This window comes from Hydrogenophaga pseudoflava (assembly GCF_004353865.1).
Lineage (GTDB): Bacteria > Pseudomonadota > Gammaproteobacteria > Burkholderiales > Burkholderiaceae_C > Hydrogenophaga > Hydrogenophaga pseudoflava.
In genome coordinates, this window is record NZ_CP037867.1 from 551747 (window position 1) to 605007 (window position 53261).

Consider the following 53261-nt stretch of genomic DNA (forward strand, 5'->3'; position numbering starts at 1 on the left):
GCTGGAACTCGACGGCGAACCCGCGCTGGACGTGCTGCTGCGCGAGCTGGGAGTGTCGCTGGCGCAGCCGCAGCAGGCGATGGAGCGGCTGCGCCGCACCCTGGTCGGTCTCACGCTGCCGCAGCACCTGCTGGCCGATGCGCCCGCGCAGCGCCATGCGCGCGGCCAGTTCGGCCCGGAGGTCATGGTGCGCCACATCATCGGGCTGGACCCGGCCCGCCACGGCGTGGCGGTGGCCGAGCACCCGCCGCTGGGCGCGCGGCTGGCCTTCTGTGAGCGCCACATGCAGGCAGCGCGCGCCGACCTGATCCGCGTCTGCAGCGAGATCCGCGAAGAACTGGAGCCCGAGACCCTGGGCATGGGCTCCAGCATGGTGGCGGCCGACCCCGAACCGGTGGCGGCGCGCCACATCGTCGGCGCCCTCTACGTCAGCTGCTCGGGCCGTGGGGGGCTGCACTTCGGGGCGCCCAGCGCCGAGCTGCAGATCGTGCGCCGCGCGCTGGGCGACGTGCCGCTGGTGGGCTTCTTCGCCGGCGGCGAGATCGCACACCAGCAGCTCTACGGTTACACCGGTGTGCTGACGGTGTTCACGGCGCCGGCGGTTTAGCGGCTGCCTGACGCGCCCGCGCGCGTTCGAGCGAGCGGTTGGCATCCAGCACGTGCAGGCCGTACATGTCGGCAAACTCGTTGATGCCCTTGCCACTGGCCTCGAAGGCGCGCAGCAGGGCGTCTTCGCGGGCAGCGCGGGCGCTGACCTCGGCCAGCGCGTCGCGGCTGATCTGGTTCACCTCTTCGTCGCGGCCATGCACGCGCTGCAGGTACTCGTCGGGTGAGAGGCCCGAGGCCTCGTAGGCCTTGAGGATGCGCTGGCGCAGCTTGGGGCGCAGGTCCTCGCGACTGCGCGCGCCGCGGCGGCGGAACACCTCGATCAGCGCGTGGTGCACCTGCTCGGGCGTCAGCGCCTCCACCGGCTGGCCGCTGAGATCGTGGCGCTGCTGGCCCGAGGCGATCACCGTGAGGTAGCGGGTGGAGCGCGCGTGCAGCGCCAGCGCGGCCTTCAGGCTGTCCTTCTCCAGCACCCCGGGGTGAGCGGCCAGCAGGTCTTCAAAGATGCCGCGCTTGAGGGGCAGCGGTGTCTCGCCGAACAGCACCGGGCAGAGCGAGGCCAGCTGGTCCAGCACGGGGTGCTGGCGCGCAGGTGCCGCCTGGGCGGGACGCTCGGCACTGGCCGCTCCTGGGGCCTGCGGGCGCCGGCCACCGCCGTTGCGGCCGCCTTGATTGCCACCATTGCGGCCGCCGCGTGGCCGATCGTTGCGGCGCGGCGGGCGGGCGTCACTGGGGGGCTGGGTGGCAGGGCTTTCTGCGGGCGCCGCAGCGGCGTTGTCGGGCGTGTCGTGGTCGGCGGAAGCGGTCATGTCGAAGCAGAAATGAAACAGCCCGGGTTCCGGGCAAGCCCGACATCATGCCAGCACGGGCAAAGACAGCCTTCACCGTCGCAGCCGACTGAAGGCCTCGAACTCCCAGCTGCGCATCGCCAGCACCAGCGTGTAGCCCTCGCGGTCCTTCTGCGCCAGCTTCTGGTCGGTCTGGTGCTGCTGCGCGAAGTCCTGCGCCACCTTCTGCAGTCTTTCAAGGAACACCGGCGCCAGTGCGCGGCTGACCGAGCCGTGCACCAGCATCACGCCCTCGCCCGCGCCGTCGAAGCCGCCTGCGAAATAGTCCAGCAGGGCATGCTCGCGGAAGTAGTTCATCACCGGGCCGTGCGGGCGCCAGCGGAAGGTCTTGGCCAGCTTGAGGCGGTAGCGGTTGAGCGGGCGCAGCTCGATGATGCCGATGCGGTCCAGCTGCGCGAGGTACTTCACGCACTCGGCCTCGGTGAGCCGGTAGGCCGCGGTGATCTGCTCCAGCGTCCACTGGCTGAGCACGCAGATCGCCACCAGCAGCAGCTTCTTGTCGGCCACCACGGCGCGCTCCTGCTCGGCCGTCATCTCCTTGAGCAGCGGCTGCGCATCGGCCACGCGGCGCGCCAGTTCGGCGAAGTCGATCTTGAGCGCGCGGCAGATCTCGTCCACCCGCGAGAGCGACATGTCGCCCTTGGCCAGCATGCGCTTGACGCTCGACTCGGCCATGCCGAGGGCCTGGGCCAGGTCGGCGTAGGTCATCTGCGCAGCCTTGAGTTCCTTCTTGATGGTGCCGACGAGGTCGAGGGTGGTACTCATGCGGTGCGGGTACCGCATGGCGATACCGGTGGTGAAGAGGAAGGCCACTGTATCGCACGGTGCGCCCCGATCCGCGGGGTCGGCCGGGACACTGCGCCCGCCGTTCCACCGACCCAGGAGTGTCCTTCCATGCGCCTTCCCGCCGTTGCTCCCTCTCCCGCCTTCGGGCGCTGGGCCGTCGCCCTGCTGCTGCTCTGGTTGCTCGCGCTGACCGCCGGCCCTGCGCTGGCGGAGGCCCTGGGCCTTGCGCTCAACGCCCACGGCCATGCGCAGCTGCACGCACACGGCCACCCTTTTGTCGATGCGCGCACCCTGCTGGGCATCCCGAATGCCATGGACGTGTTGACCAACGCCCCGCTGGCGCTGGCGGGCCTCTGGGGCCTGCTGGTCATGCGGCGCCGCGCGCGGCCCGCCGCGACGCGGCAGGCCGCTCGGGTGTTCTTCGTGGGTCTGCTGGTCACCGGCCTTGGCTCGGCTTGGTACCACTGGGCGCCCGACCCCGCTGGCCTGGTCTGGGACCGCCTCGGCATGGCGGTGACCTTTTCAGGCGCGCTCGCGCTGGCGGTGGTCGAGCGCGTGGGCCAGGCTCCGGCCCGGCAGGCGCTGCGGGTGCTGCTGCCGGTGGCGCTGCTTTCGGCCATGCTCCCGGCGTCCAACGGCAACGTCCTGCCCTGGGCCGTGCTGCAGTTCGGCGGCATGGCGCTCATCGTCCGGCTGGCGCTGCTCAAACTGGTCGCGGGCGCCATCGGCATCCGCCTGGGCGCCCTGATCGGCCTGTACGCGCTGGCCAAGCTGCTGGAGCTGGGCGACGAAGCCGTGTTCCGCGCGACCGCCGGCGCGGTTTCTGGTCACAGCCTCAAGCACCTGGTCGCGGCCCTGGCGGCCTGGCCCGTCATCGCCGCGCTGGTGCCTGGACGCGAGGGCGGATCTCCGGACGGCCTGCGGCAGAATGCAGCGGGCCGCGCCGCGTGAACCCCACCCGCAGGACCCCACAGGAGGAGACCCGAATGTCCACCCCGCAAGCGGCGATGAGCGCCGACACCGGCGCACACGCCACGCACAGCAACCAGTTCGCCCTGCTCACGCAACGCCGATTCGGCCCCTTCTTCTGGGTGCAGTTCCTGGGCGCGGGCAACGACAACGTCTTCAAGTTCGCCTTCACCGTGCTGGTGACCTACCAGCTGCAGGTGCAGTGGCTGCCGGCCTCGATGGCCGGCCTGGTCATCGGCGCACTCTTCATCCTGCCCTTCCTGCTGTTCTCCGCCACCAGCGGCCAGCTGGCGGACAAGTACCCCAAGGAGGTGCTGATCCGCTTCGTGAAGAACCTGGAGATCGCCATCATGCTGCTGGCCGGCTGGGGCTTCATGCAGCAGAACGTGCCGGTGCTGCTGGGCTGCGTCTTCCTCATGGGCCTGCACTCCACGCTGTTCGGTCCGGTCAAGTTCGCCTACCTGCCGCAACACCTGAACGAGCGCGAACTCACGGGCGGCAACGGCATGGTCGAGATGGGCACCTTCGTCGCCATCCTGCTGGGCAACGTCGCGGGTGGCCTGCTGATCGCGCTGCCCCTGGTCGGCCCGAGCTATGTGGCCGCGGCCTGCCTGCTGCTGGCCCTGCTGGGGCGTGTGCTGGCGCAGGCCGTGCCGGTCTCGCCCGCCACCGACCCGGCGCTGCGGATCAACTGGAACCCGTTCACCGAAACCTGGCGCAACCTCAAGCTCGCGCACGGCAACGTGGTCGTGTTCCGTTCGCTGCTGGGCATCAGCTGGATGTGGTTCTTTGGCGCGGTGTTCCTGGCCAACTTCCCGGCCTTCGCGCGCGACACGCTGCACGGCAACGAACAGGTCGCCTCGCTGCTGCTGGTGGTGTTCTCGGTGGGCATCGGCGTGGGCGCACTGCTGTGCGAGATCCTCAGCCGCCGCCATGTGGAGATCGGCCTGGTGCCGATGGGCGCGATCGGCATGACCGTGTTCTCGGTCGACCTCTACTTCGCCTCGCGCGGCCTGCCACCGCACACCGTGTCGCTCACGCTCGGCCAGTTCCTGGGCGAAGCGGCGCACTGGCGCGTGCTGGCCGACCTGGCGCTGCTCTCGCTGTTCGCGGGCATCTACAGCGTGCCGATGTACGCGCTGATCCAGATGCGCAGCCAGCCCACGCACCGCGCCCGCATCATCGCGGCCAACAACATCCTCAACGCGCTGTTCATGATCGCCAGCTCGCTGCTGGCCGGCGCGCTGCTGAGCGCGGGCTTTTCCATCAGCGAGCTGTTCCTCATCATCGGCCTGGCCAACGCGGTGGTGGCGTTCTACATCTTCATGCTGGTGCCCGAGTACCTGCTGCGCTTCGTGGCCTGGATCGCCTCGCGCTTCGTCTACCGCTTCAAGGTCACCGGCGACCTGAACATCCCGACCGAAGGCGCTGCGGTGCTGGTGTGCAACCACGTCAGCTTCGTCGACGCCGTGCTGCTCATGGCCGCCAGCCCGCGCCCGATCCGCTTCGTGATGGACCACCGCATCTTCAAGGTGCCGGTGCTGGGCTGGCTGTTCAAGCTGGCCAAGGCCATCCCCGTCGCGCCGCAGAAGGAGGACCCGGCTGCCTACGAAGCCGCGTTCCGAGAGTCGGCCCAGGTGCTGCGCGAAGGCGACCTGCTGGGCATCTTCCCCGAAGGCGCGATCACCAAAGACGGCACGCTGCAACCCTTCAAGGGCGGGATCATGAAGATCCTCGAAACGGCGCAGGCGGATGGCGTGCAGGACGTGAAGGTGATCCCCATGGCGCTCACCAACCTATGGGGCTCCTACTTCAGCCGCATCGAACTCAGCGGCGGCCAGCCGACCGCGATGGTCAAACCGTTCCGGCGCGGGCTGTTCAACCGGGTGGGACTGAACGTGGGGGATGCGGTGCCGGCCGAGCGGGTGACGCCGGAGGGCTTGCGGGAGCGGGTGGCGGGGTTGATGGGTTGAGCGGGCCCATGATGGAGTGTCCACAAATGCACTGCAATTGCCGTCTAACTGCCTTGTGAAACCGTACCCCTTCCCCCTTGCGCATGTCGCCCGGCTTCCGCGAGGAGCTGGCAGGTGTTCTGGAGGAGGGCGACATCATGTCCCGGTTTGTCGAGAATGCAGTGCGCAGCGTGGTGGACAGACGAAAGCGGTAGAACAAGTGTGTGCGCCGCAGCACCAGCGCGAGGATGACCACCACTGAGCCGAGTCAGCGGCTTCTTCAGTAACTACACTGTTGTCGAAGGAGGACAGAGATGTTCTTGAAGACTGCACTTGCATTTCTCCTGGCTTGCACATGCATGGCATCGGGCGCACAGGTTTATCGATGCACTGACCCCGCCACAAAGAGGACCACTTACAGTGATGCACCTTGCGCTGACGGTACACAAATTGTTAGGCAACGATCTTCAGAGGAACTGCAGCTCGATGAGGATAGGGCTGCTGCTTCGAGGAGGCGCTTCTATGACGATCAAGCTACGGAACGATCAGCCAGACTGAACGACGGCCAAGAGTTGCAGGCAGGTCCAAGTCTGTCAAAGGCGGACTCGCATGAATGCAAGCGGGCAAAGCATGAGCTTTCGATTGCATCAAACATCCGTACTCTCTCAGACAGAGACAAAACGACGAGAGTCAACGCAGCGATCGCCGCAGTCAATGCATCCTGTGGAACAAACACCGAGCTGATGCAAAAGAGCAAGCGGGGGGCGCGTGTTTCCCCTCTGCATGATGCTCCGAAACCGACGGTTATCACCAATTGCACCGACGGGTTTTGTTACGACAACACCGGGGGCGTGTATCACCGAAGCGGCTCGGACTTCATGACTGGGCCGAATGGTCGAACCTGCCACCGTGCGGGCAGCATCTGGAACTGCAACTGAGAAGCTGCTTGGACCCGGTGGATCAATTGCGGCTCACGGTTGTGAGACTCGGTTCGTCCCTGTTTGCCGCATCAATGGCAATGGACGGTATTGGAATACGATGCCGAAGGCCTGACGACGCGCCTCTTGTGAGCAAGTGAGGCTTCCGCTGGGTGGTTGCCCCACACCATCCGCCCCATGTTCAACAACCCACCGAGGTTTCACATGGTCAGCGGTTCCCGTTCTCCCCTCATCGTGATGCGCGACACCCGCGCCTGGCAGCTCCAGGTCTGGGTTTCGTTCGGGCTCGCGGTTTTTCTCTGCGCCACCGGCCTGGCCTACCTGCCAGGTCAGGCGTTGGACCGGGCGTTCATGGTGATGGGTTATGTGTTCTGTCTGTCGACGGTGTTTGTGCTGGCCAAGGCGGTGCGGGACCAGCAGAAGGCGCAGCGGACCGGTGAGGCCGAGACGCCGATGTGGCGCTTCGTGGTCTGGGGCGGTTTTGCCGTGGCGATGGGCCTGACGCTCTGGGGCCTGCTGCGCATGCAGATCGACGAGACCTACAAGGCCTACCTGGGCGTGAGCTGGCTCTACCTGGTGACCTCGGCGTTCACGCTGGCCAAGACGCTGCGCGACCGCCACGAGGCCGACCTGATCGAAACCCGCCGTGTCACGGCCGCTGCCGAGGAGCAATGAGATGAGCCGCGTTTTCTTCAAACAGTTGCTGCTGGCCGCCAGCCTGAGCGCGGCCCTGGTGAGCGCCCCGGCGCGGGCGCAGAGCGAGGCCTCGCTGGTGCTGTCGGCCCTGCCGGTGGCGTCGGTGGTGGGTGCCGGGGCGGCGGTCGCGGGCAGTGCGGTGGCCGGTGCGGCGGCGGTGAGTGCCGTGCCGGCGGCGCTGGCCGTCAGTGGCGCGGTGCTGGCGGTGAAGGCGGTCGAGGTGTCGGCGCGCGGTACGGTGATCGTGCTGGAGCGGGCGTCCGACGGTGCGCGGGTCAGTCTGGAGCTGAGCGGGCGAGCGGCCTCGGGTGTGGTGGCTGGTGTGGGCGCGGCGGTGGCCGTGAGCGTGATCGGCGCGGGCGTGGTGCTGTCGGCAGCGGGTGAGGTGCTGTGCTTCATCCCGAACGAGCTGGGCCGCGCGTTGTTGCACAACGAACGGCTGACTTACTGAGGCCCGACCATGAAGAAGACACTGAATGTGGCTCCCCATGCGCTGGTCATCGCCGTGCTGTTGATCGGCGCCACCGTCGCCCACGCCGGCCGCTCCTGCGAGCAGCGCCCGCTGACGCCGCAGACGCTGACCCAGGGTCTGGAGCTGGCCCAGCGCACGGCGCAGGCGCTGGACGCAGAGTTCGCGCGCAGTGGCGCGCGGGTCGTGGTGCTGGGCCGCGCGGGGCAGGACCTCTCCAAGTACCAGCTGCGCTACTCGCACCTGGGCTGGGCCTACAAGACACCGGAGGGGCCGTGGCGGGTGCTGCACAAGCTCAACCAGTGCGGCACGGCCACCGGCTCGATCTACCGCCAGGGCCTGGGCGAGTTCTTCCTGGACGACCTCTGGCGCCACGAGGCGGTGTGGTCGGTGCCGGCGCCCCAGCTGCAGGCGCCGCTGTACGCGCTGCTGAACGACCGAGGCCGCAGCCTGCGCCTGCACGAGCGCGACTACAACATGGTGGCCTACGCCTGGGGCACGCGCTACCAGCAGTCCAACCAGTGGGCGATTGAAACCATGGCCATGGCCGCCGAGCCGGGTGTCACCACCCGTGCGCAGGCGCAGGCCTGGCTGGGCTTCAAGGGCTACCAGCCGAGCACGCTGCGCCTGGGGCCGCTGAAGCGGCTGGGCGCGAGCGCCGGTTCGGCCCACATCCGCTTCGACGACCACCCGAACGAGAAGCGCTTTTCTGACCGCATCGAGACCGTGACCGTCGACTCGGTGCTTGACTGGCTGGCGCGCAGCGGCCTGGGCTCGGCGCCGCAGCGGCTCGCGCTGTGAGCGGGTCCACAATCACCATCAACACAAAACCATCGAGGGAAACACCATGAGCAAATCCTTGCGCCTGTCCGAGAAATGGTTCCGCCGCGGCCTCTGGCTGGTGGCCTTCCTGTTCGCCTGGTTCCTCACCGGCCTGGGCAGCACCATCGTCGGCGATCTGCCGCAGGTGGAGCAGACGCGCTCGCTGGAAGACTTCATGGACCCGCAGCGCACGCCTGTGCTCAAGGAGTCCATCAAGACCGCCGAGAAGGCCTCCGAAGAGGCGCAGGCCGCGCTGGAGCAGGCGCAGCTGAAGCTGCAGACCGCGCGCGCCGACAACCGCGCCGCGCGCGAGACCTTCGACAACTGGCTGGCCACGCGCAGCGTGACGCAGCGCGCCGAACAGGACGAGGAGGTGCTGCAGCGCACGCGCGAGCTCGATGGCCTGCGCAAGATCGAACGCGACGCGCTGGCGGCGGTGGAGAAACAGCAGCAGGTGGCGCTGGACACGCGCCAGGCGCAGCAGCGCGCGCAGGCGGAGCTGAGCAGCTTGGAAGATGCGGCGCGGGACACCTACATGGAGGAACAGCGCGCGCAGGAGCTGCGCGTGTTCGGCTACCGGCTGGCGCTCACGCTGCCGCTGCTGGCGGTGGCCGGCTGGCTGTTCAAGAAGCACCGCAAGGGATCGTCCTGGCCGTTTGTCTGGGGCTTCATCTTCTTCGCGCTGTTCGCGTTCTTTGTCGAGCTGGTGCCCTACCTGCCGAGCTACGGCGGCTATGTGCGCTACATCGTGGGCATCGTGCTCACGGTGATCGGCGGGCGCTACGCCATCGCTGCGCTGCAGCGCTACCTGGAGCGGCAGAAGGCGGTGGAGGCGCTGCCGGACACGCAGCGCCGCAAGGAGATGGACTACGACCTGGCACAGGCGCGGCTGGCCAAGAACGTCTGCCCCGGCTGCGAGCGCGCGGTCGACCTCAAGGACGGCAAGACCGACTTCTGCCCGCACTGCGGCCTGTGCCTGTTCGACCGCTGCGGCCACTGCAGCACGCGCAAGAGCGCCTTCGCGCGCTACTGCTTTGCCTGCGGCACCGAGGCCCGCCGGGGCGACGCGCCGGATGCCGGTCTCACGCCCGCTCCCGCAGCAGCGGCCGCAGCGCCCACAGACCCAGCGCCGGACCCAGCGCCAGCCCTGTCAGCAGCCAGCCCAGCGGCACCGTCCGCGTGAGTTCGACGAACAGCAGGATGCTGGCGATGCTGATGGCAAAACCGATGCTGTTGGTCAGCGTCAGCACGCTGCCCACCGCCTGCGGCGGCGCGTTGCGCGCGGTCAGTGTGGAGAACTGCGGCGAGTCGCCCGAGACGGTGATGCCCCAGACCAGCAGCCAGCCGTAGAACAGCGCATTGGGTGCGCCCATCAGCCACGGCGCCAGCACACAGCACAGGCCGCTGATGGCCAGTTGCACGCCTGCCACGCGGGCGCTGCCGAAGCGCGGCGCCAGCCAGCCACCACCCACGCAGCCCAGCACGCCGGCGCCCAGCATGGCGAAGGCGGTCCACGACAGCGTGGTGCCTTGCAGCCGCGTCGCGAGGATCAACGGCATCAGCACCCACAGCGTGTACAGCTCCCACATGTGGCCGAAATAGCCGAGCACCGAACTGCGCACCCGCGCGTCGGTGACGATGGTGGCGAGCGCGCGCCACTGCAGCGTGGTCACACGCGCCACCGCGCCGGGCGGGTCGGGCAGCAGCGCATGGAGAGAGACCCCGCCCGCGGCCGCCAGCGCCGCCACGCCCAGCATCAGCGTGGGCCAGGGCAGCGTGTCGCCGAGCGCGCGCAGCGCGTGGGCGCTGGCCGAGCCGAGCACCAGCGCGCCGATCAGCAGGCCCAGCGCCGGGCCAAGGCCGCGCGTGTACCACTGCGCGGCGATCTTCATGCCCACCGGGTAGATGCCCGCGAGGAAGAAGCCGGTGGCAAAACGCCAGGCCAGCAGCGCGCCGAAGTCCGACACCATGGCCCAGGCACCGACGGTGCAGCCCGCGCCGGCCAGCGCGCAGACCAGGAACACGCGGCGCGGCGCAAAGCGGTCGGCGATGGCCAGCAGCGCGAACACCAGGGTGCCGGCGATGAAGCCGGCCTGCAGCGCCGAGGTCAGCGTGCCGACGGCGGTGGCGGGCCAGCCGAATTCGCGCTGCAGGTCGGGCATGACCGCGTTGACCGCGAACCAGAGCGAGGTGCCGGCGAACTGCGCCAGCACCAGCACGGGCAGGACGTGGCGGGGAACGGAGGACTGGGTATTCATGGGTGATGCCGTCGGTGTCGGTTCACGCTTCTTCACCGGAAGACAGCGGTTTCTTGACAGTCGCCGCGCAGGATCGCCGCACAAGCATGTGCTTGGGCCTCAAGGATCCTCATGGATATCTCCTCTGTTGTTCGTTCGTTGCGCCGCCCCGCCGGTTGGCTCGGCGCGGTTGCCGCCGTGTCCACCCTGGCCGCCTGCTACGTGGTGCCCATCGATCCGCGCACCGGGCAGGCGGTGCCGCCACCCCACGCGGCCGTTGCGGCAGCACCCGCGCTACCCCTGAGCTTCCAGGCCCGACTCTATCCGGCCAACGAACCGGCCAGCGGCCACGGGGTCATCAGCGCGACGGTGACGAACGACCTGCAGGGCCGCGGCACCTTCTCCACCGTCATCGGCGGGGAGTCGTTTTCGGGCGAGGCGACCCGCAAGGCCGGCTCCAGCCGCGAAGGGCTGGCCAACGGCGCCGGCAACCGCGGCGGCTACATCACCTGCGCCTACACCATGAACTCGGCCACGCTGGGCTCAGGCACCTGCCGCCTGTCCAGCGGCGCGCTGTTCAGCATGCATATCGGCCATTAATCCGCCATGCCGACGGCCATCTCATCGGACGGCATGGGCGCTGCCTTGAGGTGGCCGACGTATTGCAGCGTCTGTTCCGTGCGGACCGAGGGCACGTCGCCCTCGCGCATGTGCAGCAGGTCGGCCGGGCTGATCAGGCGCGGGTCGGCGGTGGTCAGCGGCAGCCTGGCGTGGCGGTAGGCTTCGAGCACGAACTGCGAGCAGAAGAAGCGGTCGTTCTTGATGGCGCCGAGCTGGATGGCGGCCAGGCCGCGGATGCAGTAGTCGCGCACCAGGCCGGGGATCAGCGGCAGCTCGCAGTACTGCCGCCCGATGCTGAAGGGCGCCTGCAGCACGATGCCGGCGGTGTTGTACTTCTTGCCGGCGTGCTGCCGGGCGAACGCGTTGAGCGCAGCAATGTGCTCGTCACCGACGCCAGGATGGCGGAAGGCGACGATGGTCGACTCGCCGTCCATGTACTCCTGGGTGCTGCGCAGGCGCACGCCCGCGCCGACCGCTTCGACGAACTGGCCGTCGCCCAGGTAGAGCGCGGCATGGCTGACCGGCGCCACGGTGATCAGGCGCACGCCCATCGAGACGATGCTGTGGGTCGAGCTGAGCACGATGTCGCCCGCGCGCAGGTCGTCGGGTGTGATCTGCAGGCCGCCGTTGCTGGGTGTGAGGGCCAGCCGCTGCTGCACGCGCAGGGCGGGCTGGCCTTCGTCGGGCGCCAGGTCGACGTGGGTGGCGCAGCCGGCCAGGACCAGGGCCAGCGCAGTGGAGAGGACCCGAAGCAGACGGTGCGTCATGGATGGCGACGGGTCAGACGCCGCGCGCGCGGTCGGACTTGAACTGCTGGCGGAAGGCCTCGAAGCGGCCGGCGTCCAGCGAGGCGCGCACCTCCTGCATCAGGTTCAGGTAGTAGTGCAGGTTGTGGATGGTGCTCAGCATCGGGCCCAGCATCTCGCCGCAACGGTCCAGGTGGTGCAGGTAGGCGCGGCTGAAGCCGTCACGCCCGCCGTCGGCCCAGCTCACGCCGCTTTTGCCAGCGCAGGCGTAGCAGGTGCAGGTCGCGTCCAGCGGCTGGTGGTCGGCCTTGTGGCGCGCGTTGCGGATCTTCAGGTCGCCATACCGCGTGAACAGCGTGCCGTTGCGCGCGTTGCGCGTGGGCATGACGCAGTCGAACATGTCGACGCCGCAGGCCACGCCTTCGACCAGGTCCTCCGGCGTGCCCACGCCCATCAGGTAGCGCGGCTTGTTGGCCGGCAGGCGGTGCGGCGTGTGCGCCATGATCTGCAGCATCTGCTCCTTGGGCTCGCCCACGCTCACGCCACCGATGGCGTAGCCGGGGAAGTCCATCTCCACCAGCGCCTCCAGCGACTCCTGGCGCAGGTGCTCGAACATGCCGCCCTGCACGATGCCGAACAGCGCGTTGGGGTTCTCCAGCCGCGCGAATTCGTCTTTGGAGCGCACGGCCCAGCGGCGGCTCATCTCCATGCTCTTGCGGGCTTCGGCCTCGGTGGTCAGGTGGCCGTTGGTCTCGTAGGGCGTGCATTCGTCCAGCTGCATGACGATGTCGCTGTTGAGCCCGGTCTGGATCTGCATGCTGACCTCGGGCGACATGAACAGCTTGTCGCCGTTCACGGGCGAGGCGAAGTGCACGCCTTCTTCGGTGATCTTGCGCATGGCGCCCAGCGACCAGACCTGGAAGCCGCCCGAGTCGGTGAGGATGGGCTTGTGCCACTTCTCGAAGGCGTGCAGGCCGCCGAAGCTTTTCATCACCTCCTGGCCGGGGCGCATCCAGAGGTGGAAGGTGTTGCCCAGGATGATCTGGGCGCCCATGCCCTCCAGGCTCGCGGGCGTGACACCCTTGACGGTGCCATAGGTGCCCACGGGCATGAAGATGGGGGTCTCGACCACGCCGTGGTTGAGGGTGAGACGGCCACGGCGCGCGTGGCCTTCGGTCTTGAGAACGTCGAACTGGAGCATGGCGGCGATTGTCGCCGAGTGCTCCGGAAACTCACTTGGCCGGTTCGAGCGCCAGGATCCAGGACACCAGCTTGGCCGCGTCGGCTTCGGCAATCGCGACCTTGTTGGGCGGCATCGCCAGGCCAGACACCTTGTCCTTCCAGTGGCTCTCGTAGGGGCTGGAGCCGGCGAGCACGGTGGCGGTCAGCTGCTGCTGGGCGCCTTTGATGCTCTTGTACTTGGCGGCGACATCGCGCCAGGCCGGGCCGATGGGCGCCATGCCGTTCGGGCCCTTGGCTCCGGGCTCGATGTTGTGGCAGGTCATGCAGCCGGCGCCGGTGGCGAGCTTGAGGGCGGCCTGGTCTTCGGCCGGGCCGGCCCAGGCGGTGGCGGCCAGCAGGGTGGCCGAGAGGGCGATCAGGGTGCGTTTCATGGGAGGACTCCGTGGGTTTCTGGGGGGACGTCCTCAGGCTATCAGTGCGCCAGGACCCCGAATTGATCCTTGTCAAGGCGCCGGGGCTCCGTCTCAGGATGAGACGGGCGGTGGCTGCGGCGCCACAGGTGTTGCTGTCTCAGGAACCGCCGCTGCTTCGCGTCTCGGGCGCCACCACCAGCACGGTGCGGTTGCGGTCCTCGACGATCCACAGCCAGCCCCGGTGATCGACCGTGGCACCGGCCGGGTTGCCCTGCGGGCGGATGCCGGGCATGACCCGCCAGCCGGAGACGATGTTCTCGCGCGCGCCGGTCGGGCGGCCGTCGGGGCCAATGCGCCAGGCCACGATGCGGTGGCCCTGGGCGCGGTAGCCGTGCCAGACCGCCAGCAGGCGGCCGCTCCACGGACTGGCGGCCTGCCCGGCAGGGGCCGGCGGCATGGCCAGCAGCTGCAGCGGCGCCACATGGGCCGGCCAGGCCTGGAACGGTGGGCGGTGGGCCTGTCGGCGGGCGCACTGCGCGCGCTTGTCGTAGCCGCGCGCCACGACGCTGCGGCCCTGCGCATCGCTGACGCAGTAGGGCCAGCCGTAGTGCGCGCCGCGTTCGAGTTCGTTGAGTTCCTCGGCCGGGGCGTTGGCGTCGCTGTAGTCGACCGAGTTCTCTGCCTGCCAGATGCGTTCGGTCCTGCCCGCCGCGTCCTGGGTGAGCGCCAGGCCCAGCGAGTTGCGCAGGCCGGTGGCAAAGGGCTTCGGTGTCTGCGGTTTCAGGTCCGGGCCGACCAGGGTGGTTTCGTACACCGCGGCCCGGGGAAGGGGTCCCGCGGTTTCCGGGCAGGGCAGGGGCTGCTGCTGGTGCTCGTCCCGGCAGGCGTCGCTGGCCGACCCCATATTGATATAGAGGCGCCCCTTGCGGCCGAAGGCCAGCTCCTTGAGCGGGTGCGCGCCGTCGGCGGGCAGGTCCTTGAGCAGGTCTTCGCGGGCGAACACGGCGGTGGGCGTGCGCCAGACCGTGCCGGCCTCGCCCACATAGACCTTGCCATCGGGGCCGCGCGCGAGCCCGTGCGGGCGGTCCAGCCCTCGGGCCAGCACCGTCACCCGGTCCGCGTCGCCCGGCTGTCCGTCCACCCGCAGCTCCAGCAGGCGCCCGCGGCGGGGCTCCCAGTTGCCCATGTCGGTGATCCAGAAGCGGCCGGGGGACACCTCGACCAGGCGGCGCGGCATCTGCAGGCCGTCGCGCGCGTCGGCCACCAGGCCCACGCACCAGCCCTTGGGTGCGGTCAGTGCAATGCGGGGATAGCCGGCGCAGCGGCCCTGGGTGGCGTAGCGGGAGGCCTCGGGCTCCGCCCGTCCCGCGACGGGCAGGGCGATGAGGCCAGCCAGCGCCAGCGGGAGGCAGCGACGTCGTGTCATCGGGCCATTGTGAACCGCGTGGCGGCTCGCCCAGCCCACGCCCAGGTCAGTGAGCCGGTATGGAGGATTCGGCCGAGGGCTCGACTGTGACCGCCGCCGACTCGGTGCGTTCGTCCGAACTGGACCAGCCCCAGGCCAGCAGCAGGGCCAGGCTCACGGACAGCAGCAGGGCGATACCCAGGCGGAACAGCATTTCGATCACGGACAGACTTTCGGCGGCGGGAAGGTGGGCGGTATTGTGCCCGTGCGACCGGGTCCTGCAGTCGGGCGTGTTCACGGCTGCTGCACAAAAGTCACATCCGAAGGCCGGGCTGTAGCACTTTTGTAGCGAAGCCTGTGACCACTGGATACCTTGTCGCCGCTTCAGGGGCTGTCCACGGCCCCGGCGGCGGTGCCGAAGTGCTGCGCCACCAGGCCGCGCAGCCACTGGTGGCCAGCGTCGCGGTGCAGGTGGGCGTGCCAGAGCTGGGCGATGGTGCTGGCCGGCAGGCGCAGCGTCAGCGGCCGGGCCACCAGCGCGTGCGGGCCGGCCAGGCGCTCGGCCAGCCGCTCGGGCACGGTGGCCACCAGGTCGGTGCTGCCCAGCACCTGGCCCAGCGCCACGTAGTGAGGCACGGTCAGCTGCACTTGGCGCGCCACGCCCAGGCGCTGCAGGGCCTCGTCGACCTGGCCGTGGCCGGTGCCGGCCGAGACCACGCGCACGTGGGCGGCCTGCCGGTACTGGGTGGCGTTCAGCGGCGCGTCGCCCGCCGCCAGCGGGTGGCCGGCGCGCATCAGCGCCACGTAGCGCTGGCGGAACAGCGCCTGCTGGAAAAAGCCGGCCTGCAGCTGCGGCAGCGAACCCAGCGCCAGATCGACCCGGCCGGCCGCCATGTCCTCGCGCAGCGCCGCGTCCGCCACCGGCACGCAGCGCAGCGTCACGCCCGGCGCCTCGCGCGCCAGCGCGTCCATCAGCACCGGCAGGAAATAGATCTCGCCCACGTCGGTCATGGCCAGGGTGAAGCAGCGTTCGCTGGTGGCCGGGTCGAAGCTGGCGCGCACGTTCAGCGCGCCCTGCAGCCCCCGCAGCGCCTGTGCCACCGGTTCGGCCAGCTGCAGCGCGTAGGGCGTGGGCGCCATGCCGCTGGGCGTGCGCAGGAACAGCTCGTCGTCCAGCAGGTCGCGCAGCCGCCGCAGCGCGTTGCTCACCGCCGGCTGGCTCAGGCCCAGCGACTCGGCCACGCGGGAGACCCGGCCGTCCTGCACCAGGCGGTCGAACACCACCAGCAGGTTGAGGTCGATGTCGGTGAGCTTCATGGGTTTGAATATTCAGGTGGTGAATACAGCGTATCACGCCGATTCCCTTGCCGGATGGCCGGCCGGCCGCGATCATGCGGCTCACAAGAACACCTCCGGAGACAGCCATGTCCGTTTCCCCCGACGCCCTGCACTGGGAGGCCGGCGGCACCAGCCGCATCCCGTTCGCCGTCTACACCGACGAGCAACGCCACCAGCGCGAACTCGAACGCATCTTCTACCAAGGCCACTGGTGCTACGTCGGCCTGGAAGCCGAGATCCCGAACGCCGGCGACTTCAAGCGCACCGTGGTCGGCGAGCGCTCGGTGATCATGACCCGCGCGGCCGACGGCCAGATCCACGTGGTGGAGAACGTGTGCGCGCACCGCGGCATGCGCTTCTGCCGCAAGCGCCACGGCAACGCCACCGAGTTCGTCTGCCCCTACCACCAGTGGAGCTACCAGCCCGACGGCACATTGCAGGGCGTGCCGTTCCGCCGCGGCGTGCGCCAGGACGGCAAGGTCAACGGCGGCATGCCCGCCGACTTCAACCCCAAGGACCACGGCCTGACGCGGCTGAAGGTGGCGGTGCGCGGCGGCGTGGTTTTCGCCAGCTTCGACCACGACGTGGAGTCGCTCGAAGACTACATGGGGCCGACCATCCTCCAGTACTTCGACCGCCTGTTCAACGGCCGCAAGCTGACCATCCTGGGCTACAACCGCCAGCGCATCCCGGGCAACTGGAAGCTGATGCAGGAGAACATCAAAGACCCGTACCACCCCGGCCTGCTGCACACCTGGTTCGTCACCTTCGGCCTCTGGCGCGCCGACAACAGGAGCGAGCTGCGCATGGACGCACACCACCGCCATGCGGCCATGGTGTCCACCCGCGGCAGCATGGGCCAGGCCAGCGGTCAGGCGGCGCATGTGACGCAGGTCTCCAGCTTCAAGGAGAGCATGCAGCTCGAAGACCCGCGCTTCCTGGACATCGTGCCCGAGCCCTGGTGGCAGCTGGAAGACAAGACGCCTACGGCCGTCATGACGACCTTGTTCCCCAGCGTCATCTTCCAGCAGCAGGTCAACAGCGTGAGCACGCGCCACATCCAGCCCGACGGCCACGGCGCCTTCGACTTCGTGTGGACGCATTTCGGCTTCGAGGACGACACGCCCGAGATGACGCAACGCCGCCTGCGGCAGGCCAACCTGTTCGGCCCGGCGGGCTTCGTGAGCGCCGACGACGGCGAGGTGATCGAGTTCTCGCAGCAGGCCTTCGAGAGCAAGCCGCAGCACCGGGCGCTGGCCGAGCTGGGCGGGCGCGAGGTGGGGGAGACCGACCACATGGTGACGGAGACGCTGATCCGCGGGATGTACGAGTACTGGCGGAAAGTCATGGAAGCGCCTGAAAAATGCGATGGAGGTGCCGCATGAGCACCCTCGACTTCGAGACCTTCCAGGCCCTGCAGGCGCTCTACAGCGACTACGCCTCGGCCGTCGACAGCGGCGACTGGGACCTCTGGCCGACCTTCTTCACGACGGACTGCGTCTACAAGCTGCAGCCGCGCGAGAACCACGAGCGCGGCTTTCCGCTCTCGACCCTGGCCTTCGATAGCCAGGCCATGTTGCGCGACCGCGTCTACGGCATCCGGGAAACCCTGTTCCACGATCCGTACTACCAGCGCCACGTGGTGGGCGCACCCGTCGTCCGTCAGATTGACGAGCAGGGCCGCCTGCACTGCGAGGCCAACTACGCGGTGTTCCGCACCAAGCTGGATGGCGCGAGCAGCGTGTTCAACGTCGGGCGCTACCTGGACATCGTGGCGAAGACGCCCGACGGACTGAAGTTCGCGCAACGTCTTTGCGTCTACGACAGCGAAATGATCCCAAATTCCATCATCTACCCCATCTGAACAGGAACGCACCCATGAGCAACTGGACCGACGTGGCCGCCGAAGCCGATCTGTTCGAAGGCGCGGGCATTCCGGTGTCGCCGGGCGGGCGCGACATCGCGCTGTTCGCGGTGGAGGGCGAGGTGTTCGCCACCGACAACCTCTGCACCCACGGCAACGCCAGGCTGTGCGACGGCTTCGTGGAGGGGCACGAGATCGAGTGCCCGTTCCACCAGGGCCGTTTCGACCTGCGCACCGGCGAGGCCACACTGCCTCCCTGCACCCAGCCGATCAAGGTCTGGCCGGTGAAGGTGGAGGGCGGGCGGGTGTTCCTAAGCCTGGGTTGATCGCGCCAGCAGCATCGAGTCGCCGTAACTGAAGAAGCGGTAGCCCTGCGCCACGGCGTGGCGGTAGAGCGCCATCACATGGTCGTAGCCCGCGAAGGCGCTGACCAGCATCATCAGCGTGCTCTTGGGCAGGTGGAAGTTGGTGACCAGCACGTCCACCACGCGGAAGTCGAAGCCTGGCGTGATGAAGATGTTGGTGTCGCCCTGCAGCTCGCCGGTCTTCGCCCAGCTCTCCAGCGTGCGCACCGTGGTCGTGCCCACGGCGACCACACGGCCTCCGCGCGCGCGGCACTCTTCAATCGCCCGCACCGTGGCGGGTGGGATGGCGTAGCGCTCGTGGTGCATCACGTGCTCTTCGATGCGCTCGGTCTTCATGGGCGCGAAGGTGCCGGCGCCCACGTGCAGCGTCACGTTGGCGCGGTGCACGCCGCGGGCCTCCAGCCCGGACAACACGCCCTCGTCGAAGTGCAGCGCAGCGGTGGGCGCGGCGACGGCGCCGGGCACGCGCGCGAACACGGTCTGGTAGCGGCGTTCGTCGTCGGCTTCGTCGGCGTGGGTGATGTAGGGCGGCAGCGGCACATGGCCGTGGCGCGCCATCAGCGTGTACGGGTCTTCGCCCGCCGGGCCTTCGAGCCGCAGGCGGAACAGCTGGCCGTGTTCGTCGGGCCAGCGGCCGATGAACACCGCGTCGAAGCCGCCGCCTTTCAAACCGCCCGCCAGGTGCAGCCGCCCGCCGGGCAAGGGCTTCTTGCTCACGCGCAGGTGGCCGACGACCTCGTTGGGCGAGCCGTCCAGTGCCTCGTGCGGCAGCAGCACGCGCTCGATCAGTAACTCCAGCTTGCCGCCGCTGGCCTTCTCGCCGAACAGCCGAGCCTTGACCACCTGGGTGTCGTTGAACACCAGCAGGTCGCCCGGCTGCAGCAGGCCGGGCAGCTCGCGGAAGATGCGGTCCACCGGCAGTTCGCCGGTGCCGTCGAGCAGGCGCGAGGCGCTGCGTTCGGCGGCCGGGTGCTGGGCAATCAGGTGTTCGGGGAGGGAGAAATCGAAGTCGGCGACGGTGAAGTGGCGGGCCGAAGAGGACGAAGAAGAAGTCATGCTGCTTGAGGGCCGGACAGGGCCCGTTCCAAGTGGGGATATGGATGGAAGTACAGGCAGAATTGTCCCATGCCCGACGCCCCGTCCACCACCCCGCGCAAGGAACTCTCTGCCCCGCAGAAGGCCATGCACAAGCTCGGCCTGGTGCGCGACATCGACCTGGCGCTGCACCTGCCGCTGCGCTACGAGGACGAGACCCGCATCGTCGCCCTGCACGACGCGCGCGACGGCGAGGTGGTGCAGGTCGAGGGCACGGTGACGAAGCAGGACATCCAGTACCGGCCGCGCCGCCAGCTGCTGGTCACGCTCGACGATGGCAGCGACACCTGCACCCTGCGCTTCTTCAGTTTCTATCCCTCGCACCAGAAGACGCTCGCGGTCGGCGCACGGGTGCGCGTGCGCGGCGAGGTGCGGGGCGGCTTCATGGGCAAAACCATGATGCACCCGGCCTTCCACGCGGCCGGCGGCGAGCTGCCCGAGGCGCTGACTCCCGTCTACCCCACCAGCGCCCAGCTGCCGCAGGCCTATCTGCGCAAGGCGGTGGTGTCGGGCCTCAAGCGCGCCGACCTCAGCGAAACCCTGCCGCAGCCGGTGCTGACCTCGCTGGAGGACACGCTGCGAGGGTTGCGTGCGCCACTGATGTCGCTGCGCCAAGCGCTCGAATACCTGCACCACCCGGGACCGGACGTGTCGCTCGCCGCGCTGGAGGACCGCAGCCACCCGGCCTGGCAGCGGCTCAAGGCCGAAGAGCTGCTGGCGCAGCAGCTCTCGCAGCTGCAGGCCAAGCGCGAGCGCGACGCGTTGAGAGCGCCGCCGCTGCACACATCGGCCGGTGGGCTGCACGAACAGCTGCTGGGCGTGCTGCCGTTCGCGCTGACGGCCGCGCAGCGCCGCGTGGGCGAAGAGATCGCGCGCGACCTGCAGCGCCAGGTGCCCATGCACCGGCTGCTGCAGGGCGACGTGGGCTCGGGCAAGACCGTGGTGGCCGCGCTGGCCGCCGCCATCGCCATCGACAGCGGCTGGCAGTGCGCGCTGATGGCGCCGACCGAGATCCTGGCCGAGCAGCATTTCGCCAAGCTCATCGGCTGGCTGGAACCGCTGCTCGAACCCCTGGGCAAGCGCGTCGCCTGGCTCACCGGCAGCCAGAAGAAGAAACAGCGCACGGAGATGCTGGCGCTCATCGCCAGCGGCGAGGCCGCGCTGGTGGTCGGCACGCACGCGGTGATCCAGGACCAGGTGCAGTTCAAAAACCTGGCCCTGGCCATCATCGACGAGCAGCACCGCTTCGGCGTGGCGCAGCGGCTGGCGCTGCGGTCCAAGATGGGTGGCCCTGAACTGGGCGCGGGGGAGCCCCACCTGTTGATGATGAGCGCGACGCCGATCCCCAGAACGCTGGCGATGAGTTACTACGCCGACCTCGACGTTTCGACCATCGACGAGCTGCCGCCTGGCCGCACGCCCATCGTCACCAAGGTCGTATCCGACAGCCGCCGCCACGAGGTCATCGAGCGCATCCGCGCCCAGGTGGCCGAGGGCCGGCAGGTCTACTGGGTCTGCCCGCTGATCGAAGAGAGCGAGGCGATCGATCTGTCGAACGCCACCGCGACCCACGCGGAACTGAGTCAGTTGCTCCCCGGCGTGCTGGTGGGCCTGCTGCACTCGCGCATGCCGGTGGCCGAGAAGAAGGCGGTGATGAGCCTGTTCAGCGGCGGCCACATGGGCGTGCTGGTCTCGACGACGGTGATCGAGGTCGGCGTCGACGTGCCCAACGCCTCGCTCATGGTGATCGAGCACGCCGAGCGCTTCGGCCTCTCCCAGCTGCACCAGCTGCGGGGCCGTGTCGGCCGGGGCGCCGCAGCGTCGGCATGTGTGCTGCTCTACACGCCCAACGAAGGCGGGCGGCTGGGCGAAACCGCGCGCGAGCGCCTGAAAGCCATGGCCGAGACCAACGACGGCTTCGAGATCGCGCGGCGCGACCTGGAGATCCGCGGCCCGGGCGAATTCCTCGGTGCCCGCCAGTCCGGCGCGCCGCTGCTGCGCTTCGCCGACCTGGCGACCGACACCCACCTGCTCGAATGGGCCCGCGAGGCGGCGGCGCAGATGCTCGTCAGGTTCCCCGAAGCCGCCGAGCGGCACGTGGGCCGCTGGCTCGGCACCAAGGCCGAGTACCTAAAGGCCTGAAGCCGCCGGGCGGGTCGTGCGGCCCACGAGCATGGACAGCACGAGCAGTCCGGCCGCGGCCCCGAAGGTGACCTGGACGCCGTGCAGCAGGGTCGCGGGTGCGGCGGCGGCGGGCTCCGTGGTGACCCAGGCAAACACCCAGCCCATGACCGAGGCCCCGGCCATCAGGCCCAGGTTGCGCGCCAGGTTGAGCAAGCCGGAGACCTCGCCCCGGCGCGCCGCGGGCAGCCGGGTCAGGGTGGCCGTGTTGTTGGCGGCCTGGAACAGCTGGTAGCCCGGGGTCAGGACCGAGATGGCGAGCAGGTAGCCCGCCAGGCCCCACGGGCCGGGCAGCACCGCCAGCCCCAGCGCACCGGCCAGCATGACCAGCAGGCCCGTGCGCAGCGTGTGCGCCGCGCCCCAGCGGTCCACCAGTTTGCCCGCCACGAAGCCGAACACCATGGACATCAGCGGCCCGGCCGACATCGCGGCACCCACCCCGGCCGTTCCCAGCCCCAGGCCACCGGACAGGAAGAACGGACCGATCACCAGCGTGGCCATCATGACGGTGGCCACCAGCGCATTCATGACCAGGCCGGCACCCAGCGCGGTCCCTTGCCAGAGCGCCGCGGCCTCCGTCGGCGTGCCGCTTCGCGGCGTGGACACCGGGGCGGGCGCCGGCAGGTGCCGGTGGACCAGCCAGAGGGTCAGCAGGCTCAGGGGCACCGTGGACAGGAACATGGCGCGCCAGTCCAGCCAGGCGATCAGCAGGCCGCCGGCCGACGGCCCGAGCGCGGTGCCCACCGCCGACATGCTGGCCAGCCAGCCCATGGCGCTGCCGGTGCGCTCCTTGGATACGGTGTCGCCCGTCATGGCCATGGCGAGCGTCATCATCGTCGCGGCCCCCAGGCCCTGGAGGGCGCGGGCCGCCACCAGGGCTTCCAGGGACGGCGCGCGGGCACAGAGGACCGAGGCCAGGGTGAACAGCAGCAGACCCGCCATGAGCAGGCGGCGCCGGCCCAGGCGGTCGCCCAGTCGCCCGGCCACGACGACCAGCGCCGTCATGGCCAGCAGGTAGGACAGCACCACCCACTGCACCTGCTGGAACGATGCGCCGAACGCCTGCGTCAGGCTGGGCAGGCTCACATTGGCCATGCTGGTGCCCAGCGACGACAGCAGCACCGACAGCGAAAGACCGGCCAGGGCGCCTGTGGGGCCGGGCCGGTGGGAAAGAAATTGGGACATGGTGGCGTTTCCTCAAAAGTCCTGCACAGCAGGCGTGAGGGCACTGTATTTTTTTGCATGACATGGCGGAAGACGCATGAGTTGCATTGATATATTGCGTCTGACGCCATGTATGGTGGGTTTGCGCTATGGTGCGGCCATGCCCACGCCCGATCTCAACCTGCTGTTCACGCTGGATGTCCTGCTGCAGGAGGGCAGCGTGGCGGGGGCGGCCCGCCGGCTGCGCCTGAGCGCCTCGGCCATGAGCCGGGCGCTGGCGCGGTTGCGGGACACCACGGGAGATCCGCTGCTGGTCCGGGCCGGGCGCAGCCTGGTGCCCACGCCCCGCGCCCTGGCGTTGCGGGAGCAGGTCCGCCAACTGGTGCAGGACAGCGTGGAGGTGCTGCAACCCGCGGAGGTACTGGACCTTCAGCAGTTGCAGCGGACCTTCACCCTGCGCAACCGCGAGGGCTTTGTCGAGAACTTCGGCGCCGCGCTGGTCGAGCGTGTGGCCGCGCAGGCGCCGGGCGTGCGCCTGTGCTTCGAGCAGAAGACCGAGCGGGACAGCGCGGCCTTGCGGGAAGGTCTGGCCGATCTGGAAACTGCGGTGGTGGGGCCGGCGCTGGCGCCGGAGTTGCGGGTCCAGGCGCTGTTCAGCGACCGGTTTGTCTCGGTGGTGCGCCAGGGGCACCCGCTGGCCGGCCGGCTGCACGAACTGCAGCCCTACGTCGCTGGCCGGCACATCGGCGTGGCCCATCGCGCGGGCGGGCAGGAGGGTGTGGACCAGGCGCTGGAACGTCTGGGCCTGCGGCGCCAGCTGGACCTGAGCGTGGGCAGCTTTTCCGCGGCGCTGGCGCTGGCCCGCGCCACCGACTACATCGCCAACGTGCCCGAGCGCCACACCCACAGCCTTCGCGACGGCATGCACAGCGCTCCCCTGCCGGTGCAGGTGCCGGCGTTCTCCGTGTCCCTGATCTGGCACCCGCGGTACAGCGCCGACCCGGCGCACCGATGGTTGAGGCACTGCGTGCGCGAGGTGGTGCTGGACCGCCTGGCGGACATGCCGGTGCTGGACGGGGGGCTCCCGGGCCTGTCCGGGTTGGACGACATGCCCATGGGCGCAGGCGGCGCGGCGTCCGAGAGCAAAATACAGCCATGACCCTGACGGAACTGAAATACATCGTTGCCGTGGCGCGCGAAAAGCACTTCGGCAAGGCCGCCGAGGCCTGTTTCGTGTCGCAGCCCACGCTGTCCGTGGCGATCAAGAAGCTCGAGGAGGAGTTGGAGCTCAAGATCTTCGAGCGCAACGCCAGCGAGATCGCGGTCACGCCGCTGGGCGAGCAGATCGTGCGCCAGGCGCAGACCGTGCTGGAGCAGGCCGCCGCGATCAAGGAGATCGCCAAGCGCGGCAAGGACCCACTGGCCGGCCCGCTCAAGCTGGGCGTGATCTACACCATCGGCCCCTACCTGCTGCCCAACCTGGTGCGCCAGGTGATCGAGCGCACGCCGCAGATGCCGCTGATGCTGCAGGAGAACTTCACCGTCAAGCTGCTGGAGCAGCTGCGCCTGGGCGAGATCGACTGCGCCATCCTGGCCGAGCCCTTCCCCGACACCAACCTCGCCATCGCGCCGCTGTACGACGAGCCCTTCATGGCCGCCGTACCGGCCAGCCACCCGCTGGCCAAGCGCAAGGCCATCACCACCGACGAGATCAAGAACGAGACCATGCTGCTGCTGGGCACGGGGCACTGCTTCCGTGACCACGTGCTGGAGGTCTGTCCCGAGTTCGCGCGCTTCTCCAGCGACACCGAGGGCATCCGCAAGAGCTTCGAAGGCTCGTCGCTGGAGACCATCAAGCACATGGTGGCCGCCGGCATGGGCGTGACCCTGGTGCCGCGCCTGTCGGTGCCGCGCTCGGCGCTCGACGGCTCGGCCGACAACTCGCAGGACCTGGGCGACGCATCGTTCGTGCACTACCTGCCCTTCGACGGCGACCCGCCGACGCGGCGCGTGGTGCTGGCCTGGCGCCGCAGCTTCACGCGCTACGAAGCCATCGCCGAACTGCGCAACGCCGTTTATGCCTGCGAACTGCCGGGTGTGAAGAGACTGTCATGAGCTCCGCTGCATTGCCCGAACCGCGCCCGTCCAAGCTGGCGCTCTACCTCGACCTGATCCGCTGGAACCGGCCCGCCGGCTGGCTGCTGCTGCTCTGGCCTTCGCTCTCGGCGCTGTGGATTGCTGCGCAGGGCTTTCCGGGCTGGCACCTGCTGGTGGTGTTCGTGCTGGGCACCATCCTGATGCGCAGCGCCGGCTGCTGTGTCAACGACGTGGCCGACCGCGAGTTCGACAAACACGTCAAGCGCACCGCGCAGCGGCCCGTGACCAGCGGGCGCGTGGGCGTGAAGGAGGCGCTGGCGGTGGGTGGCGTGCTGGCCTTCGTGGCCTTCCTGCTGGTGCTGACCACCAACACCGCGACCATCGCCTGGTCGGTGCTGGGTCTGGTGCTGTCGCTGATCTATCCGTATGCCAAGCGCCATGTGTCCATGCCGCAGGCGGTGCTGGGCGTAGCCTTCAGCTTCGGCATCCCGATGGCCTTCGCCGCGGTGACCGAGGCGGTGCCCTGGCAGGCTTGGGCGCTGATGGCGGGCAACCTGTTCTGGGTGCTGGCCTACGACACCGAGTACGCCATGGTCGACCGCGACGACGACCTCAAGATCGGCATGAAGACCTCGGCCATCACGCTGGGCGATGCCGACGTGCCGGCCATCACCGCGTTCTACCTGGTGTTCCTCGGCATCTGGACCGCCGTGCTCTGGGGCCAGGTGAACCTCCTGGTCTGGGGCGCCATGCTGCTGGTGGCGCTGGCCCAGGTGGCCTGGCACTGGCGGCTCATCAAGGACCGCACGCGCGACGGCTGCTTCAAGGCCTTTCGCCTGAACCACTGGCTGGGGTTCACGGTGTTTGCGGGTGTGGTGCTCGGCTTGGTTTGACGTGCGTTGAGTTTCGCTCATGGATCCTCGCTGGCCCACGGGCGCGGCGTGCCCTGCTCCGCGGCTGTCCCCCGGCGGCTGGAGCCGCCTCCTCCTTTATGCCGCTGCGCAGGGCACACCGCGTCCGTGGGCAGACCGGCGGGTAGGCGTGCATCCCATCGGTTTTGGCGCAGTACGATGGCGGCTATCGGCCAGAAGCGGACATCAAAGGGAGGTGCGTATGGGAATGTGGGCGTTGCAGCCTTGGGACAACGATGCGGCTGCGGATTGGTTCGGCGACCTCATGGACTCGACGAGCCTGCGGGCTCGCTGGCTTGAGGGCATCCGAGCGGACCCGTCAGACGAGCCAGAGGTCGTTCGCGCCGCAGGCGCATTGTTTGTAATGCTGGGCCGGGTCTACGTGTGGCCGATTGGCCAGTATGACCAGGACCTGGAGCTTGCCATCGCAGCGCTGGCGAAAGTTGCCCAAGCTGATTCGTTCACCGAGAACCCGGAGCTCGTAGCAGCGATTGAGGCGGAGATCGCGGAACTGAAGACCCGCCGCAAATCAGCGCAGGCTCCGTCCGGAGAAAGTCAACGCCCTTGGTGGAAGTTTTGGGGTTAGACGGCGGCTTCGGGGCGATTCCGGTCTTCGCTCGCCAATCCCACTCGCGGATGCGGTGTGCTTTGCGCAGCGGCATAAAGGAGGAGGCGGCTCCAGCCGCCGGGGGACAGCCGCGGAGCAGAGCGCACCCCGTCCGCGAGCCGCGCGAAGACTACTTGCCGAACTCCCGACCCAGCTCCTCTGCGCGTTTCTGCGCAGCGAACAGTGCCTCTTCAAACTTGGTCTTCACACCCACCGATTCCATCGACGTGATCGCCGCGTAGGTCGTGCCCCCCTTGGACGTGACCCGCTCGCGAAGCGTCTGCAGCGGATCGCTGGAGCGTTGCGCCAGCGTGGCGGCGCCCAGAAAGGTACCGATGGCGAGTTGTTGCGCCACCTCAGGCGCCAGGCCCATCTTCGCGCCCGCGTCGCGCATGGCTTCGAGGAAATAGAACACGTAGGCCGGGCCGGAGCCCGAGATCGCGGTCACCGCGTCCAGGTCCGATTCCACGTTCACCCAGACCAGCTCGCCGGTGGTGCGGACCACGCGCTCGACCAGCGCGCGGTCGGCGTCCGACACGGCGGCGCGCGCCATCAGGCCGGTCATGCCCAGGCCCACGAGCGCGGGCGTGTTGGGCATGGCGCGCACGATGCGCTGGGTCTGCAGCCAGCCGGCCATGCTCTCGCTGGTGATGCCGGCGGCCACGCTCAGGTGCAGGGCCTGGCCGAGGAAGGGGCCGGCGGCCAGCGCGGCCTCCTTGAAGGTCTGGGGCTTCACGGCCCAGACCACGAGGTCGGAGGGTTGCAGATCGGCGCTGGCGGCGGGCAGCACGGTCATGCCCGGGAACTGCTGCGCCAGCTTCGCGCGCTGCTCGTCCCAGGGCTCGACCACCTGCAGGGCGCTGGTCGGGTGGCCCTGACGGACCAGGCCGCCGATGATGGCGCTGGCCATGTTGCCGCCGCCGATGAAGGTGATGAGGGGGTGGGTGGACGTGTTCATGCCGGCATTGTCCCCGAGGCGTTGAGCGCTCAGGGCGCGGTGGTCTGCCGCACCGCGTGTTCCCATTCGGCCATCTTTTCCGCCGCCCGCTCGCGCGAGAGCGTCGGGTGGAACACGCGCTCGGCGCGCCACTGCTTCGAGAGCTCGTCCAGCCCGGCGTACACACCGCACTGCAGGCCTGCGAGGTAGGCAGCGCCCAGGGCGGTGGTTTCGATCACGGCCGGTCGCACCACCGGGATGCCCAGCAGGTCGGCCTGGATCTGCATCAGCAGGTCGTTGACGCAGGCGCCGCCGTCCACGCGCAGCTCGGCCACCGGCACGCCGCCGCTGGCGACCGCGTCGCGGCTCATGGCGTCGAGCAGGGCGGCGCTCTGGAAGGCGATGCTCTCCAGCGCGGCGCGCGCGATGTGGGCGATGGTGCTGCCACGTGTGAGGCCGACGATGGCGCCGCGGCTCTCGGGTTGCCAGTAGGGCGCGCCCAGACCGGTGAAGGCCGGCACCAGGACCACGCCGCCGGCGTCGGGCACGCTCTCGGCCAGCGCCTGCACCTCGCTGCTGGAGGGGATGGCGCGCAGGCCGTCGCGCAGCCACTGCACCACGGCGCCACCGATGAACACGCTGCCCTCAAAGGCGTACTGGGGAGGACCGGGCAACTGCGCGGCGGCGGTGGTGATCAGGCCGTTCTGGCTGGTCTGGAAGCGCTCGCCGTTGTGCATCAGCATGAAGCAGCCGGTGCCGTAGGTGTTCTTGGCCATGCCGGCCGAGAAGCAGGCCTGGCCGAACAGGGCGCTCTGCTGGTCGCCGGCCACGCCGCCGATCACCAGCGGGCCGCCCAGCCACTCGCTGCGCACCTCGCCGAAGTGGGCACTGGAGGGCAGGGCGGTGGGCATCATGGCTGCGGGGATGGTCATGGCCGCCAGCAGTTCCTCGTCCCAGCGCTGGGTGTGCACGTTGAACAGCATGGTGCGCGCGGCGTTGCTGTGGTCGGTCACGTGGGCCGCGCCGCCGGTGAGCTGCCAGATCAGCCAGCTGTCGACGGTGCCGAAGGCCAGCTCGCCGGCCTCGGCCTGCGCGCGCGCGCCGGGCACGTGGTCCAGGATCCACTGCAGCTTGGTGCCCGAGAAGTAGGCGTCGATGCGCAGGCCGGTCTTCTGCAGCACCGGTTCGGACAGGCCGCGTTCGCGCAGCGCGGCGCAGGTGGATTCGGCGCGGCGGTCCTGCCAGACGATGGCGTTGTAGACCGGCTCGCCCGTCTTGCGGTTCCACACCACCGTGGTCTCGCGCTGGTTGGTGATGCCGACGGCGCGGATGTCGCTGGCCTTCAGGCCGGCCTTGGCCAGGGCTTCGCGCGCCGTCTCCAGCTGCGTGGTCCAGAGGTCGCGCGGGTCGTGTTCGACCCAGCCCGGCTGCGGGTAGATCTGGCGGAACTCGCGCTGCGCCATCGCGACCACATGGCCGGCCTGGTCGAACACGATGCTGCGCGAACTGGAGGTGCCCTGGTCCAGGGCCAGCAGGTAAGTCATGGGGTGTCTCGTCTCTGATTCTTCGAAGGTGTCAGCTGGCCTCGCGACCCGCGACGACGCATTCCACGTCGCCCTGGGTCAGCAGGGTGTCGAAAGGCGGTGGCGGCGGTTCGTCGGTGAACAGCACGTCCACCTCGTCCAGCCGCGCCAACTCCACCATCGCCGGGCGGTTGAACTTGCTGTGGTCGGCCGCCAGCCAGACCTCGCGCGACTGGCCAATGATGGTGCGCGCGACCTTGACCTCGCGGTAGTCGAAGTCGCGCAGCGTGCCGTCGGCCTCGATGCCGCTGATGCCGATCAGGCCGATGTCGACCTTGAACTGGCGCATGAAATCCACCGTGGCCTCGCCGACGATGCCCTGGTCGGCGCCGCGCACCTGGCCGCCGGCCACGATCACCTCGCAGCTGGGGTTGGCGCTCAGCAGGGCGGCCACGTGCAGGTTGTTGGTGATGACGCGCAGGCCCTGGTGCTGCATCAGCTCGCGCGCCACCGCCTCGATGGTGGTGCCGATGTTGAGGATCAGCGAGCAGCCGTTGGGCACGCGCTGCGCGATGGCCCGGGCGATGCGGGTCTTGGCCTCGGACTCCATGGCCTGGCGCTGGCGGTAGGCGATGTTCTCGGTGGTGGAGCCGGGCAGCCGCACGCCGCCGTGGAAGCGCGAGAGCAGGCCGGCTTCGGCCAGGCGCTGCACGTCGCGGCGCACGGTCTGCAGGGTGACGCCAAAGCGCTCGGCCAGGGCTTCGATGGTCTGCGGGCCGTGGGTGCGCACCACGTCCAGCAGGTGGGTGTGTCGGGGGGCCAGGTTCATGGACATCGTGCGGTCGGGGATCGGGGTGCTCCGAACATAACGGAAAAGGATATTCGGCCGTTAAGGGTAAATACCGAATAAAGAAGAACAGAAACGAACAATAGAATCCGCCAAACGAAAATAAAACAACAGGCCCGCGGGCCTCCTTCTGGACATCGAATGCAGCTATCCCTGGAGCAGGTGGGCAAGACGGTCGGGCCTTCGGTCCACCTCCACCCCATGAGTCTGAATCCGGCGCCGGACGCCGTCACGGTGCTGCTGGGCGCCACGCAGGCGGGCAAGACCAGCCTGATGCGCCTCATGGCCGGCCTGGACGTGCCGACCAGCGGGCGCGTGCTGGTGGACGGGCGCGACGTCACCGGCACGCCGGTGCGCGAGCGCAACGTGGCCATGGTCTACCAGCAATTCATCAACTACCCGTCGATGACGGTGTTCGACAACATCGCCTCGCCGCTCAAGCTCGGCGGTCGGCCCCGGGCCGAGATCGAGCGCCGCGTGCGCGAACTGGCGGCGCGGCTGCACATCGAGGTGTTTCTCGAGCGCCTGCCGGCCGAGCTCTCGGGCGGGCAGCAGCAGCGCGTGGCCCTGGCGCGCGCGCTGGCCAAGAACGCCCCTCTGATGCTGCTGGACGAGCCGCTGGTGAACCTGGACTACAAGCTGCGCGAGGAGCTGCGCGAAGAGCTGACCCAGCTGTTCGCCGCCGGCGACTCCACCGTGGTCTACGCCACCACTGAACCGGGCGAGGCCCTGCTGCTGGGCGGCTACACCGCGGTGCTCGACCAGGGCGAGCTGCTGCAGTACGGCCCCACGGCCGAGGTGTTCCACCGCCCGAAGTCGCTGCGCGTGGCGCGCGCCTTCAGCGATCCGCCCATGAACCTGCTGGCCGCCGACGTGGCCGAGGGCGGTGCCCAGCTGCAGGGCGGTCCGCTGATCGCCGTGAGCCTGCCGCGCGAAGCGACTCGGTCGCTGACCCTGGGCATCCGCGCCAGCGCCGTGCGCGTGGCGCCGCGTCCGGGCGACGTGGCCCTGGCCGGTCAGGTCGAGCTGGCCGAAATCTCCGGCTCCGACACCTTCGTGCACGTGCACACGGCGGTCGGCGAGATCGTGGCGCAGCTCACCGGCGTGCACGACTTCGCCCTGGGCAGCGCGATCACCCTGCACGTGAACCCGGCGCAGGTGTACGCCTTCGACCAGTCCGGCGACCTGCTGGTGGCGCCGCAACGCGCGAAGGGAGTCTGAGATGGCCCGCATCGATCTCGACCTCGCCCACTCCTACCGGCCGAACCCGAAGGAAGACAGCGACTACGCGCTGCTGCCGCTGAACATGAGCTTCGAGGACGGCGGCGCCTACGCGCTGCTCGGCCCCTCGGGCTGCGGCAAGACAACCATGCTCAACATCATGTCGGGCCTGCTGGTGCCGTCGCACGGCACAGTGAAGTTCGACGGCCAGGACATGACGCGCGCCACGCCGCAGCAGCGCAACATCGCCCAGGTGTTCCAGTTCCCGGTCATCTACGACACCATGACCGTGGCGGAGAACCTGGCCTTCCCGCTGAAGAACCGCCGGGTGCCGGCGCAGCAGATCAAGGCCCGGGTGGGCCAGATCGCCGAGATGCTGGAGATGAGCCACCAGCTGGACATGCGCGCCGCCGGGCTCAGTGCCGACCAGAAGCAGAAGATCTCCCTGGGCCGCGGCCTGGTGCGGCCCGATGTGTCGGCCGTGCTGTTCGACGAGCCGCTGACGGTGATCGACCCGCACCTGAAGTGGCAGCTGCGGCGCAAGCTCAAGCAGATCCACCACGAACTGAAGCTCACGCTGATCTACGTCACCCACGACCAGGTGGAGGCCCTGACCTTCGCCGACCAGGTGGTAGTGATGACACGCGGCAAGGTGGTGCAGCTGGGCACGCCCGACGCGCTGTTCGAGCGCCCCGCGCACACCTTTGTTGGCCACTTCATCGGCTCGCCGGGCATGAACTTCCTGGAGGTGCAGGCCATGGGCGGACAGCTGCAGCTCGGCGGCCGGCAGCTGGCGGCGCCGCAGGCGCTGCCCGAAGGCTCGCTGCGCCTGGGTATCCGCCCCGAGTACCTGGCGCTGGCGCCCGCCGGTGCCGCGGCCACGCTGCCCGCGACGGTGCAGAAAGTGCAGGACATCGGCACCTACTTCCTGGTCACGCTGGACGCAGCGGGCCAGACCCTCAAGGCCCGCCTGGCGCCGGATGCGGCGCTGCCCGCCGTGGGCGACGAGGTCGGTGCGCAGGTGCTGGGTGAGCACACCTGTTTCTACAAAAACGAGGAGCTGGTGGCATGAGCACCACGACCAAACCCGTCAACCAGAAAGCCTGGTTCCTGATCCTGCCCGTCTTCATCTGCGTGGCCTTCTCGGCCATCCTGCCGCTGATGACGGTGGTGAACTACTCGGTGCAGGACATCATCTCGCCCGAGCGGCGCGTCTTCGTGGGCACCGAGTGGTTCGCCAGCGTGATGCGGGACGAGGACCTGCACGCCGCGCTGTGGAACCAGATGAAGTTTTCCATGGCCGTGCTGGCGGTGGAGATCCCGCTGGGCATCGCGCTCGCGCTGGCCATGCCGGCCCAGGGCTGGAAGGCATCGGCCACGCTGGTGATCGTGGCGCTGTCGCTGCTGATCCCCTGGAACGTGGTCGGCACCATCTGGCAGATCTTCGGCCGCGCCGACATCGGCCTGCTCGGCCACACGCTGGAGAACCTGGGCATCGAATACAGCTACACCGGCGACGCCATCCACGCCTGGCTGACCGTGCTGCTGATGGACGTGTGGCACTGGACGCCGCTGGTGGCCCTGCTGGCCTACGCCGGCCTGCGCAGCATTCCCGACGCCTACTACCAGGCCGCCCGCATCGACGGCGCCAGCAAGTTCGCCGTGTTCCGCTACATCCAGCTGCCCAAGATGCGCGGCGTGCTGATGATCGCGGTGCTGCTGCGCTTCATGGACTCTTTCATGATCTACACCGAGCCCTTCGTGCTCACCGGTGGCGGCCCCGGCAACGCCACCACCTTCCTCAGCCAGTACCTGACGCAGAAGGCGGTCGGCCAGTTCGACCTCGGTCCCGCCGCTGCGTTCTCCCTGATCTATTTCCTCATCATCCTGCTGTTCTGCTTCGTGCTCTACAACTGGATGCAGAGCCTCGGCCAGGCCGAGAAAGAGGTGCAATCGTGAACGAGCGTCGATTCAAGAAGAGGACGCTGTTCCTCATCGCCTACCTGGTGTTCGCGCTGTTGCCCATCTACTGGATGGTCAACATGAGCTTCAAGACCAACCAGGAAATCCTCAGCAGCTTCAGCCTCTGGCCGCAGTCCTTCACCTGGGACAACTACAAGCTCATCTTCACCGACGAGAGCTGGTATTCGGGCTACATCAACAGCCTGATCTATGTGTGCATCAACACCGTGATCTCGCTGACCGTGGCGCTGCCGGCGGCCTACGCCTTCAGTCGCTACAGCTTCCTGGGCGACAAGCACGTCTTCTTCTGGCTGCTGACCAACCGCATGACGCCACCGGCGGTGTTCCTGCTGCCCTTCTTCCAGCTCTACACCACGGTGGGCCTGATGGACACGCACATCGCGGTGGCACTGGCGCACCTGCTGTTCAACGTGCCGCTGGCGGTGTGGATTCTCGAAGGCTTCATGTCGGGCATCCCGCGCGAGATCGACGAGACCGCCTACATCGACGGCTACAGCTTCCCGCGCTTCTTCATCACCATCTTCCTGCCGCTGATCAAGGCAGGCGTGGGTGTGGCGGCGTTCTTCTGTTTCATGTTCAGCTGGGTCGAGCTGCTGATGGCGCGCACGCTCACCAGCGTCAACGCCAAACCCATTGTCGCCACCATGACGCGCACCGTCAGTGCCAGCGGCATGGACTGGGCCACGCTGGCCGCGGCGGGTGTGCTGACCATCGTGCCGGGGGCGATCGTGATCTGGTTCGTCCGGCACTACATCGCCAAAGGCTTTGCCATGGGGAGGGTGTGATGTTCGAGTGGATGGCATGGACCACGCCGGTGGCCGTCTTTTTTACCTGCATCGTGCTGATGCTGATCGGCATGACCGTGTGGGAGATCCGCTCTCCCACGACTTTGCGCAAGGGCTTCCTGCCGATGGCCACCACGCGCGGCGACCGGCTCTTCATCGGTCTGCTGCTGGCGGCCTACATCAACCTGGTGTTCGTCGGCGCGGCCGAGTGGATGGCCGAGCTGATGTCGCTGGAGGAGGAGCCCAGTGTGTGGATCAGCTTCGTGCTGTCCATGCTGGCCCTGGCGCTGGTGATGCGCAAGGGCTGAACCGTTTCGAGGGAATACGGCCCGGCGCTGCCCCGGGGCCGTGGTCACCCAGCACCATGAGGGGCAGCGTTCACATCAACCCGAGAGAAGGAGACACGATGAAATTGCGATACAACGCGCTCGCGCTGGCCGCGCTCTGCGCCCTGGGCAGCCATGCGGCCTGGGCCGACGAGGCCGCCGCCAAGAAGTGGATCGACAGCGAGTTCCAGCCTTCCACGCTGAGCAAGGACCAGCAGCTGGCCGAGATGAAATGGTTCATCGACGCCGCCAAGAAGCTGCAGGCCAAGGGCGTGAAGGAGATCTCGGTGGTGTCCGAAACCATCACCACCCACGAGTACGAATCGAAGACGCTGGCCAAGGCCTTCGAGGAGATCACCGGCATCAAGGTCAAGCACGACCTGATCCAGGAAGGCGACGTGGTCGAGAAGCTGCAGACCTCGATGCAGTCGGGCAAGTCCATCTACGACGGCTGGATCTCGGACTCGGACCTGATCGGTACCCACTACCGTTACGGCAAGATGATGAACCTGACCGATTACATGGCCGGCGCGGGCAAGGAGTGGACCAACCCCGGTCTCGACATCAAGGATTTCATCGGCACCAAGTTCACCACCGCGCCCGACGGCAAGCTGTACCAGCTGCCCGACCAGCAGTTCGCCAACCTGTACTGGTTCCGCGCCGACCTCTTCGAGCGCAAGGACCTCAAGGACAAGTTCAAGGCCAAGTACGGCTACGACCTGGGTGTGCCGCTGAACTGGTCCGCCTACGAGGACATCGCCGAGTTCTTCACCAACGACGTCAAGACCATCGACGGCAAGCCGATCTACGGCCACATGGACTACGGCAAGAAGGACCCGTCGCTGGGCTGGCGCTTCACCGACGCCTGGCTGTCCATGGCCGGTACCGCCGACATCGGCGCGCCCAACGGCCTGCCGATCGACGAATGGGGCATCCGCGTGGCGGCCGACAAGTGCACGCCGGTGGGCGCTTCGGTCGAGCGCGGTGGTGCCACCAACTCGCCCGCGGCCGTCTACGCGCTGACCAAGTACGTCGACTGGATGAAGAAGTACGCGCCCAAGGAAGCCACCGGCATGACCTTCGGCGAAGCCGGTCCCGTGCCGGCTCAGGGCCAGATCGCGCAGCAGATCTTCTGGTACACCGCCTTCACGGCGGACATGGTCAAGCCCGGCCTGCCCGTGGTGAACGCCGATGGCACGCCCAAGTGGCGCATGGCGCCAGGCCCGAACGGCCCCTACTGGAAGCAGGGCATGCAGAACGGCTACCAGGACGTGGGTTCGTGGTCGTTCTTCAAGGGACATGACGCCAACAAGACGGCCGCTGCCTGGCTCTACGCCCAGTTCGTGACCGCCAAGACCACCTCGCTCAAGAAGACCATCGTCGGCCTGACCCCGATCCGCGAGTCCGACATCCAGAGCAAGGCCATGACCGACATGGCGCCCAAGCTGGGTGGCCTGGTCGAGTTCTACCGCAGCCCGGCCCGCGTGGCCTGGTCGCCCACCGGCACCAACGTGCCCGACTACCCCAAGCTGGCCCAGCTGTGGTGGAAGAACGTGGCGCAGGCTGTCACGGGTGAGAAGACCCCGCAGGGTGCGATGGACAATCTGGCCAAGGAGATGGACGAGGTGCTCGCGCGCCTGGAGCGCGCCGGCATGGCGCAGTGCCCGCCCAAGCTGAACAAGAAGGAAAGCGCCGACAAGTGGCTTTCCGACAAGTCGGCGCCGTGGAAGAAGCTGGCCAACGAGAAGCCGAAGGGCGAGACCATCGCCTACCAGACCCTGCTGGACGCCTGGAAGGCCGGCAAGGCGCGTTGACCGGATGCTGTCTTCCGGTCTGATGTAAAACCTCCGCACGCACCCCTGGTGGGTGTGTGCGGTCACCCTCTGATTCATGAATCCCGTAGAACGCCTTCAGTCCCTGGCCCGCCAACCCCGGTTTGATCTGGTGGTGGTCGGCGGGGGCGCCACCGGCCTGGGTGTGGCGCTGGACGCGGCGCTGCGTGGGTTCTCCGTCGCCCTGTTCGAGTCGCACGACTTCGCGGGCGGCACCTCTTCGCGCTCCACCAAGCTGCTGCACGGTGGCGTGCGCTACCTCGCGCAAGGCAATGTGGCCCTGGTGCGTGAGGCGCTGGCGGAACGGGCCACCGTGCTGCGCATCGCGCCGCACCTGGCGCAGCCGCTGCCGTTCGTCATGCCTTCCTACGCCTGGTGGCAGACGCCGTTCTACGGCGCCGGGCTCAAACTGTACGACCTGATGGCAGGGCGCGCCGGCCTGGGGCGCACGGAGTTCCTCAGCCGGGCGCAGACCCTGCAGGCCCTGCCCGGCGTCAATCCCGAAGGGCTCAAGGGCGGTGTGCAGTACTGGGATGGCCAGTTCGACGACGCCCGGCTTGCGCTGGCGCTGGCCCGAACCGCTCAGAACGCCGGGGCGCAGCTGTTCAACTACGCCGAGGTGGAGGCGCTGGAGCGGACGGAGCCCGGTTTCTCCGTGACCGTCCGCGACCGCCTGTCCGGGCATTCTCGCCGGGTCGAGGCCGGATGCGTGATCAACGCCACCGGCGTCTGGGTCGATGCGCTGCGGGCCCGCGCCGGTCCGCCGGGCAGCGCGGGCGCCGACCGCATGGTCAGCCCCAGCCAGGGGGTGCACGTGGTCGTGGACCGCGAATTCCTGAACGGCCACCACGCATTGCTGGTGCCGAAGACGCGCGATGGCCGCGTCCTGTTTGCAGTGCCCTGGCTGGGCAAACTGGTGCTGGGCACCACCGACACCCCCCGCCAGGACCTGCCGCGTGAACCGCAGCCGTTCGCGGAAGAACTGGATTTCATCCTGGGTGAAGCGGCCCATGTGCTGCGCCGTCCGGTTCAGAGGCACGACATCCGCAGTGTGTGGGTCGGGTTGCGCCCCTTGGTGGCGCCGCCCAAGGACGACGGAGGAGGCACCAAGGTGCTGTCGCGGGAACACACCATCGTGGTGGAATCCAGCGGGCTGCTGACGGTCACCGGCGGGAAGTGGACCACCTACCGGGCCATGGCGGACGACGTCATGGAGCGCTGTTTTGCCGCGGGCCTGCTGACGCGCAGGCCGGGGGGGCAGACAGAACACCATGCGCTGGACGGCGCGCCCGTCGCGGGGCGGGCGGTGGTGCCGCTGCATGCTGACCCCGGTCTGCACCTGTACGGGCAGCACGCCGATGAGGTGCAAGCCTGCCCCGGCGCGGATCAAACCCTGGGGCTGGGGCTCACCGAGGCGATGGTGCGGTATGCAGTCAGAAGTGAGTATGCGCACACTGTTGAAGATGTGCTTGCCCGGCGCTGGCGCGCTTTGTTTCTGGATGCCCTCGCCGCCGCTGCCATGGCGCCGCGTGTGGCGGAGATCCTGGCAGAGGAGGGCTGTGACCGGCCTTCGCTGGCCGAGTTCGAGTCGCTGTGCGCCAGCTACTTGCCACCGGCCGCCGCGACCTGAGGCCGGCTGTGACCAAAGAACAGTTGACAGACTGATCTCGCAGTGCAATAATCCGCGGCTTCGCTGTAAAAGGCGAAGCTTTCTGCCCAGCGACGCGGGCCATCCTTTCGGGGTGGTTGGCTACGACGGGCCCAAGACTGATCACTTCCAGCCGTGGTGGCCGGAAGGATTCAAGTTGGGACTTAAATCAAATGATCCAAACGCAATCTCGACTCGATGTTGCTGACAACACGGGTGCCAAGTCCGTGATGTGCATCAAGGTGCTCGGTGGTTCCAAGCGCCGTTACGCCAGTGTGGGCGATGTCATCAAAGTCAGCATCAAGGAAGCAGCGCCCCGTGGCCGCGTCAAAAAAGGCGAGGTTTACAACGCTGTGGTGGTTCGCACCGCCAAGGGCATCCGTCGCCAGGATGGCGCCCTGATCAAATTCGACGGCAATGCCGCCGTGCTGCTCAACGCCAAGCTGGAGCCGATCGGCACCCGCATCTTCGGCCCGGTCACGCGTGAACTGCGTACCGAGAAGTTCATGAAGATCGTGTCCCTGGCCCCCGAGGTTCTCTGAGGATTCATCATGAACAAGATTCGTAAGGGCGACGAGGTCATCGTCATCGCCGGGCGCGACAAAGGCAAGCGCGGCAAGGTGCTTGAGCGCGCATCTGACGACCGTGTGGTCGTCGAGGGCGTCAACATCGTCAAGAAGCATGCCAAGCCCAACCCCATGAAGGGTGTGACCGGCGGCATCGTGGAAAAGACCATGTCCATCCACCAGTCCAACGTGGCCATCTTCAATGGCGCCACGGGCAAGGCTGACCGCGTGGGCATCAAGCAGCTGGCCGACGGCAACAAGGTGCGCGTCTACAAGTCCAGCGGCGAAGAAATCAAGGTGGCATGACCATGACACGCTTTCAAGAAATCTACCGCGACAAGGTTGCGCCCGAGCTGACCCAGAAGTTCGGCTACAAGTCTCCGATGCAGGTGCCCCGCATCACCAAGATCACCCTGAACATGGGTGTGAGCGAGGCGGTCGCCGACAAGAAGATCATGGACAACGCTGTTGGCGACCTGACCAAGATCGCTGGCCAGAAGCCCGTGGTGACCAAGGCCAAGAAAGCCATTGCTGGCTTCAAGATCCGCGAGCAACAGCCCATCGGCTGCATGGTGACCCTGCGTGGCGCCCGCATGTACGAATTCCTGGACCGTTTTGTCACTGTGGCTCTGCCGCGCGTGCGCGACTTCCGTGGTATTTCGGGCAAGGCATTTGACGGCCGTGGCAACTACAACATCGGCGTCAAAGAACAGATCATCTTCCCCGAGATCGAGTACGACAAGGTCGATGCCCTGCGCGGCCTGAACATCAGCATCACGACAACCGCCAAGACCGACGAAGAGTGCAAGGCACTGCTGGCTGGTTTCCGTTTCCCGTTCAAGAACTGAGGTGGCGCGTGGCTAAACAAGCACTACTCCAACGTGAACTCAAGCGCGAGAAGCTCGCCGCCAAGTTCGCCAAGAAATACGCCGAACTGAAGGCGACCGCCAACGACGCCAAGCAAAGCGACGAAGCGCGCGATGCGGCCCGTCTGGCGCTGCAGAAGCTGCCCCGCAACGCCAATCCGACCCGTCAGCGCAACCGCTGCGAGATCACTGGTCGTCCGCGTGGCACGTTTGCCTACTTCGGCCTGGCCCGTGCCAAGGTCCGCGAGATGGCCTTTGCCGGCGAGATCCCCGGCATCACCAAAGCCAGCTGGTAAGCCCTAGGAGAACCACAAATGAGCATGAGTGATCCTATCGCTGACATGTTGACCCGCATCCGCAACGCGCAGATGGTCGAAAAGACCACCGTGTCGATGCCGGCGTCCAAAGTCAAGGCGGCCATTGCCCAGGTCCTGAAGGACGAGGGTTACATCGACGGCTTCCAGGTGAAGACCGAAGGCGGCAAGAGCGAACTCGAAATCGCCCTGAAGTACTACGCCGGCCGTCCTGTGATCGAGCGCATCGAGCGCGTGAGCAAGCCTGGCCTGCGCATCTACCGCGGCCGTGACGCGCTGCCCCAAGTGCAGAACGGCCTGGGTGTCGCCATCGTCACCACTCCCAAGGGCGTGATGACCGATCGCAAGGCCCGCGCCACCGGTGTCGGTGGTGAAGTCCTGTGTTACGTCGCCTGATGCGGGCATTGAGGAGCAACTGAAATGTCGCGTATTGGTAAACAGCCAGTCTCCGTCCCCGCAGGGGTCGAAGTGGCCATCAAGGACGACCTGATCAACGTCAAAGGCACGCTCGGTGCCCTGGCTCTGGCGCAAAACGCGCTGGTCAAGGTCGAGAACAACGCTGGCTCGCTGTCGTTCATCCCTACGAACGATTCGCGGGAAGCCAATGCCATGTCCGGCACCATGCGTCAGCTGGTGAACAACATGGTGGTCGGTGTGAGCAAGGGCTTCGAAAAGAAGCTGTCCCTGATCGGTGTGGGTTACAAGGCCCAAGCCCAGGGTGCCAAGCTCAACCTGAGCGTCGGTTATTCGCATCCGGTTGAGATCGAAATGCCTGCCGGCATCAAGGTTGAAACCCCGACGCCGACCGAAGTCGTCATCAAAGGCGCTGACCGTCAGCGCGTGGGCCAGATCGCTTCCGAAGTGCGCGCCGTGCGCCCGCCCGAGCCCTACAAGGGCAAGGGCATCCGCTATGCGGATGAGAAGGTCGTGATCAAGGAAACCAAGAAGAAATAAGGACCAGGATCATGTTGACCAAAAAAGAGCAACGTCTCCGTCGGGCCCGTCAGACGCGCATCCGCATTGCGCAGCAAGGCGCTGTTCGCCTGACCGTGAACCGCACCAACCTGCACATCTACGCCAACGTCATCTCCGGCGATGGTGCCAAGGTGCTGGCTTCCGCTTCGACCGCCGAGGCCGAAGTGCGCGCCCAGCTGGGCGCCGCCGGCAAAGGCGGCAATGCCGCCGCTGCGGCCCTGATCGGCAAGCGCATTGCCGAAAAGGCCAAGGCCGCTGGTATCGAGAAGGTGGCGTTCGATCGTTCCGGTTTTGCCTACCACGGCCGTGTCAAGGCCCTCGCCGATGCGGCTCGTGAAGCCGGTCTGCAGTTCTGATCAGACGGGATACACAAAATGGCTAAATTTCAGGCAAACGTAAAGAACGAAGGCAACGACGACGGTCTGCGCGAAAAGATGATCGCGATCAACCGCGTGACCAAGGTGGTCAAGGGTGGTCGTATTCTCGGTTTTGCTGCGCTGACCGTGGTTGGTGATGGCGACGGCCGTGTCGGTATGGGCAAGGGCAAGGCTCGCGAAGTGCCTGTGGCCGTCCAGAAGGCCATGGAGCAGGCTCGCCGCAACATGATCAAGGTGTCGCTCAAGAGCGGTTCCCTGCACCATGCGGTGCATGGCGAGCACGGCGCCTCCAATGTCATGATGCTGCCCGCTGCCAAGGGTACCGGCATCATCGCCGGCGGTCCGATGCGTGCCGTATTCGAGGTGCTGGGTATCACTGACGTCGTGGCCAAGAGCCATGGTTCGAGCAACCCCTACAACTTGGTGCGTGCCACGCTGGACGCTCTGAAAAATTCCACGACTCCTGCCGACGTGGCCGCCAAGCGCGGCAAGTCGGTTGAAGAGATCCTGGGCTGATGGGAACGATCATGACCACTCAAAACACCGTCAAGGTTCAACTGGTGCGCAGCCCGATTGGCACCAAGCAGTCGCACCGCGACACCGTTCGTGGCCTGGGTCTGCGCAAGCTCAACAGCGTCAGCGAGCTGCAGGACACGCCCGCCGTGCGCGGCATGATCAACAAGATCGCCTACCTGGTGAAGGTGCTCTGAGCACCCGACCGAAGAGGACTCATTCGTCATGGAACTCAACACCATTCAACCCGCAGCGGGTGCCAAGCACGCCAAGCGTCGCGTCGGCCGTGGCATTGGCTCCGGCCTGGGCAAGACGGCCGGTCGCGGCCACAAAGGTCAGAAATCGCGTTCTGGTGGCTATCACAAGGTCGGTTTCGAAGGCGGCCAGATGCCGCTGCAGCGTCGCCTGCCCAAGCGTGGTTTCAAGTCTGCGCAACTCCAGTTCAATGCCGAAGTGACCCTGGCAGACCTGAACACGGTGGATGCCGCCGAGATCGATCTTCTGGTGCTCAAGCAGGCTGGCCTGGTGGCTCAGCTGGCCAAGCGCGTCAAGGTCATCAAGACCGGTGAAATCAACCGCGCGGTCAAGCTCAAGGACATCGGCGCAACCGCCGGTGCCAAGGCTGCCATCGAGGCCGCTGGCGGCTCGCTGGCCTGATTCAGATCGCAAGCAAAAGGCAATCTGTGGCTACTGGCTCCACGACCCTGGCCAAGACAGGCAAGTTCGGCGACCTGCGTCGCCGGCTGGTGTTCCTGTTGCTGGCCTTGGTGGTTTACCGGATCGGCGCACACATCCCTGTGCCCGGGATCGACCCTGCCCAACTGGAACAGCTGTTCAAGGGCCAGCAGGGCGGCATCCTCAGCCTGTTCAACATGTTTTCGGGTGGCGCTCTCTCGCGCTTCACAGTCTTCGCTCTGGGGATCATGCCGTACATCTCGGCGTCGATCATCATGCAGTTGATGACCTATGTGGTCCCGACATTCGAGCAGCTGAAAAAGGAGGGTGAGGCCGGTCGTCGCAAGATCACCGCGTACACCCGATACGGAACGCTGGGTCTGGCTATATTCCAGGCTATGGGCATTGCCCTGGCGCTGGAAGGACAGGCGGGGCTGGTGATCGATCCGGGCATGGCGTTCCGCCTCACGGCGGTGGTGAGTCTGGTGGCTGGGACCATGTTCCTGATGTGGCTGGGCGAGCAAATCACCGAGCGCGGATTGGGCAATGGCATTTCCATCCTCATCTTTGCTGGTATTGCGGCGGGGCTTCCCAATGCGATCGGTGGGCTTCTCGAGCTCGTGCGCACGGGCGCCATGAACATCCTGGTTTCGCTCTTCATCATCGCGCTGGTGATTCTGGTCACCTATTTCGTGGTGTTCGTCGAACGCGGCCAGCGGAAGATTCTGGTGAACTATGCACGGCGTCAGGTCGGCAACAAGGTATACGGTGGTCAGTCTTCGCACCTGCCCCTGAAGCTGAACATGGCCGGTGTAATTCCGCCCATCTTCGCGTCGTCCATCATCCTGCTGCCGACCACGGTGGTGAGCTGGATCAGCACAGGGGATTCCACGCGCTGGCTGCGTGACATCGCGTCTGCTCTGTCTCCAGGACAACCGATCTATGTTGCCTTGTACGCCGCAGCGATCGTGTTTTTCTGCTTCTTCTACACGGCGCTCGTGTTCAACAGCCGCGAAACGGCCGACAACCTGAAGAAGAGCGGTGCGTTCATCCCTGGGATTCGTCCCGGTGACCAGACAGCCCGCTACATTGACAAGATCCTGCTTCGTTTGACGCTGGCTGGTGCGATTTACATCACTGCGGTCTGCCTGCTGCCCGAATTCCTGATCCTGAAGTACAACGTGCCGTTCTACTTCGGCGGTACTTCATTGCTGATCATCGTGGTGGTCACCATGGACTTCATGGCCCAGGTGCAGAACTACATGATGTCCCAGCAGTACGAATCACTGTTGAAAAAGGCCAACTTCAAATCCTGATGTCGGCGCTGTCGTATGGCCAAAGACGATGTGATTGAAATGCAGGGGGAGGTGGTTGAAAACCTCCCGAACGCAACCTTCCGGGTCAAACTGGAAAACGGACATGTGGTGCTCGGGCACATCTCCGGCAAGATGCGGATGCACTACATCCGGATCCTCCCCGGCGACAAGGTCAAGGTGGAGTTGACTCCCTATGACCTGACCAGAGCACGAATCGTGTTCCGGGCGAAGTGACCAGTCGACATTGAATGTTTTGGAATATCTAGGAGAAGACTATGCGAGTTTCGGCTTCGGTCAAGAAAATGTGCCGCAACTGTAAGATCATCAAGCGCAAAGGTGTCGTGCGAGTCATCTGCACCGACCCGCGCCACAAGCAGCGTCAAGGCTGATTCGGAAGTTCAGAGGAACCAACATGGCTCGTATTGCAGGCATCAACATCCCGCCGCACAAACACGCCGAGATCGGCCTGACGGCAATCTTCGGTATCGGTCGCACCCGCGCTCGCAAGATCTGCGAAGCCTGTGGCATCGACTACAGCAAGAAGATCAAGGACCTGACCGACGCGGAACTCGAGAAGGTGCGCGATCAGGTCGGCACCTTCACCATTGAAGGTGACCTGCGTCGCGAGACCACGATGAACATCAAGCGTCTGATGGACATCGGTTGCTACCGTGGCTTCCGGCACCGCCGCGGTCTGCCGGTTCGTGGTCAACGCACCAAGACCAACGCCCGCACGCGCAAGGGTCCCCGCAAGGCCGCCCAGTCGCTCAAGAAATAATCGGTTGAAAGAGAAACATGGCTAAAGCTCCCAACAGTTCGGCAGCCGCCCGCGTCCGCAAGAAAGTCCGCAAGAACGTGGCGGACGGCATCGCGCACGTGCACGCGTCCTTCAACAACACCATCATCACCATCACCGACCGTCAGGGCAATGCACTGTCGTGGGCTTCGTCGGGTGGTCAGGGCTTCAAGGGCTCGCGCAAGTCCACCCCGTTCGCTGCTCAGGTGGCCTCGGAAGTGGCTGGTCGCGCCGCCATTGAACAAGGCATCAAGAACCTGGACGTCGAGATCAAGGGCCCGGGTCCTGGCCGTGAATCGTCCGTGCGCGCCTTGGGTGCCTTGGGCATCCGCATCAACTCGATTTCCGATGTGACGCCCGTGCCGCACAACGGTTGCCGCCCTCAGAAGCGCCGCCGCATCTGATGGGTCGCTTCCTGCCTCTGTGACGGAGGATAGGAAAGCGCTACAATCAAAAGCTTTTTTGAGCGCCACCGCAGTCGCCTGCGGTGGCATTTTTGCTAAGCCCACCGCTTCTCCCACCAGGGAAGAGCTCCCGCAATGACACCGGCTGGTGTGGGTTGCGGCAGACTATCAACAAGGAACCCAACGTGGCACGTTACCTCGGCCCCAAGGCCAAACTTTCTCGCCGTGAAGGCGCCGACCTGTTGCTCAAGAGCGCACGCCGTTCCATCAGCGACAAGGCAAAGTTCGACTCCAAGCCCGGCCAGCACGGCCGTACCTCTGGCCAGCGCACCTCCGACTTCGGTCTGCAGCTGCGTGAAAAGCAGAAGGTCAAGCGCACCTACGGCGTGCTGGAGCGCCAGTTCCGCCGCTACTTTGCCGAGGCGGACCGCCGTCGTGGCAACACTGGCGCCAACCTGCTGTTCCTGCTGGAATCACGCCTGGACAACGTGGTGTTCCGCATGGGTTTTGCATCGACCCGTGCCGAAGCACGCCAGATCGTGTCGCACAAGGCCATCACCGTCAATGGCAGCCCGGTGAACATTCCTTCCTACTCGGTCAAGCCCGGTGATGTGATCGCCGTGCGCGAGAAGTCGAAGAAGCAGGCCCGCGTGATCGAAGCCCTGGAGCTGGCCAAGCAGATTGGCTTCCCCGCATGGGTGGAAGTCTCGGCCGACAAGGTCGAAGGTGTCTTCAAGAAGACGCCGGACCGTGACGAGTTCGGTGCAGAGATCAACGAATCGCTGATCGTCGAACTGTACTCGCGTTAATTTCGTTCCCGGTCGTCGTCGTTTCTGGCGAGGCCGGGCCATGCTCCGTCTGCCTTATCGGTGTAACGAGCCGAGGGAACTGAAGGAAGTTTGAATGCTGAACAATCTGCTCAAGCCCAAAACCATCAATGTCGAGCAAGTCTCGACCAACCGCGCCAAGGTGACGCTGGAGCCTTTCGAGCGCGGCTACGGCCACACCCTGGGCAACGCCCTGCGCCGTGTGCTGTTGTCGTCGATGGTGGGCCACGCGCCGACCGAAGTGACGATCGCTGGTGTGGTGCACGAGTACTCCTCCATCGATGGCGTCCAGGAAGACGTCGTCAACATGCTCCTGAACCTCAAGGGTGTGGTCTTCAAGCTGCACAACCGCGACGAAGTCACCCTGAGCCTGCGCAAGGACGGTGAAGGTGTGGTCACCGCCGCCGACATCCAGACCCCGCACGACGTCGAAATCGTCAACCCCGGCCATGTCATCGCGACGTTGTCGGCGGGAGCCAAGCTGGACATGCAGATCAAGGTCGAAAAGGGCCGCGGCTACGTGCCTGGCAGCCTGCGCCGCAACGACGACGCATCGCGTTCGCTGGGTCGTATCGTCCTCGACGCCTCGTTCTCCCCGGTCAAGCGTGTGAGCTACACCGTCGAGAGCGCCCGCGTTGAACAGCGCACCGACCTGGACAAACTGGTTCTGGAGATCGAGACCAATGGCTCCATCGGTCCCGAGGAAGCTGTGCGCGCATCGGCCAAGATTCTGGTCGAGCAGCTGGCGGTGTTTGCCCAGCTGGAAGGCGTGGAGTTGTCGGCGTTCGATCAGCCTGCACAACGCAGCTCGCAGCAGTTCGACCCCATCCTGTTGCGTCCTGTGGACGAACTCGAACTCACTGTTCGTTCGGCCAACTGCCTCAAGGCGGAGAACATCTACTACATCGGTGACCTGATCCAGCGCACCGAGAACGAGCTGCTCAAGACCCCCAACCTGGGCCGCAAGTCGCTCAACGAAATCAAGGAAGTGCTCGCTTCGCGCGGCCTGACCTTGGGCATGAAGCTCGAGAACTGGCCGCCGGCTGGTCTCGACAAGCACTGAACCGTCATCAACGTCTGACGAACCCCCAGTACCTGATCCGGCTGGGGGCAAAACACTGAAAGGAAATCACCATGCGTCACGGACACGGACTTCGCAAACTCAACCGCACCAGCGAGCACCGCCAGGCGATGCTGCGCAACATGATGAACTCGCTGCTCACGCACGAAGTCATCAAGACCACCCTGCCCAAGGCCAAGGAACTGCGCCGCGTGGTCGAGCCCATGATCACTCTGGCCAAGGAAGCCACCGTGGCCAACCGCCGCCTGGCCTTCAACCGCCTGCGCGACCGCGATGTGGTCGTCAAGCTGTTCGACGAACTGGGCCCGCGCTTCAAGGCCCGTCCTGGTGGCTACACCCGCATCCTGAAGATGGGCTTCCGCGTGGGCGACAACGCTCCCATGGCCTTGGTCGAACTGGTGGATCGTGCAGAAGATGCTGCACCTGCCGCCGACGACGCAAAAGCGTGATAGAATACAAGGCTTGACGCGGAGTGGAGCAGCCTGGTAGCTCGTTGGGCTCATAACCCAAAGGTCGCAAGTTCAAATCTTGCCTCCGCAACCAATCCGGAACTAACCAGAGTTCCTCAAAAAGCCCGCAGTTGCGGGCTTTTTTGTTTGTGGCTCTTTTGCGGTTCCTGGTTTAGTCCGGCACCACCGCAGTGACCTCGATCTCGACCCTGGCACGCGCTTCCACCAGCCGACTGACCTCCACGCAGGTCATGGCCGGGAAGCACTTGCCCATCACTTCGCGGTATGCGGTCCCCAACTCGCGCAGGCGGCTGTTGTACTCGTCGCGGTCGGTGATGTACCAGGTCATACGAACCATGTGCTCGGGGCCGGCCCCTGCACAGGACAGCACCGCGTGAACGTTCTGCAGGGCCTGCCTGGTCTGGTCGATGAAGTCGTCGCTTTCGAACTGCTGTTCACCGTTCCAGCCGATCTGGCCTCCAACGAAGACGAGGGTGCCTCGGGTGGCCACGCCGTTCGCGTAGCCCTTGGGGATGGCCCAGCCGGGCGGTTGCAGGAATTGCATGGGGACGGGTCTTTCTTGAAGTTCAGGTCACGGCCTCGGAGGCCATCTTGCGCAGCGCGAAGCGCTGCAGCTTGCCGGTTTCGGTGCGAGGCAACGAACTGACGAAGCGCACCTCGCGCGGGTATTTGTAGGGCGCCAGCGTGTGCTTGACGTGATCCTGCAGGGTCTTCACCTGGTCGGCGTCGGCCGCCTGACCGGGCTTGAGCACCACGTAGGCGAGGATGATCATGCCGCGCTCATCGTCGGCCTTGCCGACCACGCCGCATTCGGCCACCGCCGGGTGCTGCAGCAGCGCGGCTTCCACCTCGGGCCCAGCCACGTTGTAGCCGGCGGTGATGATCATGTCGTCGGTGCGCGCCTGGTAGATGAAATACCCATCTTCATCCTGCAGGAAGGCGTCGCCGGGGAAATTCCAGCCGCCTTCCACGTAGTTCGCCTGGCGGGCGTCGTCCAGGTACTTGCAGCCCGTCGGCCCTTTGATGGCCAGCCGGCCGACCTGGCCGCGTGGCAGGTCGTTGCCCTGTTCGTCGACGATCTTGGCTTCGTAGCCCGGCACCACACGCCCGATGGCGCCCCGCTTCACATCCTCAGGCGCGGCCGAGATGAAGATGTGGAACATCTCGGTGGCGCCGATGCCGTCCAGCATCTCCAGCCCACTCGCCTCCTTCCACAGCTGGCGTGTCGCGTCGGGCAGGCCCTCGCCGGCGCTGACGCTGAGACGCAATCGGCCAATGCCGTGCTGCTTCGCGAACGCCGCCATCTGCCGATAGAAAGTAGGCGCGGTATAGCAGATGGTGGCGCCGACCTGACCGATCAGCTTCACCATGGCCTCGGGGGTGTACGGGATGCTCGGGAAGTACACCGAGGCGCCGGCCCACATGGGGAACACCAGCAGGCCGCCCAGACCAAAGGTGAAAGCCAGTGGCGGCGAGCCGATGACGATGTCGTCGGGGGTGGCGCGCAGCACATGGCGCGGCCAGGTTTCGCAGGCGGCCAGCACGTCGCGGTGGGTGTGCACCGCCGCTTTCGGGCTGCCGGTGGTGCCAGAGGTGAAGGCCAGCAGCGCGATGTCGTCGGCGCTGGTGGGGCAGGGCGCGGCCTGGTCGCTGGCGTGGCGGGCCAGCGCTTCAAGAGAATGGTCCAGCACCACCGCGGCGTCGCCGGCATTGAACAGACACAGCGGCATGGCGGCCGTGTCCGGGCCTTGCGCCAGCGCGGCCTTGAGCTCGTCCTGCAGCTTCACGTCGCACAGCGCGGCCGATGGTTGGGCCTTGTCGATGATGCTCTTGAGCTCGGTGGCGCGCAGCAGCGGCATGGTGGCCACCGCGATCAGGCCGCTCTGCACCACGGCCAGCCAGGCCAGCGCCATGGCGATGGAGTTGCCGCCGCGCAGCAGCACGCGGTTGCCCGGCTGCAGGCCCAGGCCGACGAGCACGTTGGCGAAACGGTTCACCTCGGCACGGGCCTGGGCGTAGCTCAGGGTGCGTTCGTCGCTGCGAAACAGCGGTCGGTCCGCGTGGCCGGCGGCGAAGGCGCGGTCGAACAGCGCCTGCACCACGTTGAGCTGTTGGGGCAGCGCCTGCAGTTCTGGCAGGTCGTAGCGCAACTCGGGCCAATGGTCCGGTGGTGGCAAGCGGTCGTGCACGAACCGGTCGGTCTGGGCGGAAGGGTGTTGGGCCATGCGGGTCTCCGGTTCAGGCCTTCAGGGCGTGTTTGCCGAGGATGAGCAGTTGCACTTCGCTCGCACCCTCGTAGATGCGCAGCGAGCGGATGTCGCGGTACAGGTGTTCCACCACGGTGCCTACCTGCACGCCGCGGCCGCCGAACATCTGCAATGCCATGTCGATGACCTTCTGCGCGTTTTCGGTGGCGGTGAGCTTGGCCGCCGCCGCCGCCGCGGTGTAGGCCGGTGTGCCGGCACCGCAGGAGGAGCTGCGGTCGCGCAGCCAGGCGGCGCGATAGGTGAGCATCGCGGCAGCGTCGATGAGCGCGCCCATCTCGCCCAGCCGTGCCTGCGTGAGCTGGAAGTCCCCCAGGGTCTGGCCGAACATCTTGCGTTGCTTGGCGTGCGCCACCGCTTCGGCGAAGGCGCGGCGCGCCATGCCCAGGGCAGCAGCGGCAACTGAGGCGCGGAAGATGTCGAGCGTCTGCATGGCGAGCTTGAAACCTCCGTTGGCGTTGCCCAGCAACGCTTCCCGCGCAACGGTGCAGCCACTGAAGGTGAGCGTGGCCAGCGGGTGCGGTGCCATTACCTGGATGTGGGCGCTGCTGTCCAGGCCCGCAGTGTCGGCGTCGACGACGAAGGCGCTGATGCCGCGCGCGCCGGCATCGGGTTCGGTTTTGGCGAAGGTGACATAGAAGTCGGCCATGCCACCGTTGCTGATCCAGGTCTTCTGGCCGTTCAATTCCCAGCCGGCGGCAGAAGGCGTGGCACGCAGCGCCATGGCGGCCACGTCGGAGCCGGCCTCGGGCTCGCTCAGGGCGAAGGCGGCGATCTTCTCGCCTGCGGCGACGGCGGGCAGGTAGGCTGCCTTCTGTGCGGGCGTGCCGGCCAGCGTGATGGCGCCGCTGCCCAGCCCTTGCATGGCGAATGCAAAGTCGGCCAGTGGCGAGTGGAAGGCGAGCGTCTCGCGCAGGATGACCAGCGCGCGCGAATCGAGCGCGGGCAGGGCGCCGCCATGCGCTTCGGGCACGCAGTAGCGCAGCCAGCCTGCCGCGCCCAGGCGCCGCACCCAGTCCTTGCAGGCGGCGCGGTCGTCGGTTTCATCGACGCGCTGTTCGCGCGCCCAGGCCACCAGGCCGTTGGCCAGCGCCCGGTGCGCATCCTCGAAGAAGGGCAGCTCCAGGTGCGCGGTGGGGGCCAGCGCGCCGTGCGGATGGGGGTGTTCGAAGGCGACCATTTCAGTCCCCTTCAAAGACGGGTCTTTGTTTCGCTGCGAACGCTTCGTACGCCCGGCGGAAGTCCTGCGTCTGCATGCAGATGGCCTGGGCCTGCGCTTCGGCCTCGATGGCCTGGTCCAGCGTCATGGCCCATTCCTGGTGCAGCATGGTCTTGGTCATGCCGTGGGCGAAGGTCGGGCCTTGCGCCAGCTGCGACGCCAGCTTGTGCGCAGCCGGCAGCAGGACTTCGCTTTCGTGCAGCGCGTTGAAGAAGCCCCAGGCGTGGCCTTCTTGCGCGCTCATGGCACGGCCGGTGAACAGCAGTTCGCTCGCGCGGCCCTGGCCGATCATGCGCGGCAGCAGGGCGCAGGCGCCCATGTCGGCGCCGGCCAGGCCGACGCGGGTGAACAGGAAGGCGACCGTGGCCGCGGGCGTGCCCAGACGCAGGTCCGAGGCCAGCGCCATCATCGCGCCCGCGCCGGCGCAGACGCCATCCAGCGCGGCCACGATGGGCTGCGGACAGGCGCGCATGGCGCTGACCAGCGCGCCCGTCATGCGGGTGAAGGCCAGCAGCTCGGGCATGGTCATCTTCGTCAGCGGACCGATGATTTCGTGCACGTCGCCGCCGGAGCAGAAGTTGCCGCCCGCGCCGGTGACCACCACCGACTTGATGTCGGTCGCGCGCTGCAGGCCCAGGAACCAGTCGCGCAGCTCGGCGTAGGAGTCGAAGGTCAGCGGGTTCTTGCGCTCAGGCCGGTTGAGTGTGACGGTGGCCACACCGTCCTGCACGCTGAGCGCGAAGTGGGTGGGCGTGTTGGTGGCCATGGCGCTGTACTGGCCGCGCATGGGGTTGTGGTCGGGGATGGGGTGTTTCATTCGAGGTCCAGTTGGTGCTGCTTCACCTTGCCGAGCAGCTTGTGCAGGTGGTCCAGATCCTTGGGGCCGAGGCCTTCGAAGGCCTGCACGATCCATTGCTCGTGCTGCACGGCCATGCGCTCGAAGGCGCTGCGTCCGGCGGGGGTGAGGCGCACGAGGAAGGCGCGGCGGTCGCCCTCGACGCCCACGCGCTCCACCAGACCCTCGGCCACCAGCTGGTCGGTGATGCCGGTGACGTTGCCGCCGGTGACCATGAGGCGCTGCGACAGCTCCTTCATCTTCAGGCCTTCTGGGTGCCGTTCGAGCTGGGCCATGAGGTCGAAACGCGGCAGCGTGGTGTCGAACTGCTCGCGCAGGCCGGTGCGAACGCGTTTTTCAATCAGCTGCGAGCAGGCCAGCAGGCGCAGCCACAGCCGCAGCTCCTGCGCGTGTTCGCTGTGGGCGCGGGCTTCGAGGTCGAGGGTGTCGATGGTGGTCATGAGGTTTCGGCCGGGTCCTGGGTGACGACCGTGCCTTGAAGGGCCTGCTGGCGCGCGATCTCGCGGTAGAGCTGGTCGCGGCCGCTGAGGTAGGGCAGGGGCCAGTCGATGGCGCGGGTCTGCAGCTTGGCGGCTTCGTGCAGCGTCCAGGCCGGGTCGGCCAGGTGGGGGCGGGCCACGGCGCAGAGGTCGGCGCGGCCGGCGCCGATGATGCTGTTGGCGTGGTCGGCCTCGCTGATCGCTCCGACGGCCATGGTGAGGATGTCGACCTCGTTGCGGATGCGGTCGGCAAACGGTGTCTGGTACATGCGGCCGTAGACTGGCTTGGCCTGCCGCGTGGTCTGGCCCGAGGACACGTCGATCACGTCGCAGCCGGCGGCCTTGAACAGTCGCGCGATGGCGACCGCGTCGTCGGGTGTGTTGCCGCCGGGTGCCCAGTCGTGCGCCGAGATGCGCACGCTCATGGGTTTGTCGGCGGGCCAGGCGGCGCGCATCGCCGCAAAAACTTCGAGCGGGTAGCGGCAGCGGTTCTCCAGTGAACCGCCGTACCCGTCGCTGCGCTGGTTGGTCAGCGGGCAGATGAAGGCCGAGAGCAGGTAGCCGTGCGCGCAGTGCAGCTCCAGCCAGTCGAAGCCGGCCGCTGCGGCGCGTTGTGTGGACTCGACGAAGGCTGCGGTCATCGCGTCCATGTCGGCGCGGGTCATGGCCTTGGGGACCTGGTTCTGCTGACCATAGGGCAGGGCGCTGGCCGACAGCAGCGGCCAGTTGCCCGTGGCCAGTGGCTCGTCCATCGCCTCCCAGCCGAGCTGTGTCGAGCCTTTGGGGCCGCTGTGACCGAGCTGCAGACCCATCCTGGCGCCACCGTTCTGGCGCGCAAAGTCCACGATGCGGGCCAGCGCGGCCTGCTGCGCGTCGTTCCACAGGCCGGGGCAGCCGGGGGTGATGCGGCCCTCCGGCGTCGGGCTGGTCATCTCGACCATCACCAGCGCAGCGCCGCCCACGGCGCGCGCGCCCAGGTGCATCAGGTGCCAGTCGCCGACCACGCCGTCCTGCGCCTTGTACTGCGCCATCGGGGAGACGACGATGCGGTTCTTGAGTTCAACGCCGCGCACTTTGAGCGGCAGCAGCATGGGCGGAGTGGGCTTGCCACCGGCGCTGCGGCCGCCGGCGCGGGACTGCAACCAGTCTTCGTAGCCTTCGAGCCACTTCGCGTCGCGCAGGCGCAGGTTCTCGTGGCTGATGCGCTGGCTGCGCGTGAGCAGCGAGTAGGCGAACTGCTGGATCTCCATGCCGGTGTAGCGGTCCACATGTTCGAACCACTCGGTGGAGTTGCGGGCGGCGTTCTGGATCTTGAGCACCTCGACGCTGCGGCGGGCTTCGTAGCCCTGCAGCACGGTGGCCATTTCGGCGCCGGCGTGGTTCGTGAACTCGTCGGCCAGGTCGATGGCATCCTCCAGGGCCAGCTTGGTGCCGCTGCCGATGGAGAAGTGGGCGGTGTGGGCGGCGTCGCCCATCAGCACGATGGGGGTCTTCCTGCCGGCGATGTCCTGCCAGTGCACCCAGGTGTTGCAGATCACGCGCGGGAAGCGGATCCAGTTGGCCGAGCCGCGCAGGTGCTTGGCGTTGCTGATCAGGGCGTTGCCGTCGAGGTATTTGGCGAACAGCTTCTCGCAGAACGCGACGCCTTCCTCCTGGCTCATGTCTTCGATGCCGTGCGCCTTCCACACCGGTTCGGGCGTCTCGACGATGAAGGTCGAGGTTTCGTCGTCGAACTTGTAGGCGTGGGCCTGGAACCAGCCGTGCTCGGTCTGTTCGAAGGCGAAGGTGAAGGCGTCGAAGGTCTTCTTCGTACCCAGCCAGACGAAGCGGCACAGCCGGGTGTCGATGT

Annotated in this window: 62 protein-coding genes and 1 tRNA gene (2 of these 63 running past the window's edge); 43 read left to right on the plus strand and 20 right to left on the minus strand. The window is 67.1% G+C overall.

Annotated elements, in window-relative coordinates; all coding sequences use genetic code 11:
• Positions 1-607 carry the end of an FIST signal transduction protein gene (locus HPF_RS02805; RefSeq protein ID WP_133155690.1) on the plus strand. 677 nt of this gene lie to the left of the window's left edge, so only the last 607 of its 1284 coding nucleotides appear in the window; its start codon lies beyond the left edge, outside the window; the stop codon is at positions 605-607.
• On the opposite strand, the gene HPF_RS02810 is transcribed toward HPF_RS02805, so the two are convergent.
• Positions 588-1415, minus strand: a complete 828-nt coding sequence (locus HPF_RS02810; RefSeq protein WP_066157325.1) for a ProQ/FINO family protein — start codon at positions 1413-1415, stop codon at positions 588-590. The two genes, HPF_RS02805 and HPF_RS02810, sit on opposite strands and share 20 nt — an antisense overlap.
• A 72-nt stretch (positions 1416-1487) precedes the next feature.
• The gene (locus HPF_RS02815) at positions 1488-2219 is read right to left on the minus strand and encodes a helix-turn-helix domain-containing protein (protein ID WP_133155691.1); all 732 of its coding nucleotides are present in this window, start codon (positions 2217-2219) and stop codon (positions 1488-1490) included.
• A gap of 129 nt (positions 2220-2348) precedes the next feature.
• Between HPF_RS02815 and HPF_RS02820 the strand changes: the two genes are divergently transcribed.
• From HPF_RS02820 to HPF_RS02850, 7 genes are all read left to right on the plus strand, one after another.
• Positions 2349-3191, plus strand: a complete 843-nt coding sequence (locus tag HPF_RS02820; RefSeq protein WP_133155692.1) for a hypothetical protein — start codon at positions 2349-2351, stop codon at positions 3189-3191.
• 35 nt (positions 3192-3226) lie between these two features.
• Positions 3227-5182, plus strand: a complete 1956-nt coding sequence (locus HPF_RS02825; protein WP_133155693.1) for an MFS transporter — start codon at positions 3227-3229, stop codon at positions 5180-5182.
• A 293-nt stretch (positions 5183-5475) separates the two neighbouring features.
• On the plus strand, positions 5476-6099 hold the full coding sequence (locus HPF_RS24185; RefSeq protein ID WP_133155694.1) for a DUF4124 domain-containing protein: 624 nt from the start codon (positions 5476-5478) through the stop codon (positions 6097-6099).
• Between the two features lie 177 nt (positions 6100-6276).
• Entirely contained in the window at positions 6277-6774 is a 498-nt protein-coding gene (locus HPF_RS02835; RefSeq protein ID WP_206610779.1) for a YiaA/YiaB family inner membrane protein, read from the plus strand.
• A gap of 1 nt (position 6775) precedes the next feature.
• Positions 6776-7246: a hypothetical protein gene (locus HPF_RS02840; RefSeq protein ID WP_133155695.1), complete on the plus strand. Its 471-nt coding sequence runs from the start codon at positions 6776-6778 to the stop codon at positions 7244-7246.
• A gap of 9 nt (positions 7247-7255) precedes the next feature.
• Positions 7256-8065, plus strand: coding sequence for a DUF2145 domain-containing protein (locus HPF_RS02845; protein WP_133155696.1), 810 nt, complete (start codon positions 7256-7258; stop codon positions 8063-8065).
• 46 nt (positions 8066-8111) lie between these two features.
• Entirely contained in the window at positions 8112-9269 is a 1158-nt protein-coding gene (locus HPF_RS02850; RefSeq protein WP_243721668.1) for a zinc ribbon domain-containing protein, read from the plus strand.
• Here the strand turns inward: HPF_RS02850 and HPF_RS02855 are convergent.
• Complete coding sequence (locus tag HPF_RS02855; RefSeq protein WP_133155697.1) at positions 9169-10344, minus strand: MFS transporter; 1176 nt, start codon at positions 10342-10344, stop codon at positions 9169-9171. The two genes, HPF_RS02850 and HPF_RS02855, sit on opposite strands and share 101 nt — an antisense overlap.
• A gap of 111 nt (positions 10345-10455) precedes the next feature.
• On the opposite strand from HPF_RS02855, the gene HPF_RS02860 reads away from it, so the two are divergent.
• The gene (locus HPF_RS02860) at positions 10456-10923 is read left to right on the plus strand and encodes a hypothetical protein (RefSeq protein ID WP_133155698.1); all 468 of its coding nucleotides are present in this window, start codon (positions 10456-10458) and stop codon (positions 10921-10923) included.
• Here HPF_RS02860 and HPF_RS02865 read toward each other — a convergent pair.
• The 6 genes from HPF_RS02865 to HPF_RS02885 all read right to left on the minus strand — a co-directional run bounded on the left by HPF_RS02865 (position 10920) and on the right by HPF_RS02885 (position 16007).
• Positions 10920-11711, minus strand: coding sequence for a C40 family peptidase (locus tag HPF_RS02865; protein ID WP_133155699.1), 792 nt, complete (start codon positions 11709-11711; stop codon positions 10920-10922). The genes HPF_RS02860 and HPF_RS02865 overlap by 4 nt on opposite strands.
• Before the next feature lie 13 nt (positions 11712-11724).
• Entirely contained in the window at positions 11725-12891 is a 1167-nt protein-coding gene (tgt, locus tag HPF_RS02870; protein WP_133155700.1) for a tRNA guanosine(34) transglycosylase Tgt, read from the minus strand.
• 31 nt (positions 12892-12922) lie between these two features.
• Entirely contained in the window at positions 12923-13303 is a 381-nt protein-coding gene (locus tag HPF_RS02875) for a c-type cytochrome (protein ID WP_079364304.1), read from the minus strand.
• A gap of 139 nt (positions 13304-13442) precedes the next feature.
• The gene (locus tag HPF_RS02880; RefSeq protein WP_079364305.1) at positions 13443-14711 is read right to left on the minus strand and encodes a PQQ-dependent sugar dehydrogenase; all 1269 of its coding nucleotides are present in this window, start codon (positions 14709-14711) and stop codon (positions 13443-13445) included.
• A 46-nt stretch (positions 14712-14757) separates the two neighbouring features.
• Positions 14758-14913, minus strand: coding sequence for a hypothetical protein (locus tag HPF_RS23605; protein ID WP_165961644.1), 156 nt, complete (start codon positions 14911-14913; stop codon positions 14758-14760).
• A gap of 161 nt (positions 14914-15074) precedes the next feature.
• Positions 15075-16007, minus strand: a complete 933-nt coding sequence (locus HPF_RS02885; RefSeq protein ID WP_066157286.1) for a LysR family transcriptional regulator — start codon at positions 16005-16007, stop codon at positions 15075-15077.
• A gap of 107 nt (positions 16008-16114) precedes the next feature.
• Between HPF_RS02885 and HPF_RS02890 the strand changes: the two genes are divergently transcribed.
• The 3 genes from HPF_RS02890 to HPF_RS02900 are packed head-to-tail and all read left to right on the plus strand — an operon-like array spanning position 16115 to position 18218.
• Positions 16115-17413 carry an aromatic ring-hydroxylating dioxygenase subunit alpha gene (locus HPF_RS02890; protein ID WP_133155701.1) on the plus strand — a complete coding sequence of 433 codons (1299 nt, stop codon included), beginning with the start codon at positions 16115-16117 and terminating at the stop codon, positions 17411-17413.
• Positions 17410-17892 carry an aromatic-ring-hydroxylating dioxygenase subunit beta gene (locus HPF_RS02895; protein WP_133155702.1) on the plus strand — a complete coding sequence of 161 codons (483 nt, stop codon included), beginning with the start codon at positions 17410-17412 and terminating at the stop codon, positions 17890-17892. Before HPF_RS02890 ends, HPF_RS02895 begins: the two co-directional genes overlap by 4 nt.
• A gap of 14 nt (positions 17893-17906) precedes the next feature.
• On the plus strand, positions 17907-18218 hold the full coding sequence (locus tag HPF_RS02900; RefSeq protein ID WP_133155703.1) for a non-heme iron oxygenase ferredoxin subunit: 312 nt from the start codon (positions 17907-17909) through the stop codon (positions 18216-18218).
• Here the strand turns inward: HPF_RS02900 and queA are convergent.
• Positions 18204-19313, minus strand: coding sequence for a tRNA preQ1(34) S-adenosylmethionine ribosyltransferase-isomerase QueA (gene queA, locus HPF_RS02905; RefSeq protein ID WP_133155704.1), 1110 nt, complete (start codon positions 19311-19313; stop codon positions 18204-18206). The two genes, HPF_RS02900 and queA, sit on opposite strands and share 15 nt — an antisense overlap.
• A gap of 69 nt (positions 19314-19382) precedes the next feature.
• Here queA and recG point away from each other — a divergent pair, with 69 nt between their 5' ends.
• Positions 19383-21494, plus strand: a complete 2112-nt coding sequence (gene recG, locus HPF_RS02910; RefSeq protein WP_133155705.1) for an ATP-dependent DNA helicase RecG — start codon at positions 19383-19385, stop codon at positions 21492-21494.
• Here the strand turns inward: recG and HPF_RS02915 are convergent.
• Positions 21483-22718, minus strand: a complete 1236-nt coding sequence (locus HPF_RS02915) for an MFS transporter (protein ID WP_133155706.1) — start codon at positions 22716-22718, stop codon at positions 21483-21485. The genes recG and HPF_RS02915 overlap by 12 nt on opposite strands.
• A 139-nt stretch (positions 22719-22857) precedes the next feature.
• Here HPF_RS02915 and HPF_RS02920 point away from each other — a divergent pair, with 139 nt between their 5' ends.
• The 4 genes from HPF_RS02920 (at position 22858) to HPF_RS02935 (ending at position 26291) form a co-directional block, all read left to right on the plus strand.
• Complete coding sequence (locus tag HPF_RS02920; RefSeq protein ID WP_133155707.1) at positions 22858-23856, plus strand: LysR family transcriptional regulator; 999 nt, start codon at positions 22858-22860, stop codon at positions 23854-23856.
• On the plus strand, positions 23853-24812 hold the full coding sequence (locus tag HPF_RS02925; RefSeq protein WP_066157265.1) for a hydrogen peroxide-inducible genes activator: 960 nt from the start codon (positions 23853-23855) through the stop codon (positions 24810-24812). The genes HPF_RS02920 and HPF_RS02925 overlap by 4 nt, the downstream gene beginning before the upstream one ends.
• Positions 24809-25687, plus strand: coding sequence for a 4-hydroxybenzoate octaprenyltransferase (gene ubiA / locus HPF_RS02930; RefSeq protein ID WP_133155708.1), 879 nt, complete (start codon positions 24809-24811; stop codon positions 25685-25687). Before HPF_RS02925 ends, ubiA begins: the two co-directional genes overlap by 4 nt.
• A 226-nt stretch (positions 25688-25913) precedes the next feature.
• On the plus strand, positions 25914-26291 hold the full coding sequence (locus HPF_RS02935; protein WP_133155709.1) for a hypothetical protein: 378 nt from the start codon (positions 25914-25916) through the stop codon (positions 26289-26291).
• A 151-nt stretch (positions 26292-26442) separates the two neighbouring features.
• Here HPF_RS02935 and proC read toward each other — a convergent pair whose 3' ends face one another.
• Genes proC through HPF_RS02950 form a run of 3 tightly spaced genes read right to left on the minus strand, consistent with a single transcriptional unit; the run spans position 26443 to position 29601 of the window.
• On the minus strand, positions 26443-27270 hold the full coding sequence (gene proC / locus HPF_RS02940) for a pyrroline-5-carboxylate reductase (protein ID WP_133155710.1): 828 nt from the start codon (positions 27268-27270) through the stop codon (positions 26443-26445).
• Positions 27271-27299: 29 nt separating this feature from the next.
• On the minus strand, positions 27300-28793 hold the full coding sequence (gene glpK / locus HPF_RS02945) for a glycerol kinase GlpK (RefSeq protein ID WP_133155711.1): 1494 nt from the start codon (positions 28791-28793) through the stop codon (positions 27300-27302).
• Between the two features lie 31 nt (positions 28794-28824).
• Positions 28825-29601, minus strand: coding sequence for a DeoR/GlpR family DNA-binding transcription regulator (locus tag HPF_RS02950; protein WP_133155712.1), 777 nt, complete (start codon positions 29599-29601; stop codon positions 28825-28827).
• Between the two features lie 159 nt (positions 29602-29760).
• On the opposite strand from HPF_RS02950, the gene HPF_RS02955 reads away from it, so the two are divergent.
• The 26 genes from HPF_RS02955 (at position 29761) to HPF_RS03080 (ending at position 46667) form a co-directional block, all read left to right on the plus strand.
• Positions 29761-30840: an ABC transporter ATP-binding protein gene (locus tag HPF_RS02955; protein ID WP_079364316.1), complete on the plus strand. Its 1080-nt coding sequence runs from the start codon at positions 29761-29763 to the stop codon at positions 30838-30840.
• A gap of 1 nt (position 30841) precedes the next feature.
• Entirely contained in the window at positions 30842-31912 is a 1071-nt protein-coding gene (locus tag HPF_RS02960) for an ABC transporter ATP-binding protein (protein WP_133155713.1), read from the plus strand.
• Positions 31909-32799, plus strand: a complete 891-nt coding sequence (locus tag HPF_RS02965; RefSeq protein ID WP_133155714.1) for a carbohydrate ABC transporter permease — start codon at positions 31909-31911, stop codon at positions 32797-32799. Before HPF_RS02960 ends, HPF_RS02965 begins: the two co-directional genes overlap by 4 nt.
• Entirely contained in the window at positions 32796-33608 is an 813-nt protein-coding gene (locus HPF_RS02970) for a carbohydrate ABC transporter permease (protein ID WP_127804833.1), read from the plus strand. Before HPF_RS02965 ends, HPF_RS02970 begins: the two co-directional genes overlap by 4 nt.
• Positions 33608-33916, plus strand: a complete 309-nt coding sequence (locus tag HPF_RS02975) for a DUF2160 domain-containing protein (protein WP_066157242.1) — start codon at positions 33608-33610, stop codon at positions 33914-33916. The genes HPF_RS02970 and HPF_RS02975 overlap by 1 nt, the downstream gene beginning before the upstream one ends.
• Positions 33917-34014: 98 nt before the next feature.
• Positions 34015-35748, plus strand: a complete 1734-nt coding sequence (locus HPF_RS02980; protein ID WP_066157238.1) for an ABC transporter substrate-binding protein — start codon at positions 34015-34017, stop codon at positions 35746-35748.
• Between the two features lie 76 nt (positions 35749-35824).
• Positions 35825-37396 (plus strand): glycerol-3-phosphate dehydrogenase/oxidase, encoded by a 1572-nt coding sequence (locus tag HPF_RS02985; protein WP_133155715.1) that lies wholly within the window; start codon positions 35825-35827, stop codon positions 37394-37396.
• Positions 37397-37587: 191 nt separating this feature from the next.
• Complete coding sequence (gene rplN / locus HPF_RS02990) at positions 37588-37956, plus strand: 50S ribosomal protein L14 (protein ID WP_009514936.1); 369 nt, start codon at positions 37588-37590, stop codon at positions 37954-37956.
• 9 nt (positions 37957-37965) lie between these two features.
• Positions 37966-38286, plus strand: coding sequence for a 50S ribosomal protein L24 (gene rplX / locus HPF_RS02995; protein WP_066157232.1), 321 nt, complete (start codon positions 37966-37968; stop codon positions 38284-38286).
• A 2-nt stretch (positions 38287-38288) separates the two neighbouring features.
• Positions 38289-38828: a 50S ribosomal protein L5 gene (gene rplE, locus HPF_RS03000; RefSeq protein WP_066157723.1), complete on the plus strand. Its 540-nt coding sequence runs from the start codon at positions 38289-38291 to the stop codon at positions 38826-38828.
• Between the two features lie 8 nt (positions 38829-38836).
• Positions 38837-39142, plus strand: a complete 306-nt coding sequence (rpsN, locus tag HPF_RS03005) for a 30S ribosomal protein S14 (protein ID WP_066157231.1) — start codon at positions 38837-38839, stop codon at positions 39140-39142.
• Positions 39143-39160: 18 nt separating this feature from the next.
• Positions 39161-39556 carry a 30S ribosomal protein S8 gene (gene rpsH, locus HPF_RS03010; RefSeq protein ID WP_066157229.1) on the plus strand — a complete coding sequence of 132 codons (396 nt, stop codon included), beginning with the start codon at positions 39161-39163 and terminating at the stop codon, positions 39554-39556.
• A 24-nt stretch (positions 39557-39580) separates the two neighbouring features.
• Positions 39581-40114: a 50S ribosomal protein L6 gene (gene rplF / locus HPF_RS03015; RefSeq protein ID WP_066157226.1), complete on the plus strand. Its 534-nt coding sequence runs from the start codon at positions 39581-39583 to the stop codon at positions 40112-40114.
• 11 nt (positions 40115-40125) lie between these two features.
• Positions 40126-40491 carry a 50S ribosomal protein L18 gene (rplR, locus tag HPF_RS03020; protein ID WP_066253441.1) on the plus strand — a complete coding sequence of 122 codons (366 nt, stop codon included), beginning with the start codon at positions 40126-40128 and terminating at the stop codon, positions 40489-40491.
• 18 nt (positions 40492-40509) lie between these two features.
• Positions 40510-41028: a 30S ribosomal protein S5 gene (rpsE, locus tag HPF_RS03025; protein ID WP_066157220.1), complete on the plus strand. Its 519-nt coding sequence runs from the start codon at positions 40510-40512 to the stop codon at positions 41026-41028.
• A gap of 11 nt (positions 41029-41039) precedes the next feature.
• Entirely contained in the window at positions 41040-41222 is a 183-nt protein-coding gene (gene rpmD / locus HPF_RS03030) for a 50S ribosomal protein L30 (RefSeq protein WP_066157720.1), read from the plus strand.
• A gap of 28 nt (positions 41223-41250) precedes the next feature.
• Complete coding sequence (gene rplO / locus HPF_RS03035) at positions 41251-41682, plus strand: 50S ribosomal protein L15 (RefSeq protein ID WP_066157216.1); 432 nt, start codon at positions 41251-41253, stop codon at positions 41680-41682.
• Positions 41683-41708: 26 nt separating this feature from the next.
• Positions 41709-43016 (plus strand): preprotein translocase subunit SecY, encoded by a 1308-nt coding sequence (gene secY / locus HPF_RS03040; RefSeq protein ID WP_066157213.1) that lies wholly within the window; start codon positions 41709-41711, stop codon positions 43014-43016.
• Positions 43017-43031: 15 nt separating this feature from the next.
• A complete protein-coding gene (gene infA / locus HPF_RS03045) occupies positions 43032-43250 on the plus strand; it encodes a translation initiation factor IF-1 (protein ID WP_009514918.1) in 219 nt (72 codons plus the stop codon).
• 41 nt (positions 43251-43291) lie between these two features.
• Positions 43292-43405 carry a 50S ribosomal protein L36 gene (gene rpmJ, locus HPF_RS03050; protein ID WP_066157211.1) on the plus strand — a complete coding sequence of 38 codons (114 nt, stop codon included), beginning with the start codon at positions 43292-43294 and terminating at the stop codon, positions 43403-43405.
• 23 nt (positions 43406-43428) lie between these two features.
• A complete protein-coding gene (rpsM, locus tag HPF_RS03055) occupies positions 43429-43794 on the plus strand; it encodes a 30S ribosomal protein S13 (RefSeq protein ID WP_066157205.1) in 366 nt (121 codons plus the stop codon).
• A gap of 17 nt (positions 43795-43811) precedes the next feature.
• Complete coding sequence (rpsK, locus tag HPF_RS03060) at positions 43812-44216, plus strand: 30S ribosomal protein S11 (protein WP_079364320.1); 405 nt, start codon at positions 43812-43814, stop codon at positions 44214-44216.
• Between the two features lie 185 nt (positions 44217-44401).
• Complete coding sequence (rpsD, locus tag HPF_RS03065) at positions 44402-45025, plus strand: 30S ribosomal protein S4 (protein ID WP_066157718.1); 624 nt, start codon at positions 44402-44404, stop codon at positions 45023-45025.
• A gap of 94 nt (positions 45026-45119) precedes the next feature.
• Positions 45120-46106: a DNA-directed RNA polymerase subunit alpha gene (locus HPF_RS03070; RefSeq protein ID WP_066157201.1), complete on the plus strand. Its 987-nt coding sequence runs from the start codon at positions 45120-45122 to the stop codon at positions 46104-46106.
• Between the two features lie 71 nt (positions 46107-46177).
• Complete coding sequence (gene rplQ / locus HPF_RS03075; RefSeq protein WP_066157198.1) at positions 46178-46573, plus strand: 50S ribosomal protein L17; 396 nt, start codon at positions 46178-46180, stop codon at positions 46571-46573.
• Between the two features lie 17 nt (positions 46574-46590).
• A tRNA-Met gene (locus HPF_RS03080) sits at positions 46591-46667 on the plus strand.
• Between the two features lie 78 nt (positions 46668-46745).
• Here HPF_RS03080 and HPF_RS03085 read toward each other — a convergent pair.
• The 6 genes in view from HPF_RS03085 to HPF_RS03110 are tightly spaced (at most 22 nt apart) and all read right to left on the minus strand, a layout consistent with a single transcriptional unit that may run on beyond the window.
• Positions 46746-47138, minus strand: coding sequence for a RidA family protein (locus HPF_RS03085; protein ID WP_066153948.1), 393 nt, complete (start codon positions 47136-47138; stop codon positions 46746-46748).
• Between the two features lie 22 nt (positions 47139-47160).
• Positions 47161-48819 (minus strand): benzoate-CoA ligase family protein, encoded by a 1659-nt coding sequence (locus HPF_RS03090; protein ID WP_133155716.1) that lies wholly within the window; start codon positions 48817-48819, stop codon positions 47161-47163.
• 13 nt (positions 48820-48832) lie between these two features.
• Positions 48833-50038, minus strand: coding sequence for an acyl-CoA dehydrogenase family protein (locus tag HPF_RS03095; protein WP_133155717.1), 1206 nt, complete (start codon positions 50036-50038; stop codon positions 48833-48835).
• 1 nt (position 50039) lies between these two features.
• Positions 50040-50894, minus strand: a complete 855-nt coding sequence (locus HPF_RS03100; protein WP_133155718.1) for an enoyl-CoA hydratase family protein — start codon at positions 50892-50894, stop codon at positions 50040-50042.
• A complete protein-coding gene (locus tag HPF_RS03105; protein WP_079364324.1) occupies positions 50891-51373 on the minus strand; it encodes a MarR family winged helix-turn-helix transcriptional regulator in 483 nt (160 codons plus the stop codon). The genes HPF_RS03100 and HPF_RS03105 overlap by 4 nt, the downstream gene beginning before the upstream one ends.
• A protein-coding gene (locus HPF_RS03110) for a bifunctional salicylyl-CoA 5-hydroxylase/oxidoreductase (protein WP_133155719.1) crosses the window boundary here: on the minus strand, positions 51370-53261 show its 3' portion. 490 nt of this gene lie beyond the right edge of the window; only the last 1892 of its 2382 coding nucleotides appear in the window; its start codon lies off the right edge, out of view; its stop codon occupies positions 51370-51372. Before HPF_RS03110 ends, HPF_RS03105 begins: the two co-directional genes overlap by 4 nt.

Excerpts from the sequence above, each read along its gene's own strand:
- HPF_RS02955 (WP_079364316.1), top strand. The coding sequence starts at position 29,761 with ATGCAGCTATCCCTGGAGCAGGTGGGCAAGACGGTCGGGCCTTCGGTC.
- infA (WP_009514918.1), top strand. The coding sequence starts at position 43,032 with ATGGCCAAAGACGATGTGATTGAAATGCAGGGGGAGGTGGTTGAAAAC.
- HPF_RS02810 (WP_066157325.1), bottom strand. The coding sequence starts at position 1,415 with ATGACCGCTTCCGCCGACCACGACACGCCCGACAACGCCGCTGCGGCG.
- rpmD (WP_066157720.1), top strand. The coding sequence starts at position 41,040 with ATGACCACTCAAAACACCGTCAAGGTTCAACTGGTGCGCAGCCCGATT.
- HPF_RS02850 (WP_243721668.1), top strand. The coding sequence starts at position 8,112 with ATGAGCAAATCCTTGCGCCTGTCCGAGAAATGGTTCCGCCGCGGCCTC.
- HPF_RS02825 (WP_133155693.1), top strand. The coding sequence starts at position 3,227 with ATGTCCACCCCGCAAGCGGCGATGAGCGCCGACACCGGCGCACACGCC.
- HPF_RS02890 (WP_133155701.1), top strand. The coding sequence starts at position 16,115 with ATGTCCGTTTCCCCCGACGCCCTGCACTGGGAGGCCGGCGGCACCAGC.
- HPF_RS24185 (WP_133155694.1), top strand. The coding sequence starts at position 5,476 with ATGTTCTTGAAGACTGCACTTGCATTTCTCCTGGCTTGCACATGCATG.
- HPF_RS02950 (WP_133155712.1), bottom strand. The coding sequence starts at position 29,601 with ATGAACCTGGCCCCCCGACACACCCACCTGCTGGACGTGGTGCGCACC.
- HPF_RS02875 (WP_079364304.1), bottom strand. The coding sequence starts at position 13,303 with ATGAAACGCACCCTGATCGCCCTCTCGGCCACCCTGCTGGCCGCCACC.
- rplN (WP_009514936.1), top strand. The coding sequence starts at position 37,588 with ATGATCCAAACGCAATCTCGACTCGATGTTGCTGACAACACGGGTGCC.
- HPF_RS02985 (WP_133155715.1), top strand. The coding sequence starts at position 35,825 with ATGAATCCCGTAGAACGCCTTCAGTCCCTGGCCCGCCAACCCCGGTTT.
- HPF_RS02845 (WP_133155696.1), top strand. The coding sequence starts at position 7,256 with ATGAAGAAGACACTGAATGTGGCTCCCCATGCGCTGGTCATCGCCGTG.
- HPF_RS02900 (WP_133155703.1), top strand. The coding sequence starts at position 17,907 with ATGAGCAACTGGACCGACGTGGCCGCCGAAGCCGATCTGTTCGAAGGC.
- rplF (WP_066157226.1), top strand. The coding sequence starts at position 39,581 with ATGTCGCGTATTGGTAAACAGCCAGTCTCCGTCCCCGCAGGGGTCGAA.
- ubiA (WP_133155708.1), top strand. The coding sequence starts at position 24,809 with ATGAGCTCCGCTGCATTGCCCGAACCGCGCCCGTCCAAGCTGGCGCTC.
- HPF_RS02980 (WP_066157238.1), top strand. The coding sequence starts at position 34,015 with ATGAAATTGCGATACAACGCGCTCGCGCTGGCCGCGCTCTGCGCCCTG.
- rplE (WP_066157723.1), top strand. The coding sequence starts at position 38,289 with ATGACACGCTTTCAAGAAATCTACCGCGACAAGGTTGCGCCCGAGCTG.
- HPF_RS03070 (WP_066157201.1), top strand. The coding sequence starts at position 45,120 with ATGCTGAACAATCTGCTCAAGCCCAAAACCATCAATGTCGAGCAAGTC.
- HPF_RS03085 (WP_066153948.1), bottom strand. The coding sequence starts at position 47,138 with ATGCAATTCCTGCAACCGCCCGGCTGGGCCATCCCCAAGGGCTACGCG.
- HPF_RS02975 (WP_066157242.1), top strand. The coding sequence starts at position 33,608 with ATGTTCGAGTGGATGGCATGGACCACGCCGGTGGCCGTCTTTTTTACC.
- rplQ (WP_066157198.1), top strand. The coding sequence starts at position 46,178 with ATGCGTCACGGACACGGACTTCGCAAACTCAACCGCACCAGCGAGCAC.
- glpK (WP_133155711.1), bottom strand. The coding sequence starts at position 28,793 with ATGACTTACCTGCTGGCCCTGGACCAGGGCACCTCCAGTTCGCGCAGC.
- HPF_RS02860 (WP_133155698.1), top strand. The coding sequence starts at position 10,456 with ATGGATATCTCCTCTGTTGTTCGTTCGTTGCGCCGCCCCGCCGGTTGG.
- rpsK (WP_079364320.1), top strand. The coding sequence starts at position 43,812 with ATGGCTAAAGCTCCCAACAGTTCGGCAGCCGCCCGCGTCCGCAAGAAA.
- rpmJ (WP_066157211.1), top strand. The coding sequence starts at position 43,292 with ATGCGAGTTTCGGCTTCGGTCAAGAAAATGTGCCGCAACTGTAAGATC.
- HPF_RS02885 (WP_066157286.1), bottom strand. The coding sequence starts at position 16,007 with ATGAAGCTCACCGACATCGACCTCAACCTGCTGGTGGTGTTCGACCGC.
- HPF_RS02865 (WP_133155699.1), bottom strand. The coding sequence starts at position 11,711 with ATGACGCACCGTCTGCTTCGGGTCCTCTCCACTGCGCTGGCCCTGGTC.
- HPF_RS03105 (WP_079364324.1), bottom strand. The coding sequence starts at position 51,373 with ATGACCACCATCGACACCCTCGACCTCGAAGCCCGCGCCCACAGCGAA.
- rpsH (WP_066157229.1), top strand. The coding sequence starts at position 39,161 with ATGAGCATGAGTGATCCTATCGCTGACATGTTGACCCGCATCCGCAAC.
- HPF_RS02920 (WP_133155707.1), top strand. The coding sequence starts at position 22,858 with ATGCCCACGCCCGATCTCAACCTGCTGTTCACGCTGGATGTCCTGCTG.
- HPF_RS02835 (WP_206610779.1), top strand. The coding sequence starts at position 6,277 with ATGTTCAACAACCCACCGAGGTTTCACATGGTCAGCGGTTCCCGTTCT.
- HPF_RS03090 (WP_133155716.1), bottom strand. The coding sequence starts at position 48,819 with ATGGCCCAACACCCTTCCGCCCAGACCGACCGGTTCGTGCACGACCGC.
- rplX (WP_066157232.1), top strand. The coding sequence starts at position 37,966 with ATGAACAAGATTCGTAAGGGCGACGAGGTCATCGTCATCGCCGGGCGC.
- HPF_RS02960 (WP_133155713.1), top strand. The coding sequence starts at position 30,842 with ATGGCCCGCATCGATCTCGACCTCGCCCACTCCTACCGGCCGAACCCG.
- HPF_RS02925 (WP_066157265.1), top strand. The coding sequence starts at position 23,853 with ATGACCCTGACGGAACTGAAATACATCGTTGCCGTGGCGCGCGAAAAG.
- HPF_RS02935 (WP_133155709.1), top strand. The coding sequence starts at position 25,914 with ATGTGGGCGTTGCAGCCTTGGGACAACGATGCGGCTGCGGATTGGTTC.
- HPF_RS03100 (WP_133155718.1), bottom strand. The coding sequence starts at position 50,894 with ATGAAACACCCCATCCCCGACCACAACCCCATGCGCGGCCAGTACAGC.
- rpsE (WP_066157220.1), top strand. The coding sequence starts at position 40,510 with ATGGCTAAATTTCAGGCAAACGTAAAGAACGAAGGCAACGACGACGGT.
- HPF_RS02895 (WP_133155702.1), top strand. The coding sequence starts at position 17,410 with ATGAGCACCCTCGACTTCGAGACCTTCCAGGCCCTGCAGGCGCTCTAC.
- HPF_RS03095 (WP_133155717.1), bottom strand. The coding sequence starts at position 50,038 with ATGGTCGCCTTCGAACACCCCCATCCGCACGGCGCGCTGGCCCCCACC.
- queA (WP_133155704.1), bottom strand. The coding sequence starts at position 19,313 with ATGACTTCTTCTTCGTCCTCTTCGGCCCGCCACTTCACCGTCGCCGAC.
- HPF_RS02915 (WP_133155706.1), bottom strand. The coding sequence starts at position 22,718 with ATGTCCCAATTTCTTTCCCACCGGCCCGGCCCCACAGGCGCCCTGGCC.
- HPF_RS02820 (WP_133155692.1), top strand. The coding sequence starts at position 2,349 with ATGCGCCTTCCCGCCGTTGCTCCCTCTCCCGCCTTCGGGCGCTGGGCC.
- rpsM (WP_066157205.1), top strand. The coding sequence starts at position 43,429 with ATGGCTCGTATTGCAGGCATCAACATCCCGCCGCACAAACACGCCGAG.
- HPF_RS02855 (WP_133155697.1), bottom strand. The coding sequence starts at position 10,344 with ATGAATACCCAGTCCTCCGTTCCCCGCCACGTCCTGCCCGTGCTGGTG.
- HPF_RS02815 (WP_133155691.1), bottom strand. The coding sequence starts at position 2,219 with ATGAGTACCACCCTCGACCTCGTCGGCACCATCAAGAAGGAACTCAAG.
- rplO (WP_066157216.1), top strand. The coding sequence starts at position 41,251 with ATGGAACTCAACACCATTCAACCCGCAGCGGGTGCCAAGCACGCCAAG.
- HPF_RS02880 (WP_079364305.1), bottom strand. The coding sequence starts at position 14,711 with ATGACACGACGTCGCTGCCTCCCGCTGGCGCTGGCTGGCCTCATCGCC.
- HPF_RS02840 (WP_133155695.1), top strand. The coding sequence starts at position 6,776 with ATGAGCCGCGTTTTCTTCAAACAGTTGCTGCTGGCCGCCAGCCTGAGC.
- rplR (WP_066253441.1), top strand. The coding sequence starts at position 40,126 with ATGTTGACCAAAAAAGAGCAACGTCTCCGTCGGGCCCGTCAGACGCGC.
- HPF_RS02965 (WP_133155714.1), top strand. The coding sequence starts at position 31,909 with ATGAGCACCACGACCAAACCCGTCAACCAGAAAGCCTGGTTCCTGATC.
- tgt (WP_133155700.1), bottom strand. The coding sequence starts at position 12,891 with ATGCTCCAGTTCGACGTTCTCAAGACCGAAGGCCACGCGCGCCGTGGC.
- recG (WP_133155705.1), top strand. The coding sequence starts at position 19,383 with ATGCCCGACGCCCCGTCCACCACCCCGCGCAAGGAACTCTCTGCCCCG.
- proC (WP_133155710.1), bottom strand. The coding sequence starts at position 27,270 with ATGAACACGTCCACCCACCCCCTCATCACCTTCATCGGCGGCGGCAAC.